We start from the raw sequence: 47,642 nt of genomic DNA, 5'->3' as shown, positions 1-47,642 counted from the left end.
GCTCCCACAGGTATCACATCAGCCTCAAGCCATGTGCAGTACCTGTGGGAGCTGGCTTGCCGGCGATGGGCTGCAAAGCAGCCCCAGATCGAAGGCTTACTTTTCTTCCTTGGCGACTGCCGGCGCCGGTGGCGGCCGCAGCCCCACCTCGGCGATCAGCTTAAGCTGCTGCCCATTGCGCATCACTTCGATGGTGATCTTCTCGTTGGGCTTGATCCGCGCCACCTGGTTCATCGACTTGCGCCCGTCGCCGGCCGGCTCGCCGTTGATGCTCAGGATCACGTCACCCAGCTGCAGCCCGGCCTTGGCCGCCGGCCCTTCGCGGAAGATACCCGCCACCACGATGCCCGGGCGGTCCTTCATGCCGAACGATTCAGCCAGTTCCTGGCTCAGCGGCTGCACTTCGATGCCCAGCCAGCCACGGATCACCTGGCCGTGCTCGATGATCGACTTCATCACCTCCAGTGCCAGTTTCACCGGGATGGCGAAGCCGATGCCCTGTGAACCGCCGGACTTGGAGAAGATCGCCGTGTTGATACCGATCAGGTTGCCGTTGGCATCCACCAGCGCACCACCAGAGTTGCCCGGGTTGATCGCGGCGTCGGTCTGAATGAAGTCTTCGTAGTTGTTCAGGCCCAGCTGGTTGCGGCCAGTGGCGCTGATGATGCCCATGGTCACGGTCTGGCCGACCCCGAACGGGTTGCCGATGGCCAACGACACGTCGCCGATGTGAATGTTGTCGGAGCGGCCGATGGTGATCGCCGGCAGGCTCTTCAGGTCGATCTTCAGCACCGCAAGGTCGGTCTCCGGGTCGCTGCCGATGACCCGGGCAAGGGTTTCGCGGCCATCCTTCAGGGCTACGACGATCTGGTCGGCGCCGCTGGTGACGTGGTTGTTGGTCAGCAGGTAGCCCTCGGGGCTCATGATCACCGCCGAGCCCAGGCTTGATTCCCAGCGGCGCTGCTTGGGCAGGTTGTCACCGAAGAAACGGCGGAACTGCGGGTCTTCGAACAGCGGGTGGGCGCTCTTGTTCACCACCTTTGTGGTGTACAGGTTGACCACCGCCGGGGCGGCCAGGGTCACGGCGTCGGCGTAGGATACCGGGCCCTGCATGATCCGCGAGGTCTGCGGCGCCTGCTGGAGGTTGACGTCCTGGCTGGGGAGGCCGACCCACTCCGGGAAGCGCTGGATGATCAGCATGGCGATCAGTACGCCGGTAAGCAGGGGCCAGCCAAAATAACGCAAAGCCTTGAACATGAATGAATCCTGGAAAGAGCCGGGGACGGTGACCGTGCGGTGGGGCATGAGCGCGCGCGATCATACACCGGTTCCCCCAGTGCCGGCGACGGCCCATAATGGCCGGCATTATACGGGCGTTGCATGGGCGTTGTGCCCGAGAAAAACGCAGATTTCGAGGAGATTTTCATGGCCGTCGCTCTGAACACCCTGGTCGAGGAAGCCGAGCGTTACCTGGGCAGCGCGAAGATCCAGGATTATTGCCCCAATGGCCTGCAGGTCGAAGGCCGGCCGCAGGTCAGCCGAATCGTCAGCGGCGTTACCGCCAGCCAGGCGCTGCTGGATGCGGCGGTCGAGGCCGAGGCCGACCTGGTGCTGGTGCACCATGGCTACTTCTGGAAGGGTGAGAACCCTTGTATCACCGGCATCCGGCAGCGCCGGCTGAAGACCCTGTTGAACAACGACATCAGCCTGCTGGCGTTCCACCTGCCGCTGGATGTGCACCCGGACGTGGGCAACAACGTGCAACTGGCGCGGCAGCTGGACATCACCGTCGAAGGGCCGCTGGACCCGGAGAACCCCAAGGTGGTCGGCCTGGTCGGCTCGCTGGCCGAGCCGATGACCGCGCTCGACTTTGCCCGACGGGTGCGTGAGGTGCTGGGGCGTGAGCCTCTGCTGGTCGAAGGTGAGCAGATGATTCGCCGGGTCGGCTGGTGCACGGGGGGCGGGCAGGGCTACATCGACACCGCGATCGCGGCCGGGGTAGACCTTTACCTGACCGGCGAGGCGTCGGAGCAGACCTACCATAGTGCTCGCGAGAATGGTGTCAGCTTCATTGCCGCCGGGCACCACGCCACCGAGCGGTATGGGGTGCAGGCGCTGGGGGATTACCTGGCGCGGCGCTTTGCCGTGGAGCACCTGTTCATCGATTGCCCGAACCCGATCTGACATCGGCGTCGCCTTCTTCGCGGGCGCGCCCTCTCCCACAAGGGCTCCGCTGTACCTGTGGGAGCGGGCGTGCCCGCGAAGGGCCGCAGAGCGGCCCCAAATTCCAGCCCAAACCCCCAGTCATATCGTTAGACTTTTTCGATCTAGCCAGCCTCCTAAATAGAAGCAGCCGCTGTGATAAAGTGGCTCGCTCGAACACGGCCCGCAGGCCGTCCATAAGATCGTTTTTCGTGAGTAGCCATGGTCGACAAACTGACGCACTTGAAACAGCTGGAGGCGGAGAGCATCCACATCATCCGCGAGGTGGCCGCCGAGTTCGACAACCCGGTGATGCTGTACTCGATCGGCAAGGATTCCGCCGTGATGCTGCACCTGGCGCGCAAGGCCTTCTTCCCGGGCAAGCTGCCGTTCCCGGTGATGCACGTCGACACTCAGTGGAAATTCCAGGAGATGTACAGCTTCCGCGACAAGATGGTCGAGGAAATGGGCCTGGAGCTGATCACCCACGTCAACCCCGAGGGTGTGGCGCAGGGCATCAACCCGTTCACCCATGGCAGCTCCAAGCACACCGACATCATGAAGACCCAGGGCCTGAAGCAGGCGCTGGACAAGCATGGTTTCGATGCCGCCTTCGGTGGTGCGCGCCGCGACGAAGAGAAATCGCGGGCCAAGGAGCGCGTGTACTCGTTCCGTGACAGCAAGCACCGCTGGGACCCGAAGAACCAGCGCCCGGAACTGTGGAACGTTTACAACGGCAAGGTCAACAAGGGCGAGTCGATCCGCGTCTTCCCGCTGTCGAACTGGACCGAACTGGACATCTGGCAGTACATCTACCTCGAAGGCATCCCGATCGTGCCGCTGTACTTTGCCGCCGAGCGTGAAGTGATCGAGAAGAACGGCACCCTGATCATGATCGACGACGAGCGCATCCTCGAACATCTCACCGACGAAGAGAAAGCGCGCATCGTCAAGAAGAAGGTGCGTTTCCGTACCCTCGGCTGCTACCCATTGACGGGTGCTGTCGAGTCGGAAGCCGAGACCCTGACGGACATCATCCAGGAAATGCTCCTGACCCGTACGTCCGAACGCCAGGGCCGTGTCATCGACCACGATGGCGCCGGTTCCATGGAAGACAAGAAACGCCAAGGCTACTTCTAATTTCAGGGTTACTCCATGTCGCACCAATCTGATCTGATCAGCGAGGACATCCTCGCCTACCTGGCCCAGCACGAGCGCAAGGAACTGCTGCGCTTCCTGACCTGCGGCAACGTCGACGATGGCAAGAGCACCCTGATCGGGCGCCTGCTGCACGACTCGAAGATGATCTACGAGGACCACCTCGAGGCCATCACCCGTGATTCGAAGAAAGTCGGCACCACCGGGGAGGAAGTCGACCTGGCACTGCTGGTCGACGGTCTGCAGGCCGAGCGCGAGCAGGGCATCACCATCGATGTCGCCTACCGCTACTTCTCCACCGCCAAGCGCAAGTTCATCATTGCCGACACCCCAGGCCATGAGCAGTACACCCGCAACATGGCTACCGGTGCGTCCACCTGCGACCTGGCGATCATCCTGGTCGACGCCCGCTACGGCGTGCAGACCCAGACTCGCCGCCACAGCTACATTGCCTCGTTGCTGGGCATCAAGCATATCGTGGTCGCGGTCAACAAGATGGACCTCAAGGGCTTCGATCAGGATGTCTTCGAGTCGATCAAGGCCGACTATCTGAAGTTCGCCGAAGCCATCAAGCTGACCCCGAGCAGCCTGCATTTCGTGCCGATGTCGGCGCTCAAGGGCGACAACGTGGTCAACCATAGCGAGCGTTCGCCGTGGTACGCCGGCCCTACGCTGATGGAAATCCTCGAAACCGTCGAAGTGTCGGCCGACCGCAACTTCACCGACCTGCGCTTCCCGGTGCAGTACGTCAACCGTCCGAACCTGAACTTCCGTGGCTTCGCCGGCACCATCGCCAGCGGTGTGGTGCACAAGGGCGACGAAATCGTCGTGCTGCCGTCGGGCAAGAGCAGCCGCGTCAAGTCCATCGTCACCTACGAAGGCGAGCTGGAAAACGCAGGCCCTGGCCAGGCCGTGACCCTGACCATGGAAGACGAGATCGACATCTCCCGTGGCGACCTGCTGGTGCATGCCGACAACGTCCCGCCGGTCACCGACCAGTTCGACGCCATGCTGGTGTGGATGGCCGAGGAGCCGATGCTCCCGGGCAAGAAATACGACATCAAGCGCGCCACCAGCTACGTACCGGGCTCGATTGCCAGCATCACCCACAAGGTTGATGTGAACACTCTGGAGCAGGGCGCTGCCAGCGCGCTACAGCTGAATGAAATCGGCCGCGTCAAGGTGTCCCTGGACGCCTCGATCGCTCTGGACGGTTACGACAGCAACCGCACTACTGGTGCGTTCATCGTCATCGACCGCCTGACCAATGGCACCGTTGGCGCTGGCATGATCATCGCCCCGCCAGTCCTGCCGCACGGCAGCACCGGCCATCATGGCAAGCTGTGCCATGTGGCCACAGAAGAGCGTGCCCTGCGCTTCGGCCAGCAGCCTGCCACCGTGTTGTTCAGCGGCCTGTCCGGCGCTGGCAAGAGCACGCTGGCCTACGCCGTGGAGCGCAAGCTGTTCGACATGGGCCGTGCGGTGTACGTGCTCGACGGCCAGAACCTGCGCCACGACCTGAACAAGGGCTTGCCACAGGACCGCGCCGGCCGCACCGAGAACTGGCGCCGCGCCGCCCATGTGGCGCGCCAGTTCAACGAAGCCGGTCTGCTGACCCTGGCAGCGTTCGTGGCCCCGGATGCCGAAGGCCGCGAACAGGCCAAGGCGTTGATCGGCAAGGAGCGCCTGGTGACCGTTTACGTCCAGGCCTCGCCGCTGGCCTGCCGTGAGCGTGACCCGCAAGGCTTGTACGCTGCTGGTGGCGACAACATCCCGGGCGAAAGCTTCCCGTACGATGTGCCGCTGGACGCAGACCTTGTGATCGACACCCAGGCCACCAGCGTGGACGAGGGCGTGAAACAGGTGCTGGACGTGCTGCGTCAGCGTGGCGCGATCTAAGCGCCAGACTGCAAGAGAAAACCCGCTTCGGCGGGTTTTTTTATGGGGTAACTAGAGGCGCATTGCCTTTTCCTGCGCTAACAAGCAAGAAGTCCGACTATTGCGTAGAAGACCATTCACTCACCCTGTGTGCTCCTACAATCAAGGAGACGCAACGGTGAAAATCACCAACCATTTTGCAGCATTGACACTGATATTGGCTGTTGGGTTATCGGGCTCGGCAAGTGCCGACTTGGGTTCCAAATGCTGCCCGTTCAGTGATGCACGCCTGAAGACGGATGTAAAGGAACTGCTGAATTCCACCGACACCCTGTTGAAGATTCACGGCGTGCGGATGAAGTGGAAAGAGTCCGGTCGAGATGATATCGGTGTGATCGCCCAGGATGTGCAGAAGATCTATCCGGAGCTGGTACATGAAAAGGACGGCCTGCTGACAGTGGATTACGAAAAGCTGGTTGCGCCGTTGATCGAATCTGCTCGCGAACTGGATCGTCGAATAACGGCTCTGGAAAAATCCAGCACCTCGCACTAGTCGCTGGACAGAGCAAGCCAGGCGCTGATCTGCGAGGAGTGCCTGGTGTTCGCTGTAACATTTCAAGCGTCTATCAGGTCGAGCACCATAAAAAACTGAAAAGTTGCCCTATAAAAAATGTCGAGTCGAATCGGGCAACGAAGTGCCATTTCCGTGACGATAGTCAGTTCAAATATGTTTTTCCGATACCGGAATTACCCGCCGTTCCTTCACCGCCTTATAGGAAAAGCTCGAATAGATCTCCTTCACCCCCGGCAACCGCTGCAGCACTTCCCGGGTGAACTCCCCAAACGACTCCAGATCCCGCGCCAGAATCTCCAGCAAGAAGTCGTAGCGCCCGGAGATGTTGTGGCAGGCGACAATCTCGGGAATTTCCATCAGCCGCTGCTCGAACGCCAGCGCCATGTCCTTGGTGTGCGAGTCCATCATGATGCTGACGAACGCGGTCACGCCAAACCCCAGCGACTTGGGCGACAGGATGGCCTGGTAGCCGGTGATGTAGCCGTTGTCCTCCAGCAACTTGACCCGCCGCCAGCACGGCGAGGTGGTCAGCGCTACCTGGTCGGCAAGTTCGGCAACGGTGAGGCGGGCGTTGTCCTGCAGGGCAGCGAGCAGGGCGCGGTCGGTGCGGTCGAGGCTTGAAGGCATGTTTTGCCCTCCTGGTCCGGTAATTGTTATTTTTGTTCCAGAAAGCACGCGTATGCGTGGGTCATTTTGGAAAAAATCGGGCAGCTCGGTGGCATAAGCTTATAGCAAACCACAAGAGGCTGTTGCCATGCGCGACTCCCAAAACAACACCGGTTTTTCCACACGGGCCATTCACCATGGCTACGACCCGCTTTCCCACGGTGGCGCCCTGGTGCCGCCGGTGTACCAGACCGCTACTTATGCCTTCCCCACCGTGGAATACGGCGCTGCGTGCTTTGCCGGGGAGGAGCCTGGGCATTTCTACAGTCGCATCTCCAACCCTACCCTGGCCCTGCTGGAACAGCGCATGGCCTCGCTGGAGGGCGGTGAGGCGGGGTTGGCATTGGCGTCGGGCATGGGGGCCATCACCTCGACGATCTGGACCCTGCTGCGCCCCGGTGATGAGCTGATCGTCGGGCGTACTTTGTACGGCTGCACCTTTGCCTTCCTTCACCATGGCATTGGCGAATTCGGGGTAAAGATCCGCCATGTAGACCTGAACGATGCCAAAGCCCTGAAAGCGGCGATCAACAGCAAAACGCGGATGATCTATTTCGAAACGCCGGCCAACCCCAACATGCAGCTGGTGGATATCGCTGCGGTGGCCGAGGCGGTGCGCGGGCATGATGTGCATGTGGTGGTCGACAACACCTACTGCACACCCTACCTGCAGCGGCCGCTGGAGCTGGGGGCGGACCTGGTGGTGCATTCGGCGACCAAGTACCTCAGTGGCCACGGTGATATCACTGCCGGGCTGGTGGTGGGGCGCAAGGCGTTGGTCGACCGCATTCGCCTGGAAGGGCTGAAGGACATGACCGGGGCGGTGCTGTCGCCCCACGATGCAGCGCTGCTGATGCGCGGGATCAAGACCCTGGCCCTGCGCATGGACCGCCATAGCGCCAATGCCCAGCAGGTGGCGGAGTTTCTGGCTCGGCAGCCGCAGGTGGAGCTGATTCACTACCCGGGGTTGCCGTCGTTTGCCCAGTACGAGCTGGCGCAGCGGCAGATGCGTTTGCCGGGCGGGATGATCGCATTCGAGCTCAAAGGGGGTATCGAGGCCGGGCGCAGGTTCATGAATGCCCTGCAACTGTTTGCCCGGGCGGTGAGCTTGGGCGATGCCGAGTCACTGGCGCAGCACCCGGCGAGCATGACCCATTCCAGCTATACGCCGCAGGAGCGGGCGCATCACGGGATATCGGAGGGGCTGGTGCGCTTGTCGGTGGGGTTGGAAGATGTGGAGGACCTGCTGGCGGATGTCGAGCAGGCGCTGGAGGCTTGCAGCTAGGTTGCCTGGGCCGGTCTCTTCGCGGGTCAGGCGTAGTATTTGAAACCTGCGCCGACCCTGTAGGAGCGGGTTCACCTCGAAGAGGCCAGTGAATCCAGCCCACAAAAAAGGCCTCTTGCGAGGCCTTGTTCATGTTCGGCAGATCAGCGCTTGAGCCCGTAGCTCTCGTCGAGCATGCCCGGCGAGTTCGGCGCTTTCGGCGCGTAGTCGCGCGGCACTTCGGCGGTGTCTTTCGGAGGGGTCAGGCGGTCACGTGGGCCCTGGCTGCCTTCGGAATGCAGGGCGGCCAGCAGGCGCTGACGGGTCACGTCGTCGAGGGCCAAGGTATTGGCGCCGTCGGCCAGGTGATCCTGGACGTCCTGGTAGCTCTGGGTCAGTTTCTTGACCAGCACGGCAGTGCTGTTGAAGTGGGTGACCACTTCGTTCTGGTAGCTGTCGAAACGCTTCTGGATATCATCCAGCTGACGCTGGGTGCTGCTCGGCGCGGCATTGGGCAGCAGGCGAGCGACGACGAAACCGACCACCACGCCGATGACCAGGGCCAGGGTCGGCAACAACCAAACAAGGAGCGAGAGTTCCACGAGTCCTTCCTCTATAAACGGCTTTGCTTTACGTTAACGGCTCAGACCTGCGCTGTATACCGCGAGCGATCGCAAATCAGAACAGAATTCCTCACCTAGACGAATCGACCCCTCCCGAGGTCACGGAGTAGTGCCTTGCTTGTCCGCGAAACCCCCTTGTTCATCGATGGCCCCAGCGGCCAGCTGGAAGCCTTGTATCTGGATGTGGCCAACGCACGTGGTGCGGTGCTGATCTGCCACCCCAACCCTGTCCAGGGCGGCACCATGCTCAACAAGGTGGTCTCGACCCTGCAACGCACTGCCCGTGATGCCGGTTACGTGACATTGCGGTTCAACTATCGTGGCGTCGGGCAGAGCGCCGGCACCCATGACATGGGCGCTGGCGAGGTGGACGATGCCGAGGCCGCTGCGGCCTGGCTGCGCGAAAAGCATCTGGGCCTGCCGCTGGTGCTGATGGGCTTCTCGTTCGGTGGCTTCGTCGCCACCAGCCTGGCCGGCCGCCTGGAGGCCGCCGGGGTAGAGCTGCAGCAGCTGTTCATGATCGCCCCGGCGGTCATGCGCCTGACGGCGGAATTCCCCTTGCCGCAGCGCTGCCCGATTACCGTGGTGCAGCCGGACGCCGACGAAGTCGTCGCGCCGCAGCTGGTTTACGATTGGTCCGACAGCCTGTCGCGCCCCCATGAGCTGCTGAAAGTGGCAGAATGCGGACACTTCTTCCATGGCAAGCTGACCGATCTGAAGGATCTGCTGCTGCCGCGCCTTTCGAACTGAGCCAAGCCTGAATAAGCGAACACCCATGACCACGCGCATTCTTACCGGTATCACCACCACCGGCACTCCGCACCTGGGCAACTACGCCGGCGCCATCCGCCCGGCGATCCGTGCCAGCCAGCAGCCCGGTGTCGACTCGTTCTACTTCCTGGCCGACTACCACGCCCTGATCAAGTGCGACGACCCGCTGCGCATCCAGCGTTCGCGCCTGGAAATCGCCGCCACTTGGCTGGCCGGTGGTCTCGATCCGGACAAGGTCACCTTCTACCGCCAGTCCGATATCCCGGAAATCCCCGAGCTGACCTGGCTGCTGACCTGCGTCAGCGCCAAGGGCCTGCTCAACCGCGCGCACGCCTACAAGGCCTCGGTGGACAAGAACCTGGAAAACGGCGAAGACCCGGATGCCGGCGTGACCATGGGCCTGTACAGCTACCCGGTGCTCATGGCCGCGGACATCCTGATGTTCAACGCCAACAAGGTGCCGGTCGGCCGTGACCAGATCCAGCACGTGGAAATGGCCCGCGACATTGGCCAGCGTTTCAACCACCTGTTCGGCCAGGGCAAGGACTTCTTCGCCCTGCCGGAAGCGGTGATCGAGGAGAGCGTGGCGACCCTGCCGGGCCTGGACGGGCGCAAGATGTCCAAGAGCTACGACAACACCATCCCGCTGTTCACCAGCGCCAAGGAAATGAAAGACGCCATCTCGCGCATCGTCACCGACTCGCGTGCGCCTGGCGAAGCGAAAGACCCGGACAACGCGCATCTGTTCACCCTGTACCAGGCCTTCTCGACGCCGGCGCAGTGCGCCGAGTTCCGTGAAGAGCTGCTACAGGGCCTGGGTTGGGGGGAGGCCAAGCAGCGCCTGTTCCAGCTGCTGGACGGCCAGTTGGCCGAGAATCGCGAGTACTACCATCAGCTGATCGCCCGCCCGGCGGACCTGGAAGATATCCTGCTGGCCGGTGCCGCCAAAGCCCGCAAGATCGCCACGCCGTTCCTCGAGCAGCTGCGCGAGGCCGTTGGCCTGCGTTCGTTCCGCAGCAGCGTGCAGGCCAGCACCGAAGTGAAGAAAAAGGCCGCCAAGAGCGCGCGTTTCGTCAGCTTCCGCGATGAAGACGGCAGCTTCCGCTTCCGCCTGCTGGCCGCTGACGGTGAACAACTGCTGCTTTCGCGCAGTTTCGCCGACGGCAAGAGCGCCGGCGCCGTTAGCAAGCAGTTGCAGCAAGGTGGCGAGGCGGATGTGCGCGTCGAAGGCCTGGGCTTCGGCCTGTGGCTGAACGGCGAACAAGTTGCCGACGGGCCGCAGTTCGACAGCGCCGAAGCCCGTGATTCAGCCATCGAAAGCCTGCGTGCAGCGCTTGCGCCTCAACCGGACTGAGGCATTTCGCCTGTAGGAGCGGGTTTACCCGCGAACACCGGCAAAGCTGGTGCCATCCAGCACTTAGTTGGTCTGGATGAGGCATATTGACGCAAGTCTGATTGCCATTAAGCGGGCCTGTCGCTACAGTGACGGCCCGTTTTTTGTTGCCTCGCTAACGAATCATGACGCCCCTAGAACGATATCAAGCAGATCTGAAACGTCCCGACTTCTTCCATGACGCGGCGCAGGAAACTGCGGTGCGTCACCTGCAGCGCCTGTACGACGACCTGGTGCACGCGCAGAACAACAAGCCGGGCGTGTTCGGCAAGCTGTTCGGCAAGAAGGAGCAGACCCCGGTCAAGGGCCTGTACTTCTGGGGTGGGGTAGGGCGCGGCAAGACTTACCTGGTCGATACCTTCTTCGAGGCGCTGCCGTTCAAGCAGAAGATGCGTACGCACTTCCACCGCTTCATGAAGCGCGTGCACGAGGAAATGAAAACCCTCAAGGGCGAGAAGAACCCGCTGACCATCATTGCCAAGCGCTTCAGTGAAGAAGCCAAGGTGATCTGCTTCGATGAATTTTTCGTGTCGGACATTACCGACGCGATGATCCTCGGCACCCTGATGGAAGAGTTGTTCAAGAACGGCGTATCGCTGGTGGCTACTTCCAACATCGTGCCGGACGGCCTGTACAAGGACGGCCTGCAGCGCGCGCGCTTCCTGCCGGCCATTGCCATGATCAAGCAGTACACCGATGTGGTGAACGTCGACAGCGGGGTCGACTACCGCCTGCGTCACCTGGAGCAGGCCGAGTTGTACCATTACCCGCTCGATGAGGCTGCGCACCAGAGCCTGCGCGCAAGCTTCAAGGCGCTGACCCCTGAATGCACCCAGGCGGTCGAGAACGACGTGCTGATGATCGAGAATCGCCCGATCAATGCCCTGCTTACCTGTGACGACGTGGCCTGGTTCGACTTCCGCGCCCTGTGCGACGGCCCCCGCAGCCAGAACGACTACATCGAACTGGGCAAGATTTTCCATGCCGTGCTGTTGAGCAACGTGGAGCAGATGGGCGTCACTACCGACGACATCGCCCGCCGCTTCATCAACATGGTGGACGAGTTCTACGACCGCAACGTCAAGCTGATCATCTCGGCCGAAGTGGAGCTGAAGGACCTGTATACCGGTGGGCGCCTGGCGTTCGAGTTCCAGCGTACCCTGAGCCGCTTGCTGGAAATGCAGTCTCACGAGTTCCTGGCGCGGGCGCACAAGCCTTGACATTCCCGGGGCCGCAAAGCGGCCCCATTCGCCTCAAGCCTCTTGCATGAACTGTTGCCGATACTGGTTCGGCGACAGCTCGGTATGCTGGCGGAACAGCCGCGCAAAGAAACTGGCATCGTCATATCCGACCTCATAGCTGATGGTCTTGATGCTCTTGCGCGTACTCGACAACAAGCCCTTGGCCGTCTCGATCCGTAGCCGTTGCAGGTAGTGCAGCGGCTTGTCACCCGTCGCGCCCTGGAAGCGGCGCATGAAATTACGAATGCTCATGCCGTGGTTGCGGGCCACGTCCTCGAAGCGGAACTTGTCTGCGAAGTGTTCTTCCAGCCAGTGCTGGATCTGCAGGATGATCAGGTCCTGGTGCAGCTTCTGCCCGCCAAAGCCCATGCGCCCGGGGGTGTAGTTGCGCTGCACTTCGTAGAGGATGTCGCGGGATACGGCGCGGGCCACGTTGGCCCCACAGAAGCGTTCGATCAGGTAGATGTACAGGTCGCAGGCCGAGGTGGTGCCGCCGGCGCAGTACAGGTTGTCCGCGTCGGTCAGGTGCTTGTCCTGGTTCAGCCGGATCTTCGGAAAGCGTTCGGCAAAGCTGTTGAAGAAGCGCCAGTAGGTGGTTGCTTCCTTGCCGTCGAGCAGGCCGGACTCTGCCAACCAGAACACGCCACTGGCCTCGGCGCACAGCACAGCGCCACGGGCATGCTGTTCACGCAGCCACGGCAGCACCTGTGGATAACGTTGCAGCAGGTTGTCGAAGTCGTCCCAGAAGGCCGGGAGGATGATCACATCGGCGTCGTCCAGGCCGCCTTCGACTGGCAGCTGCACATTGCTGAAGCTGTCCACGGGCTGGCCGTCCGGGCTTACCAGGCGGATCTCGAACATGGGCTGAAGGCCCAGGCCCAGCTGCTTGCTGTAGCGCAAGCTGGCGAGGTGGAAGAAATCCTTGGCCTGCATCAAGGTCGAAGCGAACACCTTGTCAATGGCCAGGATGCTGACGCGCCGCAGCGACGCGGAGGGTTGGGTAAACATCATTGTCATTGTTCTTATAGGGTAGAGTGGTCAATCACCGGCTGGATCGTCTTATTTTTTGGCGATTGTGTCTAGCCTGTGCAAGAGAGGGTGAGTGCCAACCTGTAGGAGCAGCCTTGCTGCGAAGAGGCCGGGCTGAAGATTGCCTGCGCAAGCAATGGCCTCTTCGCAGCACAAGGCTGCTCCTGCAGGTGCCCCACAGGCCTTGAAGTGGGCACAGGGTCCGGCTCAAGGCGCTGGGTTCGGTTGCTCCTGGTGAATTGCCTCGATCGCCGCCAGTAGTTCATCACTGAGGTTCAGCTCGAGGCTGGCAAGGTTGCTGTCCAGTTGCTCGAGGCTGGTCGCACCAATGATGTTGCTGGTCACGAACGGCTGCCGGGTGACGAATGCCAGAGCCATCTGCGCCGGATCCAGGCCGTGCTCGCGGGCTAGTCGCACATAGCGGCTGCAGGCAGCCACGGTCTGTGGGTTGGAGTAGCGGGCAAAGCGGCTGAACAAGGTCAGGCGCGCGTTTTCCGGGCGTGCGCCGTTCTCGTATTTGCCGGAAAGCATGCCGAACGCCAGCGGCGAATAGGCCAGCAGGCCGCACTGTTCGCGGATGGCCACTTCTGCAAGGCCTACCTCGAAGCTGCGGTTGAGCAGGTTGTACGGGTTCTGGATCGACACCGCTCGCGGCCAGCCGCGGCTTTCGGCCAGTTGCAGGAACTTCATGGTGCCCCATGGCGTTTCGTTGGACAGGCCGATGTGGCGGATCTTGCCCGCGCGCACCTGCTCGTCGAGCACTTCGAGGGTTTCTTCCAGCGGGGTGAAGTGGTCCTGTGGCAGGTGCTGGTAGCCCAGCTTGCCGAAGAAGTTGGTGCTGCGCTCGGGCCAGTGCAGCTGGTACAGGTCGATGCGGTCGGTCTGCAGGCGCTTTAGGCTCTCGTCCAGCGCGGAGACGATGTGCTGGCGGTTGTGCTTGAGCTGGCCGTCGCGGATGTGGCTGATGCCATTGCCGGGACCGGCGACCTTGCTGGCCAGCACCCAGGCGTCGCGATCGCCATTGTCACGGAACCAGTTGCCGATGATGCGCTCGGTGGCGGCGTAGGTTTCGGGGCGGGGCGGCACCGGGTACATCTCGGCGGTGTCTATGAAGTTGACCCCGGCGGCCTTGGCTCGGGCAATCTGTTCGAAGGCCTCGGGCTGGACGTTCTGCTCGCCCCAGGTCATGGTGCCCAGGCACAGGGCGCTGACATTGAGGTCGGTACGGCCGAGCTGGCGGTATTCCATCGGATAGACACTCCTTGACAAAGAAGCCCATCAAAGCAGGTTGAAATTTTTCGCGCAATCTGGATAATTCGGCCCCTCTCCGTGTGGCGGAAGTGATGCACCACCACACAGGAAGAACCCCGTCGAACATTGGCGTGCCTGACCCGAGCCCCCAAAAGCGTCAGCGTTCGGCTGCGCGCTTGCCCTTGGCAAGCTGTGCACTATCCAGTAAGATTCGCCGTCTATTTTTCGCTGGGCGGCCTCTGAGGCTTTAGAGAATGAAAACTTTTACTGCTAAACCGGAAACAGTAAAGCGCGAGTGGTTCGTAGTCGACGCCGCTGGCCAGACCCTGGGTCGTCTGGCTACCGAAATCGCTAGCCGTCTGCGTGGCAAACACAAGCCAGAATACACCCCTCACGTTGACACCGGCGACTACATCGTCGTCATCAACGCCGAGCAGGTTCGTGTGACTGGTGCCAAGTCTTCCGACAAGATGTACTACTCCCACTCCGGTTTCCCGGGCGGTATCAAGGAAATCAACTTCGAGAAGTTGATCGCCAAGGCCCCTGAGCGTGTTATCGAAACTGCGGTCAAAGGCATGCTGCCGAAGAACCCGCTGGGTCGCGACATGTACCGCAAGCTGAAAGTGTACGCGGGTGCTGCTCACCCACACACTGCTCAGCAGCCTCAAGAACTGAAGATCTAACGGGATAGTTCATTATGTCGGCGACTCAAAACTACGGCACTGGCCGTCGCAAGACCGCAACCGCTCGCGTATTCCTGCGTCCGGGTACTGGTAACATTTCCATCAACAACCGTTCTCTGGACGTGTTCTTCGGTCGCGAAACCGCTCGCATGGTTGTTCGTCAGCCACTCGAGCTGACCGAAACCGTCGAGAAGTTCGACATCTACGTCACCGTTTCCGGTGGTGGTGTCAGCGGTCAGGCCGGTGCGATCCGTCACGGTATCACCCGCGCTCTGATGGAATACGACGAAACCCTGCGTGGCGCTCTGCGTCGTGCTGGCTACGTCACCCGCGACGCTCGTGAAGTCGAGCGTAAGAAAGTGGGTCTGCGTAAAGCGCGTAAGCGTCCTCAGTACTCCAAGCGTTAATACCGCTTCGGCAGTCGAAAAAAGCCCGGTTCCTTGGAACCGGGCTTTTTTTATGTCTTGGACTAACCTGTCAGCATGTCAGTGACCACTTGTCGCATAGACGCAGATCAAGCAAAGCGCGGGTAGTGCCCCATGGCTGGGGTATTCACCTTGTCAGTGTGTGGATTTGTTTCTTACCATGGCGACCAATTTTTAGCGCCACTGACACAACCTAAGTACAGGGTCTGGTTCAACAGGCCAAGCAAGCTGATGGGAGAGGACTGAATGAGCAATGACGGCGTCAACGCAGGCCGGCGCCGCTTCCTCGTAGCCGCGACATCTGTAGTCGGGGCAGCGGGGGCAGTGGGGGCTGCGGTACCGTTCGTGGGGTCATGGTTTCCCAGTGCCAAGGCGAAAGCCGCGGGTGCACCGGTGAAGGTCAATATCGCCAAGGTCGAGGCCGGGCAGCAGATGGTGGCCGAGTGGCGTGGCCAGCCGGTGTTCATCGTGCGGCGAACGGACGAGATCCTCGGTAACCTGAAAAAGGTCGTTGGCGACCTGGCTGACCCCGAGTCCAAGGCCTCGGTACAGCCCACCTACGTCGATCCGCAGGTTCGTTCGATCAAGCCGGAAATCCTCATTCTCGTCGGCCTGTGCACACACCTGGGTTGCTCGCCCACCTTCCGCCCGGAAGTCGCACCTGCCGATCTTGGCCCGAAATGGGTCGGTGGCTATTTCTGCCCGTGTCACGGCTCCCACTATGATCTGGCCGGCCGTGTCTACAAGTCGCAGCCGGCGCCTCTCAACCTGCCCGTGCCACCGCACTCTTACGAGTCGGACGAGATCGTCGTCATCGGCGTTGACCAGGAGAACGCATGATGAGCAAGTTCATGGACTGGATTGATGCTCGCTTCCCCGCCACCAAGATGTGGGAAGACCACCTGAGCAAGTATTACGCGCCCAAGAACTTCAACTTCCTCTACTTCTTCGGCTCCCTGGCGCTGCTGGTGCTGGTCAATCAGATCGTCACTGGTGTTTGGCTGACCATGAGCTTCACGCCCTCGGCGGAAGAGGCGTTCGCCTCGGTCGAGTACATCATGCGTGACGTGGAATACGGCTGGATCCTGCGCTACCTGCACTCCACCGGTGCATCTGCGTTCTTCATCGTGGTCTACCTGCACATGTTCCGCGGCCTGCTCTACGGCTCCTACCAGAAGCCGCGTGAACTGGTGTGGCTGTTCGGCATGCTGATCTACCTGGCGCTGATGGCCGAAGCCTTCATGGGCTACCTGCTGCCGTGGGGCCAGATGTCGTACTGGGGAGCCCAGGTGATCATCTCGCTGTTCGGCGCCATTCCGGTGATCGGTGGCGACCTCACCCAGTGGATTCGCGGTGACTACCTGATCTCGGGCATCACCCTGAACCGCTTCTTCGCCCTGCACGTGGTCGCCCTGCCGATCGTGATTCTCGGCCTGGTGGTGCTGCACATCCTCGCCCTGCACGAAGTGGGTTCGAACAACCCCGATGGCGTCGACATCAAGAAGAAAAAGGACGAAAACGGTATCCCGCTGGATGGCATCCCGTTCCACCCGTACTACACCGTCAAGGACATTGTCGGCGTGGTGGTATTCCTGTTCGTGTTCTGCGCCGTGGTGTTCTTCTTCCCGGAAATGGGCGGCTACTTCCTGGAGAAGCCTAACTTCGAGCAGGCCAACGCCTTCAAGACCCCGGAGCACATTGCGCCTGTGTGGTACTTCACACCGTTTTACGCGATCCTGCGTGCGGTGCCTGACAAGCTGATGGGCGTCATCGCCATGGGTGCGGCCATTGCCGTGCTGTTCGTACTGCCCTGGCTCGACCGCAGCCCGGTGCGTTCCATGCGCTACAAGGGCTGGATCAGCAAGCTCTTCCTGCTGGTGTTCTGCGTGGCCTTCGTCATCCTCGGCGTGCTGGGCGTACTGGCACCGACACCTGGGCGTACCTTGCTTTCGCAGGTGTGCACGGTGTTGTACTTCGCCTACTTCCTGCTTATGCCGTTCTACACAAGGCTCGAGAAGACCAAACCGGTTCCGGAAAGGGTGACTGGCTGATGAAAAAGTTGATTGCAGTATTTTTGCTGGCAGTGATGCCTGCCTTTTCCTTTGCGGCCGAAACGGGCCTGGAGCTGGACAAGGTCGACATCGACCTGACCGACAAGGCCGCCATGCAGGACGGTGCGCGTACTTTTGCCAACTATTGCATGGGCTGCCACAGTGCCAAGTTCCAGCGTTACGAGCGGGTGGCTGATGACTTGGGCATCCCCCACGAGCTGATGCTCGAGAAGCTGGTGTTCACCGGTGCCAAGATCGGTGACCACATGCAAATCGGCATGAAACCCAGTGACGCCAAGACCTGGTTCGGCGCTGCACCACCCGACCTGACCCTGGTAGCCCGGGTGCGTGGCACCGACTGGCTGTACACATACCTGCGCAGTTTCTATGAGGACCCGTCGCGGCCTTATGGGGTAAACAACAAGGTGTTCCCGAACGTCGGCATGCCCAACGTACTGGTTGGCCTGCAGGGCAACCAGCACATCGGCTGCAAACAGGTGCAGACCGTGGCCGATGGCAAGAAGCAATTCGACCCATTGACCGGCACCCCGATCACCCATGAAGCGTGCGACCAGCTGACCATTACACCGAATTCCGGTACCCTGACGACCGAGCAGTTCGACGAGAAGGTCAAGAACCTGGTGACCTTCCTGGCCTATTCGGCCAACCCGGTCAAACTGGAAAGCCAGCGCATCGGTACCTACGTGTTGCTGTATCTGGCTTTCTTCTTCGTATTCGCCTACTTGCTCAAGCGTGAATACTGGAAGGACGTGCACTGATCACGCAGTAGTTTCTGGTTGTTGAACGCGCCCGTGGTGGCCTGGCAGATCTGCCAGGTCACCACGGGCGCGTTTTCATTTACAGTTTCACAAGCATCCCGTGCGAGGAGGCGCTACATGGGCGCAACCAACAGGTTAGCCTGCTATTCCGACCCCGCTGATCACTATTCTCATCGGGTACGCCTTGTGCTGGCCGAGAAGGGTATCAGCGTGCAGGTCATCGATGTCGACCCCAGCCGCCTGCCGCCCAAGCTGGCCGAGGTGAACCCTTACGGCAGCGTGCCGACCCTGGTCGACCGTGACCTGGCGCTGTATGAATCGACCGTGGTGATGGAATACCTCGAGGAGCGTTATCCGCATCCGCCGCTGATGCCGGTGTACCCGGTTGCGCGGGGCAACAGCCGCTTGCTGATGCATCGCATCCAGCGTGACTGGTGCTCCCTGGCCGATACCGTGCTCGACTCGCGCAGCAGCGAGGCTGCCCGAGCCGAAGCGCGCAAGGAATTGCGTGAGAGCCTGACCGGGGTTTCGCCGTTGTTCGGCGAATTCGCCTGCTTCATGAGTGAGGAGCAAAGCCTGGTCGATTGTTGTCTATTGCCCATACTCTGGCGGTTGCCAGTGTTGGGCATCGAGCTGCCGCGGCAAGCCAAGCCGCTGCTGGATTACATGGAGCGGCAGTTCGCCCGCGAGCCTTTCCAGGCGAGCCTGTCCTCCGTAGAACGTGAAATGCGCAAGCTTTAAGGAGCCGTTGATGAACTCCAGTCGCCCCTATCTGGTTCGAGCACTGTACGAGTGGATCGTCGACAACGATTGCACGCCCCATATGCTGGTCAATGCCGAATTCCCAAAGGTACAGGTGCCGGACGGTTTCGCCAGTGATGGCCAGATCGTGTTGAACATCTCGCCAAGCGCCGTGCGCAGCCTGCACATGGACAACGACGCGGTCAGCTTCGAGGGCCGCTTCGGTGGCGTGGCTCACTCGCTGTTCGTGCCGGTTGGCGCCATTCTGGGTATCTACGCCCGCGAAAATGGCCAAGGTATGGTCTTCGAACTGGAGCCGCCCGTGATGGATGACGATGAGCCGGAAGATGATGATGTGCAGCCGGACGACAATGGCCCGCCAGAAGGTGGTGGCCAGCCGCCACGCCCGACTGGTCGACCAAGCCTGAAAGTGGTCAAGTAACAAAAAAGGCGATCCAACCGGATCGCCTTTTTTGTTGCTGCCAACCCTGGCTTACAGGTCGCTGATGGTGCGTACCTGATCCTTGTTGATGCGGGTACGCTTGCCGTCGAGTTGCTGGAACTCGTAGAAGCCGGCGTCGCGGTCGAACTTCGGTGCGTCGACGGCCTGGATTTCACGGCCATCGTTGAGGGTGATCAGGCTTGGGGTGGAGCAGCCGGCCAAGGTGGCGAAAGTGCCGAACAGCAGGGCGGGCAGCAGAAGCTTTTTCATGCGGTGTTTCCTGGATTTCTGAAAGGTGGGGCAGTGTTGTCGCCTGTGCTGGCCTTTTCGCGGGTAAAGCCGCTCCCACACAGGAATACAACAAGCCTTGAAAGCTGTGAGATCCCTGTGGGGGCGGGTTTACCCGCGAAGAGGCCGACGCAGGCAATCAGTGAATCAGTCGATGTACTCGAACAGCTTGACGATCTTCTGCACACCCGACACGCCCTGTACCACGGCCGTGGCCGAGTTGGCCTCCTGCTGGGTCACCAGGCCGAGCAGGTAGACGATGCCGTTCTCGGTAATCACCTTGATACGCGAGCTTGGCACGGCATTGTCGGTCAGCATCTGGGCTTTGATCTTGGTAGTCAGCCAGGCGTCGTTGTTGCGGGCCAGGATGGAGGAGGGCTGCATTACCTGCAGCTCGTTGTGCACTTTCTTGACCCGCTGTACCTGGCTGGCAGTCTGCTCGGCAAGGCTCTTGAGGTCGGCGCGCGGGGTCTGGCCGGCCAGCAGAACGATGCCGTTGTAGCTGCTGACAACGATGTGCGAACCTTTGTCCAGGTCAGGGCTGGCTTTGGCGATGTTGACCGAGGCCTTGGTTTCGATCAGCGAGTCGTCGATCTTGCTGCCGATGGTGCGAGTGCCGCGATCGTCCTCGATCGGCGAATTGCGGGTAGAGGTCAGTACCGAGCTGCAACCAGTGACGCTCAGGCACAGGGTCAGGGCCATAAGGCCGAGGCGCATAGGGGTCATTCTTCACTCCCGAACAGTTGGCTGTCGATCAGATCACACAGGCAGTGGATCGCCAGCAGGTGGACTTCCTGGATACGCGCGGTAACCGTCGAAGGCACGCGGATTTCCACGTCTTCGGGCAGCAGCAACGAAGCCATGCCGCCGCCGTCGCGACCAGTCAATGCTACGACAATCATTTCACGGTCATGTGCGGCCTGGATCGCCTGGATCACGTTGGCCGAGTTGCCGCTGGTAGAGATCGCCAGCAGAACGTCACCGGGCTGGCCCAGCGCGCGGATCTGCTTGGAAAAGACTTCGTTGTAGCTGTAGTCATTGGCGATCGAGGTCAGGGTGGAGCTGTCGGTGGTCAGCGCAATGGCCGGCAGGCTCGGGCGTTCGCGCTCGAAGCGGTTGAGCAGCTCCGAGGAAAAGTGCTGGGCATCGCCAGCCGAGCCGCCGTTGCCGCAGGCGAGCATCTTGCCCTCGTTGAGCAGTGCATTGACCATGACCAGGCTGGCCTGCTCGATGTGCGGTGCCAGGATGTCCATTGCCTGTTGCTTGGTATCGATGCTGGCCTGGAACAGCCGGCGAATTCGGGATTGCATGTCCATCTGGTGACCTTAAGTGGGGCGGTGGCCTTTGCTACGCGCAACAACGACCAGCCCGCGAAACATAGAGCAAAAAAACGGAGTGGGTTCAGCATTCGAAGGCGTTTTTCAGCCATTGAAGCGGTCTGCCTGCATGGTGGCTGCCCTGCAGGGCGACTACGTCGAAGCGGCAAGGGTGGTTGCCCCAGTGGGGCTCCTTCTGCAAGAACAGGCTGGCGGCAAGCACCAACCGTTTCTGCTTGCGCCCGTCGATACTGCCGAGGGCGCCACCGAAGCCGGCGTGCAACCGGTAGCGGACTTCGACGAATACTACTGTATCGGCGTCGAGCATGACCAGATCAAGCTCACCGCCTTTGCATCGCCAGTTGCGCGCCAGCAGTTGCAGGCCCTGCCCTTGAAGGTACTCAAGGGCCTGGGTTTCCGCTGCCTGGCCGGCGCTGGTAGGCGACGCTGCTGCCATCAGCGAGCGGTATCAGGCAGGCGCTGGACCTGGCCGCCGACGAACTCGGCCCAAGGCAGCTGGCGCTCGACACGCTGGTTGGCGTTCATGCTCAGGCTGCCCGAAAGGCCCAGTACGCGATTGTCCGGCAGCGCTTTCAGCTGGCCCAGGCGCGGCGCCAGGCTGTAAGCGTCGACGCCCATGGCATACAAGCGGCCCAGGCTGCCGGCGGCTTGCGGCCACTGCTGCACGACCTGCTGGCGCAGGCTGTTGCTGGTATCGAGCAGCCACGGGGTTTCGCAGAAGCGGATACCGTTCATGTCTTTGTACTGGTTGACGTCACCACTGGCACTGTACAGGTTGGAGGTGGCGTAGACCGGTACGTCACCGGCGTATTGGAAGTTCAGGGTCGGCTTGATCTGCTGCGCCTGTTGCGGGGTCGAGGCGAGGAAGATGAAGTCGATGTCCTGGCGGCGCGACGGCTGTGCGGCGATGCTGCCGCCTACCGTGCTCTGCAAGCTCTTGGCGCGGCCTTCGCTCTGGCGCAGCTGGAACAGGTCGGCAATCTGCTGTGCCAGTGCAACCGGCTGGGCGATGCGCTCGGCGGCGAGCAGGGTGCCACCGTTGCCTTCCCAGTCCTGGCGGAAGGCGGCAAGCACGCGGTCGCCCCATTCGCCGCTCGGCACCAGGGCCACGGCGCGGACCATGCCATCGGCGCGGGCGCGGCGGGCCACTTCACGGGCTTCGTCTTCGGCAGCCAGGCCGAACTGGAACAGTTGCGGCGGCGCCTTCTGGCCGGCGTCGGCGTAATTCAGGGCCAGGGTGGTGATCGGTAGTTGTGGCTTGGCAGCCAGTTGCTTGACCAGCGGTTTCTCCAGCGGGCCGATGACCAGCTGTACGCCTGCGGCCTGTGCCTGGCGATAGAAGTCGTCGAGCGAGCCGATGCGCGAACTGTCGAATACCTGCACGGCTGGCGCCTGCTGGCCGGCTTGCTGAGCCTGGAAGTGCGCAGCCATGAAGCCGTCACGCAGGGCGCGGGCAACACCAGCCAGTGGGCCTTCCTGGGGCAGCAGCAGGGCAATCTTGGTCAGCGGCTGGCTGGCCAGTTCCTTGAGCTTGGTCAGTGCCAGCGGCAGTTGCTGGGCGGCCGGGTGGTCAGGGTGCTGTTTGACCCAGGCGTCGATAGCCGCTTGCTGCTGCTCCAGGGTGCCGGCACTTTTTACCGCGAAGGCCAGGCTGGTCCAGCCTGCAAGGGTCTGGTCGTTGCCAGGCTGCTGCAATTGCTCTGCCGGCAGCGAGGCGACCAAGGCCCAGATGGCGTCATTGTTGGCGCTGGCGGCCTGGCCGCTGAGCAGCGGAGCCAGCAGCACGCGCTGTTGCGCGGCGGCCAGGGTCTGGCCATCGGCTTCGAGGGCGGCCGCGTGCACGCTGTAGGTGCGTGCTTGTTGGTCTTCCGGCAGTTCGGCGACGCGCTGCAGGCTGGGGTGGGCCAGGGCGGTCAGGGCAGCCTTGGGCTGGTTGCGGCTCATGGCCAGCTCGGCACCGAGGGTGCTGGCGAACACTTGCTGGGCCGGCTTGAGCGTTTCCAGCGGCACCAGCTCGAGAATGCGTGCGGCGCGTGGGAAGTCCTTCTGCTTGTAGGCCAGGTCGGCTGCGCTCAGGCGCAGCAGCGCGGCGTCTTCCGCGGACTTGCTGGACGCCGCCTTTTCGAGCAGTTGCTCGATGCTGGCGTCCGGGGTGCGCGGCAGCTCGCCCAGGCTGGATGAGGGCGAGCTGGCGCAGGCTGCCAGCAGGGCGGCAAGGCAGAGGGCTGTGAACAGCCGCAGGCAAGCGATCATGTAAAGGTCCTGTTACTCGATCAAGTTGGCCGGCAATTGTACCCAAGCGCTGGCCGGGGCGCGATGTTGCCGTGTCGATCCTTCACTATAGGTGGCCTGCCATCGGTCGTCGGCGAAGTTCTTTGCGCCCTGTTGCAGGCGCTCGGGCTACAATGGCGCCTTTGATCCGAACGACAGGTGTGCGCAGTGACTGATGTGGCAGGGGCTTCGAAATCCACCGTGGGGACGCTGTATGTGGTCGCAACCCCCATCGGCAACCTCGACGACATGAGTGCCCGGGCGCTGAAGGTGCTGGCGGACGTGGCCCTGATCGCGGCGGAAGATACTCGTCACTCGATCCGCCTGTTGCAGCACTTCGGCATCGACACGCCGCTGGCAGCCTGCCATGAGCACAACGAGCGTGATGAGGGCGGTCGTTTTCTCACCAAGTTGCTGGCGGGCGAAAATGTGGCGTTGGTCTCCGATGCCGGCACGCCGCTGATTTCCGACCCGGGGTACCACCTGGTTCGCCAGGCGCGGGCTGCGGGTGTGAACGTGGTGCCGGTGCCGGGCGCCTGCGCTCTGATCGCCGCGCTGTCGGCGGCCGGCCTGCCTTCGGACCGCTTCATCTTCGAAGGCTTCCTGCCGGCCAAGGCAGCGGGGCGCCGGGCGCGCCTGGAGCAAGTAAAGGAAGAGCCGCGCACGCTGATCTTCTATGAGGCCCCGCACCGTATTCTGGAATGCCTCGAGGACATGGAGGCGGTGTTCGGTGGAGAGCGCCCGGCGCTTTTGGCGCGCGAGCTGACCAAGACCTTCGAGACCCTCAAGGGCCTGCCCCTGGCCGAGCTGCGCGCGTTCGTTGCCGGTGACAGCAATCAGCAGCGTGGTGAGTGCGTGGTGCTGGTCGGTGGCTGGAGTGCGCCGGAGGGCGAGCAGGCAATCAGTGCCGAAGCGCAGCGGGTACTCGACCTGCTGCTGGCCGAGTTGCCGCTCAAGCGGGCAGCGGCGCTGGCTGCGGAAATTACCGGGGTGCGCAAGAACCTGCTCTATCAACTTGCTCTGGAAAAGCAGAAAGCCGAGTAGTGGCAAATTGATATAGATGTCGGTATTGCTTGTTCTCGGGCGCGCGTGCCGTTAATCTTGGCGGCGGAGAGTCGATCGGACAGTCGCTGCCTGCTTTTGTTCCGCAACAGCAGGGGGAGGAAAGTCCGGGCTCCATAGGGCAGAGTGCCAGGTAACGCCTGGGAGGCGCGAGCCTACGGAAAGTGCCACAGAAAATAACCGCCTAAGCACTTCGGTGCCGGTAAGGGTGAAAAGGTGCGGTAAGAGCGCACCGCACGGCTGGCAACAGTTCGTGGCTAGGTAAACCCCACTCGGAGCAAGACCAAATAGGGTTCCATCAGGCGTGGCCCGCGTCGGAACCGGGTAGGTTGCTAGAGGCGTCCAGCGATGGCCGTCGTAGAGGAATGACTGTCCTCGACAAAACCCGGCTTACAGATCGACTCTCCACCTTTCCCTCCCTGCTTTATTCGATAGCAGATGCCCTCTGGTAATACCGAAAAAATCTTACTCTTAATAAATCACTTTAACTTTGAACTCCATCCGCTTGCGTGGGTTTGATTTTTCTCGTGTTTTTTTCCCCTCGGTAGTCCTTCCGCATTCCTTTATTGCGCTAAATCTCGGTCCTGTAAGGCTTTTCCTTCCGAACGTGCCTTGACGGTGCTGCGGGCGGATTCCTATAGTGTGCGCAAGTGGCAGAAAGTGGGATGAAGTGGGTTTTCTGGCACAAAAAAGCTAACATTGTGGGGAATCGCAGCCGTGTTCCGCGGAGCCAACGCCGTCAGCCTCGATGCCAAGGGCCGTCTCGCCATGCCGAGCCGGTACCGTGACGAGCTCGATTCGCGTTGCAATGGTCAGCTGATCGTGACCATCGACGCCGTTGACCCCTGCTTGTGTGTTTATCCCCTCGATGAGTGGGAACAGATAGAAGCCAAGTTGCGTGCCTTGCCATCGTTGCGTGAGGAAAACCGCCGCCTGCAGCGTTTGCTGATCGGTAATGCGGTTGACCTGGAGCTCGATGGCAGCGGGCGTTTCCTGGTGCCGCCCCGTCTGCGTGAGTACGCCAAGCTCGACAAGAAGGCGATGCTGGTGGGGCAACTGAACAAATTCCAGCTGTGGGATGAAGATGCCTGGAACGCGGTTTCGGCAGCCGACCTTGCAGCTATTCAACAACCGGGCGCCATGCCCGACGAATTGCGTGACCTGATCCTGTGACCATAGATAGCGGCTTCAACCACATTACCGTCCTGCTCGACGAAGCTGTCGAGGCATTGGCCCTGCGCGCCGACGGTTGCTATCTGGACGGCACTTTCGGCCGTGGCGGGCACAGCCGGCTGATTCTCAGCAAACTCGGGCCGCAAGGGCGGCTGCTGGGTTTCGACAAAGATCCACAGGCGATTGCCACGGGGCAAGCGCTGGCGGCCGAAGACGGCCGCTTTGTCATTGTGCAGCGCAGCTTTGCCGAGCTGGGCTCGGAAGTGGCTGAGCGCGGCCTGGATGGCAAGGTCAGCGGCGTATTGCTGGACCTGGGCGTTTCCTCGCCGCAGCTGGATGACCCCGAGCGTGGCTTCAGCTTCCTCAATGATGGCCCGCTGGACATGCGCATGAACCCGGATCAGGGCATCAGCGCCGCCGAGTTCATCGCCACTGCACCTGAAGAAGAAATCGCCCGCGTGTTCAAGGAATACGGCGAAGAGCGTTTCGCCAAGCGCATGGCCCGCGCCGTGGTGCAGCGCCGTGAACAGCAACCGTTCACCCGCACCAGCGACCTCGCCGAGGTGCTGAAGGTGGCCAACCCGGCATGGGAGAAGGGCAAGAACCCAGCGACCCGCGCCTTCCAGGGGCTGCGCATCCACGTCAACAACGAACTCGGTGATCTGGAGGCAGGCCTCGAGGCCGCGATCAATGCGCTGGAAGTGGGTGGCCGCCTGGCAGTCATCAGTTTCCACTCGCTGGAAGACCGTATCGTCAAGCTGTTCATGCGCAAGCTGGTCAAGGGCGAGGCCGACAACCTGCCACGCAACCTGCCGGTTCAGCACAAGGCCTTCGAGCCGAAAATCAAGCTCATCGGCAAGGCCCAGTTCGCCTCCGAAGCTGAGCTCAAAGCCAATCCGCGGGCGCGCAGCGCCGTGATGCGGGTGGCGGAGAAGCTGCGGTGAGCAGGCTGTTTGCCAAACCCTTGCCAGGCGGAAGCTTCCTGATGCTTCTGCTGTTCGTTGCCGTGCTGATTTCGGCCATCGCCGTATCCTACAGCGCGCACTGGAACCGTCAGTTGCTCAACACCCTTTACGGCGAGTTGAACGAGCGCGACAAGGCCCAGGCCGAGTGGGGCCGGCTGATCCTCGAGCAAAGCACCTGGACCGCCGCCAGCCGCATCGAAAACCTGGCCTCCGAGCAACTGAAGATGCGCGTACCTTCGGCTGACGAAGTACGGATGGTGGCGCCATGATGAAGCTCGAAGGCGCACTCTACCCATGGCGCTTCCGCGTGGTGATCGGCTTGCTGGCGCTGATGGTCGGTGCCATCTGCTGGCGCATCATCGACCTGCAGGTGGTCGACCGTGACTTCCTCAAGGGCCAGGGCGATGCGCGCAGTCTGCGTCACATCCCTATTCCGGCTCACCGCGGGCTGATCACCGACCGTAATGGTGAACCGCTGGCAGTCAGTACCCCGGTCACCACCTTGTGGGCCAACCCAAAGGAAATGCAGGCCTCCAAAGACCGCTGGCCACAGCTGGCCGCAGCACTGGGGCAGAACCCGCAGCAGTTGGCCGAGCGCCTGACCCAGCAGGCCAACAAGGAGTTCATCTACCTGGTTCGCGGCCTGACCCCGGAGCAGGGCCAGCATGTACTCGACCTGAAGGTGCCGGGCGTTTACGGCCTGGAAGAGTTCCGTCGCTTCTACCCGGCCGGTGATGTCACCGCGCACATGGTCGGCTTCACCGACCTCGACGATCACGGTCGCGAAGGAGTGGAGCTGGCCTATGACGAGTGGCTGGCCGGCGTACCCGGCAAGCGGCAGGTGATCAAGGACCGGCGCGGTCGGCTGATCAAGGACATCCAGGTAACCAAGAACGCCAAGGCCGGGAAGACCTTGGCGTTGTCGATAGACCTGCGCCTGCAGTACCTGGCCACCCGCGAGCTGCGCAACGCCATTGCCGAACAGGACGCCAAGGCCGGTAGCCTGGTGATCATGGACGTCAAGACCGGTGAGGTCCTGGCCATGGTCAACCAGCCGACCTACAACCCCAACAACCGCCGCAGCATGTTCCCGGCCGCCATGCGTAACCGCGCGATCATCGACGTGTTCGAGCCGGGCTCCACGGTCAAGCCGATCTCCATGAGCGCGGCGCTGGAAAGTGGCCGCTGGAAGCCGACCGACAAGGTCGAGGTGTATCCGGGCAGCCTGCAGATCGGACGCTACACCATCAAGGACGTGTCCCGGAGCGAGGGGCCGATCCTCGACCTGACCGGTATCCTGATCAACTCCAGTAACGTGGGCATGAGCAAGATCGCCTTCGACATCGGCGGCGAGGCCATCTACCGGGTCATGTCCCAGGTCGGCCTGGGCCAGTACACCGGCCTTGGCTTCCCCGGCGAGCGCGTCGGCAACCTGCCCAACCACCGCGAGTGGCGCAAGGCCGAGACCGCGACCCTGTCCTATGGCTATGGCGTGTCGGTGACCGCCCTGCAGCTGGTGCATGCCTACGCGGCGCTGGCCAACGACGGCAAGATGGTGCCGTTGTCGATCCTCAAGGTCGACAAGGCCCCGGAAGCCGTGCAGGCCATTCCGAAGGAAACCGCCGAAACCGTCCAGGGCATGCTGCAACAGGTGATTGAAGCGCCACGTGGCGTGTTCCGCGCCCAGGTGCCGTTCTACCACGTGGCCGGCAAGTCCGGTACCGCGCGTAAAGCCACCGTGGGCTCCAAGGGCTACACCGAAAACGCCTACCGCTCGCTGTTCGCCGGCTTCGGGCCGATGAGCGACCCGCGCTACGCCATCGTCGTGGTCATCGACGAACCAGGCAAGGGCGGCTACTTCGGTGGCCTGGTTTCGGCGCCGGTGTTCAGCAAGGTCATGTCCGGCACCCTGCGCCTGATGAACGTGCCGCCAGACAACCTGCCGCCACCAGCACCCGTCGAACAATCGCAAGTCAATGCAGCAGCAACAGCCAAGGGAGGGCGTGGATGATGACAATGCCATTGAGCAAGCTTTTCGCTCACGCCAGCCGTGACCCGCTGATCCGTGAACTGACCCTGGACAGCCGCAATGTGCGCCCGGGTGATCTGTTCCTGGCCGTGCCGGGCACCAAGGTCGATGGCCGCGAGCATATCGCCGATGCCCTGGCCCGTGGTGCCGCCGCCGTGGCCTACGAAGAGCAGGGCGCCAGGGTCCTGCCGATCACCGATGTGCCGCTCATCCCGGTCAAGGGCCTGATCGCCCAGCTTTCGGATATCGCAGGTCGCTTCTATGGCGAACCGAGCCGCCAGCTGAATCTGGTGGGTGTGACCGGTACCAACGGCAAGACCAGCGTTACCCAGCTGGTGGCCCAGGCGCTGGACTTGCTTGGCCAGCGTTGCGGCCTGATCGGCACCCTGGGTACCGGCTTCTATGGTGAGCTGCAGAGTGGCCGCCTGACCACGCCCGACCCGATCGCCGTGCAGTCGACCCTCAACGACCTCAAGAAAGGTGGCGCCAAGGCCGTGGCCATGGAGGTTTCCTCCCATGCCCTGGAGCAGGGCCGGGTCGCCGCGCTGGAATTCGACATCGCGGTCATGACCAACCTGTCCCGCGACCACCTGGACTACCACGGCAGCATGGAGGCCTACGAGGCCGCCAAGGCCAAGCTGTTCGCCTGGCCGAGCCTGCGCTGCCAGGTGGTCAACCTGGATGACGATTTCGGCCGCCGCCTGGCCGCCGATTTTGCCCGCCGCCCGAGTGTCGACCATATCGAGACCCGGTTGCTCAGCTACAGCCTGGAGAACTCGGAGGCCTCGCTGTACTGTCGTGAAGCCGTGTTCAATGACGATGGCGTGCGGGCCACCCTGGTCACCGCCCAGGGCGAACGTACCCTGCGCAGCCAGTTGTTGGGCCGCTTCAACCTGAGCAACATGCTCGCCGCCGTGGCGACCCTGTTGGCGCTGGACTATGCGCTGGACGAAATCCTGAAGGTCACCCCGCAGCTGCAGGGGCCGATCGGCCGCATGCAGCGCCTGGGTGGGGGCGACAAGCCGCTGGTGGTGGTCGACTACGCGCATACTCCGGACGCCCTGGAGAAAGTGCTCGAAGCCCTGCGCCCGCACGCGCACGGCAAGCTGCTTTGCCTGTTCGGCTGCGGCGGCGACCGAGATCGCGGCAAGCGCCCGCTGATGGCCGAAGTGGCCGAGCGCCTGGCCGATCGCGTGCTGGTCACCGACGACAACCCTCGTACCGAAGACCCGCTGCGCATTTTCGATGACATCCGTCCCGGTTTCGCCAGGCCTGCCGAGGTCGAGTTCGTTGCCGGTCGTGGCGAAGCCATCGCACACCTGATCGCCACTGCCGCTGCCAATGATGTGATCGTGCTGGCCGGCAAGGGGCACGAGGATTACCAGGAGATCAATGGCGAGCGCCATGACTTCTCCGATTTGACCGAGGCCGAAAAGGCACTTGCAGCCTGGGAGGCTCCACATGCTTAAGCCGATGTCACTCAGCCAGCTGACCAGAACGCTGGGTGGTCAACAAGTCGGTGCCGATGCCACCTTCACTGGCGTCAGTATCGACAGCCGCAGCGTTGGCGCCGGGCAACTGTTCGTCGCCCTGGCCGGCCCGCGCTTCGATGGCCACGACTACCTTGCCGACGTTAAGACCAAGGGCGCTGTCGCGGCCCTGGTCGAGCGTGAAGTGGCCGATGTCGACCTGCCGCAGTTGCTGGTCGCCGATTGCCGCCTGGCCCTCGGCCAGCTTGGCGCGCTGAACCGTGCTGCCTTCGACAAGCCGGTGGTGGCCATCACCGGTTCCAGCGGCAAGACCACGGTCAAGGAAATGCTCGCCAGCATTCTGCGCACCCGTGGCCTTGTGCACGCCACCCGCGGCAACCTGAACAACGACCTCGGTGCGCCGCTGACCCTGCTGGAGATCGCCCCCGAGCACAGCGCCGCGGTGATCGAGCTGGGTGCCTCGCGCATTGGCGAGATCCGCTACACCGTCGGCCTGACCCAGCCCCAGGTGGTCATCATCAACAACGCCGGTACCGCCCATGTTGGCGAGTTCGGCGGCCCGGAAAAGATCGTCGAAGCCAAGGGCGAGATCCTCGAAGGCCTGGGCGAGGGTGGTATCGCCATCCTCAACCTGGACGACAAGGCCTTTGATATCTGGAAGGCACGCGCCGGCACGCACAAGGTCTTCAGCTTCGCCCGCAGCAATGCAAAGGCCGATTTCCATGCCAGCGACATCGGTCGCGATGCGCGTGGTTGCCCGTCGTTCAAGCTGCATGGCGCTGGTGGAGTGGTAGACGTGCAGCTCAATGTGCTTGGTGAGCACAACGTCAGCAACGCCCTTGCTGCCGCCGCTGCTGCCCATGCCGTTGGTCTGACCCTGAGCGGCATCGCTGCCGGCCTGGCTGCCGTGCAGCCGGTCAAGGGCCGTACCGTGGCGCAGATCGCGCCGAACGGCGTGCGTGTGATCGACGACAGTTACAACGCAAATCCCACCTCCATGTGCGCGGCCATTGATATACTCGCCGGCTTTTCCGGACGCACCGTCCTGGTGCTTGGAGATATCGGCGAACTGGGGCAATGGGCGGAAGAAGGCCACCGTCAGGTGGGTGACTACGCGCGTGGCAAGGTCGACGCCCTGTATGCAGTGGGTTCCAACATGACATACGCGGTCAAGGCGTTCGGCGCCAATGGTCGCCATTTCGCTACTCAAGCTGAGCTTATCGACGCGGTTGGCGCCGAGAATGCCAGCGACACCACTATCTTGATCAAGGGCTCGCGCAGCGCTGCGATGGAAAACGTCGTGGCGGCATTGTGCGGTGCCAGCGGGGAGAAACATTAATGCTGCTGCTGTTGGCCGAGTATCTGCAACAGTTCCACAAAGGCTTCGCGGTCTTCCAGTACCTGTCCCTGCGCGGGATTCTGGGTGTGCTGACCGCGTTGTCCCTGGCGCTGTGGCTGGGGCCGTGGATGATCCGTACCCTGCAAATCCGCCAGATCGGCCAGGCCGTACGTAACGATGGCCCGCAATCGCACCTGTCCAAGTCCGGCACCCCGACCATGGGTGGGGCGCTGATCCTGTCCGCCATTGCCGTCAGCACCCTGCTGTGGGCCGACCTGACCAACCGCTACGTGTGGGTGGTGCTGATCGTTACCCTGGCATTCGGTGCCATCGGCTGGGTCGATGACTACCGCAAGGTGATCGAAAAGAATTCGCGCGGCCTTCCAAGCCGCTGGAAGTACTTCTGGCAGTCGGTGTTCGGCCTGGCTGCAGCCATCTTCCTGTACAAGACCGCGCCGACCAGCGTCGAAACCACGCTGATCCTGCCGTTCATCAAGGATGTCACCATTCCGCTGGGCATCGGCTTCGTCGTGCTGACCTACTTCGTCATTGTCGGTTCGAGCAACGCGGTCAACCTCACCGACGGCCTCGACGGCCTGGCGATCATGCCGACGGTGATGGTCGGCGGCGCCCTGGGCATCTTCTGCTACCTGTCGGGCAACGTGAAGTTCGCCGAATACCTGCTGATCCCTTATGTGCCAGGTTCGGGCGAGCTGATCGTGTTCTGCGGCGCGCTGATCGGTGCCGGGCTGGGCTTCCTGTGGTTCAACACCTACCCGGCGCAGGTATTCATGGGTGACGTCGGCGCGCTGGCCCTGGGCGCCGCGCTGGGCACCATCGCCGTGATCGTCCGCCAGGAAATCGTGCTGTTCATCATGGGTGGCGTGTTCGTCATGGAAACCCTGTCGGTGGTGATCCAGGTTGCCTCCTTCAAGCTGACCGGCAAGCGCGTGTTCCGCATGGCGCCTATCCACCACCACTTTGAACTCAAGGGCTGGCCAGAGCCACGGGTGATCGTCCGCTTCTGGATCATCACCGTGATCCTGGTGCTGGTCGGCCTTGCCACCCTGAAACTGAGGTAGATGAGCGTGTCCCTGATCGCTTCCGACCAATTCCGCATCGTTGTCGGCCTCGGCAAGAGCGGCATGTCCCTGGTTCGCTTCCTGGCGAGCCGGGGCATTGCCTTTGCGGTCGCCGACACCCGCGAGCAACCGCCGGAACTGGACACCCTGCGCCGTGATTACCCGCAGGTGGAAGTGCGCTGTGGTGAACTGGACGTGGACTTCCTGTGCCGCGCCAACGAGCTGTACGTCAGCCCTGGCCTGGCCCTGGCCACCCCGGCCTTGCAGCAGGCGGCCGCACGTGGCGTGAAGCTGTCCGGTGACATCGAACTGTTCGCCCGCAACGCCAAGGCCCCGATCATCGCCATCAGCGGCTCCAACGCCAAGAGCACGGTAACCACCCTGGTCGGCGAAATGGCCGCCAAGGCTGGCAAGCGCGTGGCGGTGGGCGGCAACCTCGGTACCCCGGCGCTGGACCTGCTGGCCGATGACGTCGAGCTGTACGTGCTGGAACTGTCCAGCTTCCAGCTGGAAACCACCGACCAGCTCAACGCCGAAGTGGCTACCGTGCTGAACATCAGCGAAGACCACATGGACCGCTACAGCGGCCTGCCGGCCTACCACCTGGCCAAGCACCGGATCTTCCGTGGTGCCCGCCAGGTCGTGGTCAACCGCCAGGACGCCCTGAGCCGACCGCTGCCGGTGGAAGGCCGCCCATGCTGGACCTTCGGCCTGAATCAGCCGGACTTCAAGGCCTTCGGCCTGCGCGAAGTGGACGGCGAGAAATACCTGGCGTTCGAGTTCGAGACGCTGATGCCTGCACGTGAGCTGAAGATTCGCGGTGCCCACAACCAGAGCAACGCCTTGGCGGCGCTGGCCCTGGGGCATGCTGCCGGCCTGGCGTTCGAGCCGATGCTCGAGGCGCTGCGCGAGTTCGGCGGCCTGGCCCACCGTTGCCAGTGGGTGCGCGAGCGCAATGGTGTGAACTGGTACGACGATTCCAAGGCCACCAACGTCGGTGCTGCCCTGGCCGCCATCGAAGGCCTGGGTGCCGACATCGAAGGCAAGCTGGTGCTGATCGCCGGTGGCGATGGCAAGGGCGCCGACTTCGCCGCGCTGCGCGAACCGGTCAAGCGCTTCTGTCGCGCCGTGGTGCTGCTCGGCCGTGATGCCGAGCGCCTGGCCGAAGCCCTGGGCGATGGCGTGCAACTGGTCCGCGTCAAGACCCTCGACGACGCCGTGCAGCAATGCGCCGAACTGGCCCAGGCGGGTGATGCAGTACTGCTGTCGCCGGCGTGCGCCAGCCTCGACATGTTCAAGAACTTCGAAGAACGCGGGCGCCTGTTCGCCCAGGCAGCGGGAGGCCTTGCATGATCTTTGGCATCCTCAAGCCCTATCCGTCGCCGCTGATCAGCGGCCGTGGCATCGATCTGGACTTCGCGATGCTCGCTGGCTGCCTGGCATTGCTGGGCCTGGGCCTGGTGATGATCACCTCGGCGTCTTCGGAGGTGGCTGCGGTGCAGTCGGGCAACCCTCTTTACCACATGTTCCGTCACCTGGTGTACGTGTTCCTCGGCCTGGTCGCCTGTGGCGCCACCATGCTGGTGCCGATCGCCACCTGGCAGCGCATGGGCTTCCTGATGTTGCTGGGTGCCTTCGGCCTGTTGGTACTGGTGCTGGTACCGGGTATCGGCCGCGAAGTGAACGGGTCCATGCGCTGGATCGGCTTCAGCTTCTTCAACGTGCAGCCTTCGGAAATCGCCAAGGTGTTCGTGGTCATCTACCTGGCCGGCTACCTGGTGCGCCGGCAGACCGAGGTACGCGAAACCTGGATGGGCTTCTTCAAGCCGTTCATCGTGCTGCTGCCCATGGCCGCCCTGCTGCTGATGGAGCCGGACTTCGGTGCCACCGTGGTAATGATGGGCGCGGCGGCGGCCATGCTGTTCCTCGGCGGCGTGGGGCTGTTCCGCTTCAGCCTGATGGTGGTGCTGGCGGTGGTCGCGGTGTTCGTCCTGGTACAGGCGCAGCCTTACCGGATGGCGCGCCTGATTACCTTTACCGACCCGTGGTCCGACCAGTTCGGCTCGGGCTACCAGCTGACCCAGGCGCTGATTGCCTTCGGCCGTGGCGAGTGGCTGGGCGTTGGCCTTGGCAACAGCGTGCAGAAGCAGTTCTACCTGCCTGAAGCGCACACCGACTTCGTGTTTTCGGTACTGGCCGAAGAACTCGGCGTGGTCGGCTCGCTGCTGACTATCGCGCTGTTCGTATTCGTGACTGTGCGTGCCCTGTACATCGGCCTGTGGGCCGAAAAAGCCAAGCAGTTCTTTGCCGCTTATGTTGCCTTCGGCCTGGCTTTCCTCTGGATCGGCCAGTTCCTGATCAACATCGGTGTGAACGTCGGCCTGCTGCCGACCAAGGGCCTGACCCTGCCGTTCCTCAGCTACGGGGGCAGCTCGCTGGTGATCTGCTGTGCCTGCGTGGGCCTGTTGCTGCGAATCGAGTGGGAAAGCCGCACGCACCTGGGCAGTGAGGAACACGAATTCAGCGAAAGCGATTTTGCCGAGGAGACCAATCATGGCCGCTGACGGCAAGAACGTACTGATCATGGCGGGCGGTACCGGGGGCCACGTGTTCCCGGCCCTGGCCTGCGCCCGTGAATTCCAGGCGCGCGGTTACAGCGTGCACTGGCTGGGCACCCCGCGTGGTATCGAGAACGAACTGGTGCCCCAGGCCGGCCTGCCGCTGCACCTGATCCAGGTCAGCGGCCTGCGCGGCAAGAGCAAGCTGTCTTTGCTCAAGGCGCCGTTCACCCTGGTCAAGGCCGTACTGCAGGCGCGGCGTATCGTGCGTGAGCTCAAGCCGGTATGCGTGGTCGGCTTCGGTGGCTATGTGACCGGCCCCGGCGGCGTGGCCGCACGCCTGTGCGGTGTACCGCTGGTGATCCACGAGCAGAACGCCCGCGCCGGTACCACCAACCGCCTGCTGCTGCCGCTGGCTGCGCGTGTGTGCGAAGCCTTCCCGGCCACCTTCGCCGCCAGCGACAAACTGCGCACCACCGGTAACCCGGTGCGCCCGGAATTGTTCATGGATACCCTGCGCGCGCCCCTGGCCGAGCGCCGTGCGCGACTGCTGGTGATGGGCGGCAGCCTGGGTTCGGAACCATTGAACAAATTGTTGCCTAAGGCCCTGTCCGAAGTGCCCGCTGCGCTGCGGCCAGAGGTATTCCACCAAGCCGGCAAGCAACATGCGCCGGTCACCGCCGAGCGTTATCGCGAGGCGGGCGTCGAAGCTCAGGTAGAGCCCTTCATCAAGGACATGGCCCAGGCCTATGGCTGGGCCGACATTGTCGTGTGCCGGGCCGGCGCCTTGACCGTCAGCGAGCTGGCGGCAGCGGGCCTGCCTTCGATGCTGGTGCCGTTGCCCCATGCGATCGACGACCACCAGACCCACAATGCCCAATATCTGGCCCGGGAAGGCGCAGCCTTCCTGATGCCACAAGCGACAACTGGCGCAGCGCAGCTCGCTGAACGCCTGAACGAGGTGCTGATGCAACCCGAGAAACTCAACGTCATGGCAGGCACCGCACGGCGCCTGGCCAAACCTGCCGCAACCAGCACCGTGGTCGATATCTGCCTGGAGGTGGCCCATGGTTGAGAGCCAGAAAGCCATGCCCCAGCCGAAGATGGGCCGTATCCGCCGTATCCACTTCGTCGGTATCGGCGGCGTGGGCATGTGCGGCATTGCCGAAGTGTTGCTGAACCTGGGCTATGAAGTGTCCGGTTCCGACCTGAAGGCCTCGCCGGTCACCGAGCGCCTGGAATCGTTCGGCGCCGAGATATTCGTCGGCCACCGCGCCGAGAACGCCGCCACCGCCGATGTGCTGGTGGTGTCCAGCGCCATCAACCCGGCCAACCCGGAAGTCGCCACCGCCCTCGAGCGGCGCATTCCGGTGGTGCCGCGTGCCGAGATGCTCGCCGAGCTGATGCGCTACCGCCATGGCGTGGCCGTTGCCGGCACCCACGGCAAGACCACCACCACCAGCCTGCTGGCCTCGGTGTTCGCCGCAGGCGGCCTGGACCCGACCTTCGTCATCGGTGGGCGCCTGACCGCTGCCGGCACCAATGCCCAGCTGGGTACCAGCCGCTACCTGATTGCCGAAGCGGACGAGAGCGATGCCAGCTTCCTGCACTTGCAGCCAATGGTTGCCGTGGTCACCAACATCGACGCCGACCACATGGCGACCTACGAAGGTGACTTCAACAAGCTGAAGAAGACCTTCGTCGAGTTCCTGCACAACCTGCCGTTCTACGGCCTGGCCGTGATGTGCCTGGATGACCCGGTAGTGCGCGAGATCCTGCCACAGGTCAAGCGCCCGACCGTGACCTATGGCTTCAGCGACGAGGCCGACATCCGCGCCATCAACGTGCGCCAGATGGGCATGCAGACCCACTTCACCGTGCTGCGCCGCGACCGCGAGCCGCTGGAGGTGTCGGTGAACATGCCCGGCAACCACAACGTGCTCAACGCCTTGGCCACCATTGCCATCGCCACCGACGAAGGCATCACTGACGAAGCCATCGTTCAGGGCCTGTCCGGCTTCCAGGGCGTTGGCCGCCGCTTCCAGGTGTACGGCGAACTGCCGGTCGAAGGCGGCAGCGTGATGCTGGTCGACGACTACGGCCACCACCCGACCGAAGTGGCTGCGGTGATCCAGGCCGTGCGCGGCGGTTGGCCAAGCCGTCGCCTGGTGATCGTCTACCAGCCGCACCGCTACAGCCGTACCCGCGACCTGTACGACGATTTCGTCCAGGTGCTGGGCGATGCCAACGTGCTGCTGCTGATGGAAGTCTACCCGGCCGGAGAAGAGCCGATCCCCGGTGCCGACAGCCGCCAGCTGTGCCATAGCATCCGCCAGCGCGGCAAGCTGGACCCGATCTACATCGAGCGTGGCGTCGACCTGGCGCCAGTGGTCAAGCCACTGCTGCGCGCTGGCGACATCCTGATCTGCCAGGGTGCCGGTGATGTCGGCGGCCTGGCCCCTCAATTGATGAAAAGCCCGCTGTTCGCTGGCGCCAAGCAGGAGAAGTCGAAATGACCAGCGCCTACGACAAGCTGCACTCGACCCTGGATGTCAAGGCGTTCGGCCGCGTCGCAGTGCTGTACGGCGGCAAGAGCGCCGAGCGCGAAGTGTCGCTCAAGTCCGGTGCCGCAGTGATCGACGCGCTGACCACCGCCGGTGTCGACGTGGTCGCCATCGACGTGGGTGACGACCTGCTCGATCGCCTGCAAAGCGAGAAGATCGACCGCGCCTTCATCATCCTCCACGGCCGTGGCGGCGAGGACGGCAGCATGCAGGGCCTGTTGGAGTGCCTGGGTATCCCCTACACCGGCAGTGGCATCCTTGCCTCGGCACTGGCCATGGACAAGCTGCGCACCAAGCAGGTGTGGCAGAGCCTGGGCATTCCGACCCCGCGCCACGCGGTGCTGGCCAGCGAAAGCGATTGTTTGCAGGCCAGTACGGAACTGGGCTTCCCGCTTATCGTCAAACCCGCCCATGAAGGTTCCAGCATCGGCATGGCCAAGGTGAACAGCGCCCAGGAACTGGTCGCCGCCTGGCAGGACGCAGCTAAATACGATTCCCAGGTACTGGTGGAGCAGTGGATCCACGGGCCGGAGTTCACCGTCGCGGTATTGCGCGGCCAGGTGCTGCCGCCGATCGCCCTGGGTACGCCACACGTGTTCTACGACTACGACGCCAAGTACATCGCCAACGATACCCAGTATCGCATTCCGTGCGGCCTGGACAGCGTCAAGGAACAGGAACTGATCGACCTGACCGCGCGTGCCTGCGATGCCATCGGTATCGAAGGTTGGGGGCGGCTGGACGTGATGCAGGACGAGCAGGGCCGGTTCTGGCTGCTCGAAGTCAACACCGCACCCGGCATGACCGACCATAGCCTGGTGCCCATGGCGGCCCGCGCGGCCGGCCTGGACTTCCAGCAACTGGTGCTGGCGATCCTGGCCGAGAGCGTGGCGACGCGAGGTTAACGACCATGCAAGGCGCGATGATACGTCAGCAGCAACCCGTTACCGGCCGAAGCAAGCCGGTACCGCGTGGTGCCAGCCGGCTGGTGGCCGACGAGCCCGTATCGGCGCGCCTGCCGCGGCCAAGCTTGGGTGGCCTGAAGCGTCTGCTGTGGCCGGTGGTCCTGGTGGCAGCCGGGTTCGGCGCCTACGAGGGCGCCATTCGCCTGATGCCGTACGCCGACCGGCCGATCACCAAGATCGATGTGCAGGGCGATCTCAGCTACATCAGCCAACAGTCGGTGCAGCAGCGTATCGCGCCCTACGTGGCAGCGAGCTTCTTCAGCGTCGACCTGCCGGCGATGCGCGCAGAGCTCGAGCAGATGCCGTGGATTGCCCATGCCGAAGTGCGCCGGGTGTGGCCCGATGAGGTGGTGATCCGCCTGGAAGAACAGTTGCCGGTGGCGCGCTGGGGTGACGAAGCCTTGCTCAACAACCAGGGTCAGGCTTTCACCCCGCGCGAACTGGCCAACTACGAGCACCTGCCGCAGCTGGCCGGGCCGCAGCGTGCTCAGCAACAAGTGATGCAGCAGTATCAGGTATTGAGCCAGATGCTGCGCCCCCTGGGCTTTTCCATCGCTCGCCTGGAGCTGCGCGAGCGAGGCAGCTGGTTCCTGACCACGGGCGCGAGCAGCGCCGGGCCGGGCATCGAGCTGCTGCTGGGGCGCGACCATCTGGTGGAGAAGATGCGCCGTTTCATTGCCATTTACGACAAGACACTCAAAGACCAGATCAGCACTATCGCCCGCATTGATCTGCGTTACTCCAACGGACTTGCCGTTGGTTGGCGGGAACCGATTGCACCGACGACGGCCCAACCCGCCGTTGCGAAGAATTAGAGAGAGGCAGGACCATGGCAAACGCGCATAGCGGCAAAATGATCGTCGGGCTGGACATCGGCACCTCCAAGGTGGTGGCGCTGGTGGGTGAAGTGGGCGAGGACGGCACCCTGGAAATCGTCGGGATCGGTACCCATCCGTCCCGCGGCCTGAAAAAAGGCGTGGTGGTGAACATCGAGTCCACCGTGCAGTCGATCCAGCGCGCCGTGGAAGAAGCGCAGCTGATGGCCGGCTGCCGCATCCACTCGGCCTTCGTCGGCGTGGCCGGCAATCACATTCGCAGCCTGAACTCCCACGGCATCGTCGCCATCCGCGACCGCGAGGTCAGCCTGGCCGACCTGGAGCGCGTACTCGACGCCGCCCAGGCCGTGGCCATCCCGGCCGACCAGCGCGTGCTGCACACCCTGCCGCAGGATTACGTGATCGACAACCAGGAAGGCGTGCGCGAGCCGCTGGGCATGTCTGGCGTGCGTCTGGAAGCCAAGGTCCACGTGGTCACTTGCGCGGTCAACGCGGCGCAGAACATCGAGAAATGCGTACGCCGCTGCGGCCTGGAAATCGACGACATCATCCTCGAGCAGCTGGCCTCGGCCTACTCGGTACTGACCGACGATGAAAAAGAGCTGGGCGTGTGCCTGGTGGACATCGGTGGTGGCACTACCGACATCGCCATCTTCACCGAGGGCGCGATTCGTCACACCGCGGTGATCCCGATTGCCGGCGACCAGGTGACCAACGACATCGCCATGGCCCTGCGTACCCCGACCCAGTACGCCGAAGAAATCAAGATCCGCTACGCCTGCGCCCTGGCCAAACTGGCTGGCGCCGGCGAGACCATCAAGGTGCCGAGCGTGGGTGATCGCCCACCGCGCGAGCTGTCGCGCCAGGCCCTGGCCGAGGTGGTGGAGCCACGTTACGACGAGCTCTTTACCCTGATCCAGGCCGAACTGCGCCGCAGCGGCTACGAGGACCTGGTGCCGGCCGGCATCGTCCTTACCGGCGGCACCGCCAAGATGGAAGGCGCCGTGGAACTGGCCGAGGAAATCTTCCACATGCCGGTACGCCTGGGCGTGCCGCACAGCGTTCGGGGGCTCAGCGACGTGGTTCGCAACCCGATCTATTCCACCGGTGTGGGCTTGCTCACCTACGGCCTGCAGAAGCAGACCGAAGACCTGCCCCTGACCGGCAACAGCAGCAACAACAGCTATGGCGATGAACCGAAGGCTCCAGTGCTTGAACGCTTCAAGCGCTGGGTCCAGGGCAATTTCTAAGTTTCAAAGCAGTAGTGGTAGGCGCGACAACTAGAGAACTGTAAGGAGAGGGAAAATGTTCGAGCTCGTAGACAACGTCCCGCAAAGCCCGGTCATCAAAGTGATCGGTGTTGGCGGTGGTGGCGGCAACGCCGTGAACCACATGGTCAAGAGCAGCATCGAGGGCGTGGAGTTCATCTGCGCCAACACCGATGCCCAGGCGCTGAAAAACATTGGCGCGCGCACCATCCTGCAATTGGGCACTGGCGTGACCAAGGGCCTGGGTGCTGGTGCCAATCCGGAAGTCGGCCGCCAGGCCGCGCTGGAAGACCGTGAGCGCATCGCTGAAGTGCTGCAGGGCACCAACATGGTGTTCATCACCACTGGCATGGGTGGTGGTACCGGTACCGGTGCAGCGCCGATCATCGCCGAAGTGGCCAAGGAAATGGGCATTCTCACTGTTGCCGTGGTGACCCGTCCGTTCCCGTTCGAAGGCCGCAAGCGCATGCAGATCGCCGATGAAGGCATCCGCATGCTGGCCGAAAGCGTCGACTCGTTGATCACCATTCCCAACGAGAAGCTGCTGACCATCCTGGGCAAGGATGCCAGCCTGCTGTCCGCCTTCGCCAAGGCTGACGACGTACTGGCCGGTGCCGTGCGCGGTATCTCCGATATCATCAAGCGTCCGGGCATGATCAACGTCGACTTCGCCGACGTGCGTACCGTGATGGGTGAAATGGGCATGGCCATGATGGGTACTGGTTGCGCCAGCGGCCCGAACCGTGCGCGTGAAGCCACCGAAGCAGCGATCCGCAACCCACTGCTGGAAGACGTCAACCTGCAGGGCGCCCGCGGCATTCTGGTGAACATCACCGCAGGCCCTGACCTGTCGCTGGGCGAGTACTCCGACGTGGGTAGCATCATCGAAGCCTTCGCCTCCGACCACGCCATGGTCAAGGTCGGCACCGTGATCGACCCGGACATGCGTGACGAGTTGCACGTGACCGTAGTGGCCACCGGCCTGGGCGCGCGCATCGAGAAGCCTGTGAAGGTGGTCGACAACACCCTGCAGACTGCGCAGCAGGCATACGAGGCTTCCAACCCGGCGCCGGTACGCCAGGAGCAGCCTGCGGTCAACTACCGTGACCTGGAGCGCCCGACCGTAATGCGCAACCAGGCCCATGCAGGTGCTGCTGCGGCCGCTAAACTGAACCCTCAGGATGACCTGGACTACCTCGATATCCCGGCATTCCTGCGTCGTCAGGCTGATTAATGGAATTTATCAGGGGTATAAAGGTGATTGGTATTCATCAAAGGTTGGGTCTGTTATCATCCCCAGCCTTTGTTGATACCTGTTCGCAATTTGCGCTGAAGCGGCCAATGCCATGATTAAACAACGCACCCTGAAGAATACCATCCGTGCCACAGGTGTCGGTCTGCACTCCGGGGAGAAGGTTTACCTGACCCTCAAGCCTGCACCTGTTGACACCGGCATCGTCTTCCGCCGCGCCGACCTCGACCCTGTGGTCGAAATCCCGGCGCGTGCGGCCAACGTCGGCGAGACAACCATGTCGACGACGCTGGTCAACGGTGACGTCAAGGTCGATACGGTCGAGCACCTGCTCTCCGCCATGGCGGGCCTGGGCATCGATAACGCCTACGTCGAGCTCTCCGCCTCGGAAGTGCCGATCATGGATGGCAGCGCCGGACCCTTTGTATTCCTGATTCAGTCTGCCGGCCTGGAAGAACAGGACGCAGCCAAGAAGTTCATCCGCATCCTGCGTGAGGTAACCGTGGAAGAGGGCGACAAGCGCGCCACTTTCCTGCCTTTCGACGGTTTCAAGGTGAGCTTCGAGATCGACTTCGATCATCCGGTCCTCAAGGGCCAGACCCAGAGTGCGGTCGTCGATTTTTCCAGCACCTCGTTCGTGAAGGAAGTCAGCCGCGCCCGTACTTTCGGCTTCATGCGTGACATCGAGTACCTGCGCAAGCACAACCTTGCGCTGGGTGGCAGTGTCGAGAACGCCATCGTGGTCGACGAGACCGGTGTGCTCAACGAAGACGGCCTTCGTTCCGATGACGAATTCGTCAAGCACAAGATCCTCGACGCCATTGGCGACCTTTATCTGCTGGGCAACAGCCTGATCGGCGAGTTCAAGGGCTACAAGTCCGGCCACGCGCTGAACAACCAGCTGCTGCGCAAGCTGATTGCCGAAACCGATGCCTGGGAAGTGGTCACCTTCGAAGATGCCAGTACGGCACCGATCTCGTACATGCGCCCTGTTGCGGCCGTGTAAGTTCGAACACTCTCTAGTTCATTGAGGCCACCTTCGGGTGGCCTTTTTTATGGTTTGTCCCGGGCGTGGGCTGCCAATCGTTCCAGTGCTGCGCGCAGCCTTGGGTCAGTGATGCCCTCGGCCGTATCGAGCAGGCTTTCGGCTGCGTTATTGGACAGTTCCGCAGCATGGCCACCACGCTTGGCTGGCACCAGCGGGGGCTGGACCTTGTACAGGATGCGTCTGAGGTTGGCGAACGCTTCCATGGCCTGTAATGCCGACATCAGGCGTTTCTGCTGATAGCGCAGGCGGGTTGCCCAGTGGCCGTCGGTTACCACCAGCAACAATGTGCCATCGCGCCACGACGCCACATGGCAGTGCTCGCGGGCAGCCGGTTGCAACTGGCTTTCCAGCAGACGCTGCAGGTGTTCCAGGCGTTCGGCCTGGTTCAGCAGCAGGCGCAGTGGGCGTACCTGGCGAAGCAGGGCCGAGGGCGGCTGGGCGGGGGAGGGTTTGTAGGCCATGGGGGTACGCATGAGGTTACATGGTCCGCAGTCTAACATCTCCACAGCCTGCACTGGCCTCTTCGCGGGTGAACCCGCTCCCACAGGTACGGCACTGCCTTAGTGTGCAGATGATCCTGTGGAAGCGGGTTTACCCGCGAAGAGGTCGGCACAGATAACAAAAGACAAGACTCATTCTCGATACGTTTCATCTTCCCGAACCTTGAACTCAAGGAAAATGCCCCTATCTAAAACAAGCCCCCGCCAAAACGCTGTACAAGCATCGTGGAAATCCACCACTTTCCTCACCATCGTTTCCGGGTAGAATGCTCGTTCGCATGCGGCCTCAGGGCTGCACGGGCGACTCATGGGGCCGCCCTCCATCCCTACGTGTGGAAGATCCTGCCGATATGTTTGCGCCTTTGTTAAAGAAACTTTTTGGAAGCAAGAACGAGCGTGAAGTCAAACGCATGCTCAAGACGGTGAACATCGTCAATGCTCTCGAAGAGAAGATGGTGGCCCTCTCCGACGAGCAACTGCGGGGCAAGACCGCAGAGTTCAAGGAGCGCCTGGCCAAAGGCGAGACACTGGACCAGTTGCTGCCTGAAGCCTTCGCCGTGGCTCGTGAGGCCGGCAAGCGCGTGATGGGCATGCGCCACTTCGACGTGCAGCTGATCGGTGGCATGACCCTGCACGAGGGCATGATCGCAGAAATGCGTACCGGTGAAGGCAAGACCTTGGTCGGTACCCTGGCCGTGTACCTCAATGCATTGTCCGGCAAGGGCGTGCACGTGGTCACCGTCAACGACTACCTGGCCCGCCGCGACGCCAACTGGATGCGCCCGCTTTACGAGTTCCTCGGCCTGTCGGTCGGCATCGTCTCGGCCTTCCAGCCGCCGGAAGAAAAGCGCGCCGCCTACGCGGCCGACATCACCTACGGCACCAACAACGAATTCGGTTTCGACTACCTGCGCGACAACATGGCGTTCAGCCAGGACGAGAAGTTCCAGCGTGAACTGAACTTCGCCGTGATCGACGAAGTTGACTCCATCCTCATCGACGAAGCGCGTACCCCGCTGATCATCTCCGGTCAGGCCGAGGACAGCTCCAAGCTGTACATCGAGATCAACCGTCTGATCCCGCGCCTTACCCAGCACATAGAAGAGGTCGAAGGCCAGGTTACCCAGGAAGGCCACTTCACCATCGACGAGAAGAGCCGTCAGGTCGAGCTGAACGAAGCCGGTCACCAGTTCATCGAAGAGATGCTCACCCAGTCCGGCCTGCTGGCCGAGGGCGAGAGCCTGTACTCGGCGCATAACCTGAGCCTGCTGACCCACGTCTACGCCGGCCTGCGCGCGCACAAGCTGTTCCACCGCAACATCGAATACATTGTCCAGGACGGCCAGGTGCTGCTGATCGACGAGCACACCGGCCGTACCATGCCGGGCCGTCGTCTGTCCGAAGGCCTGCACCAGGCCATCGAAGCCAAAGAGAACCTGAACATCCAGGCCGAGAGCCAGACCCTGGCTTCGACCACCTTCCAGAACTACTTCCGCCTGTATACCAAGCTGTCCGGCATGACCGGTACCGCCGACACCGAAGCGTTCGAGTTCCAGTCGATCTACGGGCTCAACGTGATGGTCATTCCGCCGAACAAGCCGTTGGCGCGTAAAGACTTCAACGACCTGGTGTACCTGACCGCCGACGAGAAATACGCCGCGATCATCGCCGACATCAAGGAAAGCATGAAGCAGGGCCGCCCGGTGCTGGTGGGTACTGCGACCATCGAAACCTCCGAGCACATGTCCAACCTCCTGAAGAAGGAAGGTATCGACCACAAGGTGCTCAACGCGAAGTATCACGAGAAGGAAGCCGAGATCATCGCGCAAGCCGGTGCGCCAGGTGCCCTGACCATCGCCACCAACATGGCCGGCCGTGGTACCGACATCCTGCTGGGCGGTAACTGGGAAGCCGAAGTGGCTGCCCTTGAAAACCCCACCGCCGAGCAGATTGCCCAGATCAAGGCCGACTGGCAGAAGCGTCACCAGCAGGTGATCGAGACGGGTGGCCTGCATGTGATCGCTTCCGAGCGCCACGAGTCGCGTCGTATCGACAACCAGCTGCGTGGCCGTTCCGGCCGCCAGGGCGACCCGGGCTCCAGCCGCTTCTACCTGTCGCTGGAAGACAGCCTGATGCGTATCTTCGCCTCTGACCGGGTGAAGAACTTCATGAAGGCGCTGGGCATGCAGTCCGGCGAGGCCATCGAGCACCGCATGGTCACCAACGCCATCGAGAAGGCCCAGCGCAAGGTCGAAGGCCGCAACTTCGACATCCGCAAGCAGTTGCTGGAATACGACGACGTGGCCAACGAGCAGCGCAAGGTGATCTACCACATGCGCAACAGCCTGCTGGCCGCCGAGAACATTGGCGACACCATTGTCGAATTCCGCAAGGAAGTACTGGACGCTACCATCAGCCAGCACATTCCGCCGCAGTCGCTGCCAGAGCAGTGGGACGTGGCCGGTCTGGAAGCTTCGCTTGCCAGCGATTTTGCCATGAAGCTGCCGATCCAGCAGTGGCTCGACGAGGACGATCACCTCTACGAAGAGACCCTGCGCGAGAAGCTGCTGAACGAAATCACCACCGCGTACACCGAGAAGGAAGACCAGGCCGGTATCGAAGCCCTGCGTACCTTCGAGAAGCAGATCCTGCTGCGCGTGCTGGATGACCTGTGGAAAGACCACCTGTCGACCATGGACCACCTGCGTCACGGTATCCACCTGCGTGGTTATGCGCAGAAGAACCCGAAGCAGGAGTACAAGCGCGAATCCTTCAGCCTGTTCCAGGAGTTGCTCGAGTCGATCAAGCGCGACACCATCCGTGTGCTGTCGCACGTTCAGGTACGCCGCGAAGACCCGGTCGAAGAGGAAGCCCGCCTGCGCCGCGAGGCCGAGGAACTGGCCAGCCGCATGCAGTTCCAGCACGCCGCTGCTCCGGGCCTGGAAAGCGAGCAGCTGAACGAGGAGGGCGCCGAAGTGGCCGTTGCCTCGGCACCGGTGCGCAACGAGCAGAAGCTGGGCCGCAACGAGCCGTGCTGGTGTGGTTCGGGCAAGAAGTTCAAGCATTGCCACGGCCAGATCGAGTGATCTGACCTGAATTGGGGCCGCGGTGCGGCCCTATCGCGACACAAGGCCGCTCCCACAGGGATAGCGCACAGCCGCAACGCTGCGCCGTCCTATGTGGGAGCGGCCTTGTGTCGCGATGGGGCGCGAAGCGGCCCCGTTTTTCGATATCAACCGTATTTTCTAGGAGCGCTCTAATGGCTGTTGGTCTTGGTCCTTTGCCCACCCTGCACCCGGTTCCGGGTTTTGAACTCGGCATCGCTTCCGCCGGCATCAAGCGCCCGGGGCGCAAGGATGTGGTGGTCATGCGCTGCGCCGAAGGCTCCAGCGTGGCTGGCGTGTTCACCCTCAACGCCTTCTGCGCAGCGCCGGTGATCCTGTCCAAGCAGCGTGTGCAGGGCACCGTGCGCTATCTGCTGACCAACACCGGTAACGCCAACGCCGGCACCGGCGCGCCAGGCCTGGCCGCCGCCGAGCGCACCTGCGCCAAGCTGGCCGAACTGGCCGGCGTACCGGCCGAATCGGTACTGCCGTTCTCCACCGGCGTAATCGGTGAGCCGCTGCCGGTCGAGAAGATCGAAGGCGCGCTGCAGGCCGCCCTCGACAACCTGTCGGAAAACCACTGGGCCGAAGCCGCCACCGGCATCATGACCACCGACACCCTTCCCAAGGGTGCCAGCCGCCAGTTCCAGCACGATGGCGTGACCATTACCGTCACCGGCATCAGCAAGGGTGCAGGCATGATCCGCCCGAACATGGCTACCATGCTCGGCTACATCGCCACCGACGCCAAGGTTGCCCCAGCGGTACTCAAGGACCTGATGCTGGACGGCGCCAACAAGTCGTTCAACCGCATCACCATCGATGGCGACACCTCGACCAACGACTGCTGCATGCTGATCGCCACCGGCAAGGCCAACCTGCCGGAAGTTACCGAAGCCAGCGGCGCATTGTTCGAAGCGCTGAAGAAGGCGGTGTTCGAGGTGTGCATGGAAGTAGCCCAGGCCATCGTCCGTGATGGCGAAGGCGCCACCAAGTTCGTTACCGTGCAGGTCAACGGCGGTGGTAACCACCAGGAGTGCCTGGACGTCGGCTACGCCGTGGCCCACTCGCCGCTGATCAAGACCGCGCTGTTCGCTTCAGACCCCAACTGGGGCCGTATCCTCGCTGCCGTCGGCCGTGCCGGCGTACCGGAGCTGGATGTGAGCCTGATTGATGTGTACCTGGACAACGTGTGCATTGCCAGCAAAGGCGGCCGCAGCCCGAGCTACACCGAAGACCAGGGCGCCAAGGTAATGGCCCAGGAAGAGATCACCATCCGCATCGAGCTGGGCCGTGGCCAGTGCAGCGAAACCATCTGGACCACCGACCTGTCCCACGAG

The 47,642-nt window shown here is 62.5% G+C and carries 45 protein-coding genes and 1 other RNA gene; 35 read left to right on the top strand and 11 right to left on the bottom strand.

The window, feature by feature from the left end; genetic code table 11:
• Window positions 1-96: 96 nt before the first annotated feature.
• Complete coding sequence (algW, locus tag ACK1U9_RS17550) at window positions 97-1,257, bottom strand: Do family serine endopeptidase AlgW (RefSeq protein WP_046616502.1); 1,161 nt, start codon at window positions 1,255-1,257, stop codon at window positions 97-99.
• Window positions 1,258-1,425: 168 nt separating this feature from the next.
• On the opposite strand from algW, the gene ACK1U9_RS17545 reads away from it, so the two are divergent.
• The 4 genes from ACK1U9_RS17545 (at window position 1,426) to ACK1U9_RS17530 (ending at window position 5,791) form a co-directional block, all read left to right on the top strand.
• Window positions 1,426-2,184 (top strand): Nif3-like dinuclear metal center hexameric protein, encoded by a 759-nt coding sequence (locus ACK1U9_RS17545; RefSeq protein ID WP_108480653.1) that lies wholly within the window; start codon window positions 1,426-1,428, stop codon window positions 2,182-2,184.
• Window positions 2,185-2,424: 240 nt separating this feature from the next.
• Window positions 2,425-3,342, top strand: a complete 918-nt coding sequence (gene cysD, locus ACK1U9_RS17540; RefSeq protein WP_013974136.1) for a sulfate adenylyltransferase subunit CysD — start codon at window positions 2,425-2,427, stop codon at window positions 3,340-3,342.
• 15 nt (window positions 3,343-3,357) lie between these two features.
• The gene (gene cysN / locus ACK1U9_RS17535; RefSeq protein WP_046616504.1) at window positions 3,358-5,259 is read left to right on the top strand and encodes a sulfate adenylyltransferase subunit CysN; all 1,902 of its coding nucleotides are present in this window, start codon (window positions 3,358-3,360) and stop codon (window positions 5,257-5,259) included.
• A gap of 157 nt (window positions 5,260-5,416) precedes the next feature.
• Entirely contained in the window at window positions 5,417-5,791 is a 375-nt protein-coding gene (locus ACK1U9_RS17530) for a tail fiber domain-containing protein (protein WP_449110063.1), read from the top strand.
• Window positions 5,792-5,959: 168 nt separating this feature from the next.
• On the opposite strand, the gene ACK1U9_RS17525 is transcribed toward ACK1U9_RS17530, so the two are convergent.
• Window positions 5,960-6,439 (bottom strand): Lrp/AsnC family transcriptional regulator, encoded by a 480-nt coding sequence (locus ACK1U9_RS17525; RefSeq protein WP_016498026.1) that lies wholly within the window; start codon window positions 6,437-6,439, stop codon window positions 5,960-5,962.
• 127 nt (window positions 6,440-6,566) lie between these two features.
• On the opposite strand from ACK1U9_RS17525, the gene ACK1U9_RS17520 reads away from it, so the two are divergent.
• Window positions 6,567-7,763, top strand: a complete 1,197-nt coding sequence (locus ACK1U9_RS17520; RefSeq protein WP_108480655.1) for a methionine gamma-lyase — start codon at window positions 6,567-6,569, stop codon at window positions 7,761-7,763.
• 143 nt (window positions 7,764-7,906) lie between these two features.
• Here ACK1U9_RS17520 and ACK1U9_RS17515 read toward each other — a convergent pair whose 3' ends face one another.
• A complete protein-coding gene (locus tag ACK1U9_RS17515; protein ID WP_025340565.1) occupies window positions 7,907-8,344 on the bottom strand; it encodes a YhcB family protein in 438 nt (145 codons plus the stop codon).
• A gap of 135 nt (window positions 8,345-8,479) precedes the next feature.
• On the opposite strand from ACK1U9_RS17515, the gene ACK1U9_RS17510 reads away from it, so the two are divergent.
• From ACK1U9_RS17510 to zapE, 3 genes are all read left to right on the top strand, one after another.
• Window positions 8,480-9,115: an alpha/beta hydrolase gene (locus tag ACK1U9_RS17510; RefSeq protein ID WP_108480656.1), complete on the top strand. Its 636-nt coding sequence runs from the start codon at window positions 8,480-8,482 to the stop codon at window positions 9,113-9,115.
• Window positions 9,116-9,140: 25 nt separating this feature from the next.
• Window positions 9,141-10,490 carry a tryptophan--tRNA ligase gene (locus ACK1U9_RS17505; protein WP_108480657.1) on the top strand — a complete coding sequence of 450 codons (1,350 nt, stop codon included), beginning with the start codon at window positions 9,141-9,143 and terminating at the stop codon, window positions 10,488-10,490.
• A 164-nt stretch (window positions 10,491-10,654) separates the two neighbouring features.
• Entirely contained in the window at window positions 10,655-11,749 is a 1,095-nt protein-coding gene (gene zapE, locus ACK1U9_RS17500) for a cell division protein ZapE (RefSeq protein WP_046616509.1), read from the top strand.
• Between the two features lie 33 nt (window positions 11,750-11,782).
• On the opposite strand, the gene ACK1U9_RS17495 is transcribed toward zapE, so the two are convergent.
• Window positions 11,783-12,703 carry a GlxA family transcriptional regulator gene (locus tag ACK1U9_RS17495; RefSeq protein ID WP_075047039.1) on the bottom strand — a complete coding sequence of 307 codons (921 nt, stop codon included), beginning with the start codon at window positions 12,701-12,703 and terminating at the stop codon, window positions 11,783-11,785.
• A 303-nt stretch (window positions 12,704-13,006) separates the two neighbouring features.
• Window positions 13,007-14,047, bottom strand: a complete 1,041-nt coding sequence (locus ACK1U9_RS17490; protein WP_046616510.1) for an NADP(H)-dependent aldo-keto reductase — start codon at window positions 14,045-14,047, stop codon at window positions 13,007-13,009.
• 257 nt (window positions 14,048-14,304) lie between these two features.
• On the opposite strand from ACK1U9_RS17490, the gene rplM reads away from it, so the two are divergent.
• From rplM to ACK1U9_RS17455, 7 genes are all read left to right on the top strand, one after another.
• The gene (gene rplM / locus ACK1U9_RS17485) at window positions 14,305-14,733 is read left to right on the top strand and encodes a 50S ribosomal protein L13 (RefSeq protein WP_003260798.1); all 429 of its coding nucleotides are present in this window, start codon (window positions 14,305-14,307) and stop codon (window positions 14,731-14,733) included.
• A gap of 14 nt (window positions 14,734-14,747) precedes the next feature.
• Complete coding sequence (gene rpsI / locus ACK1U9_RS17480) at window positions 14,748-15,140, top strand: 30S ribosomal protein S9 (protein ID WP_003260797.1); 393 nt, start codon at window positions 14,748-14,750, stop codon at window positions 15,138-15,140.
• A gap of 264 nt (window positions 15,141-15,404) precedes the next feature.
• Window positions 15,405-15,998 carry a ubiquinol-cytochrome c reductase iron-sulfur subunit gene (gene petA, locus ACK1U9_RS17475; RefSeq protein WP_015271723.1) on the top strand — a complete coding sequence of 198 codons (594 nt, stop codon included), beginning with the start codon at window positions 15,405-15,407 and terminating at the stop codon, window positions 15,996-15,998.
• Entirely contained in the window at window positions 15,998-17,209 is a 1,212-nt protein-coding gene (locus ACK1U9_RS17470) for a cytochrome b (RefSeq protein WP_025340560.1), read from the top strand. The genes petA and ACK1U9_RS17470 overlap by 1 nt, the downstream gene beginning before the upstream one ends.
• A complete protein-coding gene (locus ACK1U9_RS17465; protein ID WP_046616512.1) occupies window positions 17,209-17,988 on the top strand; it encodes a cytochrome c1 in 780 nt (259 codons plus the stop codon). The genes ACK1U9_RS17470 and ACK1U9_RS17465 overlap by 1 nt, the downstream gene beginning before the upstream one ends.
• 117 nt (window positions 17,989-18,105) lie before the next feature.
• Entirely contained in the window at window positions 18,106-18,729 is a 624-nt protein-coding gene (locus ACK1U9_RS17460) for a glutathione S-transferase N-terminal domain-containing protein (RefSeq protein WP_085601202.1), read from the top strand.
• 10 nt (window positions 18,730-18,739) lie between these two features.
• Window positions 18,740-19,171: a ClpXP protease specificity-enhancing factor gene (locus ACK1U9_RS17455; protein WP_046616515.1), complete on the top strand. Its 432-nt coding sequence runs from the start codon at window positions 18,740-18,742 to the stop codon at window positions 19,169-19,171.
• A 51-nt stretch (window positions 19,172-19,222) separates the two neighbouring features.
• Here ACK1U9_RS17455 and ACK1U9_RS17450 read toward each other — a convergent pair whose 3' ends face one another.
• The 5 genes from ACK1U9_RS17450 to ACK1U9_RS17430 form a co-directional block, all read right to left on the bottom strand.
• Window positions 19,223-19,441 (bottom strand): YgdI/YgdR family lipoprotein, encoded by a 219-nt coding sequence (locus ACK1U9_RS17450; protein WP_046616516.1) that lies wholly within the window; start codon window positions 19,439-19,441, stop codon window positions 19,223-19,225.
• Between the two features lie 165 nt (window positions 19,442-19,606).
• Window positions 19,607-20,185 (bottom strand): BON domain-containing protein, encoded by a 579-nt coding sequence (locus ACK1U9_RS17445; RefSeq protein WP_063913315.1) that lies wholly within the window; start codon window positions 20,183-20,185, stop codon window positions 19,607-19,609.
• Window positions 20,182-20,775, bottom strand: coding sequence for a phosphoheptose isomerase (locus ACK1U9_RS17440; RefSeq protein ID WP_012274070.1), 594 nt, complete (start codon window positions 20,773-20,775; stop codon window positions 20,182-20,184). The genes ACK1U9_RS17445 and ACK1U9_RS17440 overlap by 4 nt, the downstream gene beginning before the upstream one ends.
• A gap of 85 nt (window positions 20,776-20,860) precedes the next feature.
• On the bottom strand, window positions 20,861-21,232 hold the full coding sequence (locus ACK1U9_RS17435) for a YraN family protein (RefSeq protein ID WP_013974121.1): 372 nt from the start codon (window positions 21,230-21,232) through the stop codon (window positions 20,861-20,863).
• Complete coding sequence (locus ACK1U9_RS17430) at window positions 21,232-23,049, bottom strand: penicillin-binding protein activator (protein ID WP_046616518.1); 1,818 nt, start codon at window positions 23,047-23,049, stop codon at window positions 21,232-21,234. Before ACK1U9_RS17430 ends, ACK1U9_RS17435 begins: the two co-directional genes overlap by 1 nt.
• Before the next feature lie 186 nt (window positions 23,050-23,235).
• Here ACK1U9_RS17430 and rsmI point away from each other — a divergent pair, with 186 nt between their 5' ends.
• From rsmI to lpxC, 18 genes are all read left to right on the top strand, one after another.
• Complete coding sequence (gene rsmI / locus ACK1U9_RS17425) at window positions 23,236-24,111, top strand: 16S rRNA (cytidine(1402)-2'-O)-methyltransferase (protein ID WP_043935900.1); 876 nt, start codon at window positions 23,236-23,238, stop codon at window positions 24,109-24,111.
• Between the two features lie 67 nt (window positions 24,112-24,178).
• An RNA gene (rnpB, locus tag ACK1U9_RS17420) (RNase P RNA component class A) lies at window positions 24,179-24,538 on the top strand.
• A gap of 308 nt (window positions 24,539-24,846) precedes the next feature.
• Window positions 24,847-25,302 (top strand): division/cell wall cluster transcriptional repressor MraZ, encoded by a 456-nt coding sequence (gene mraZ / locus ACK1U9_RS17415; protein WP_004575120.1) that lies wholly within the window; start codon window positions 24,847-24,849, stop codon window positions 25,300-25,302.
• The gene (rsmH, locus tag ACK1U9_RS17410; protein ID WP_046616520.1) at window positions 25,299-26,246 is read left to right on the top strand and encodes a 16S rRNA (cytosine(1402)-N(4))-methyltransferase RsmH; all 948 of its coding nucleotides are present in this window, start codon (window positions 25,299-25,301) and stop codon (window positions 26,244-26,246) included. The genes mraZ and rsmH overlap by 4 nt, the downstream gene beginning before the upstream one ends.
• The gene (ftsL, locus tag ACK1U9_RS17405) at window positions 26,243-26,536 is read left to right on the top strand and encodes a cell division protein FtsL (protein ID WP_025340552.1); all 294 of its coding nucleotides are present in this window, start codon (window positions 26,243-26,245) and stop codon (window positions 26,534-26,536) included. Before rsmH ends, ftsL begins: the two co-directional genes overlap by 4 nt.
• Window positions 26,536-28,278 (top strand): peptidoglycan D,D-transpeptidase FtsI family protein, encoded by a 1,743-nt coding sequence (locus ACK1U9_RS17400; RefSeq protein ID WP_161797638.1) that lies wholly within the window; start codon window positions 26,536-26,538, stop codon window positions 28,276-28,278. The genes ftsL and ACK1U9_RS17400 overlap by 1 nt, the downstream gene beginning before the upstream one ends.
• Window positions 28,278-29,765 carry a UDP-N-acetylmuramoyl-L-alanyl-D-glutamate--2,6-diaminopimelate ligase gene (gene murE, locus ACK1U9_RS17395; protein ID WP_108480668.1) on the top strand — a complete coding sequence of 496 codons (1,488 nt, stop codon included), beginning with the start codon at window positions 28,278-28,280 and terminating at the stop codon, window positions 29,763-29,765. Before ACK1U9_RS17400 ends, murE begins: the two co-directional genes overlap by 1 nt.
• Window positions 29,758-31,125, top strand: coding sequence for a UDP-N-acetylmuramoyl-tripeptide--D-alanyl-D-alanine ligase (locus tag ACK1U9_RS17390; RefSeq protein WP_449110062.1), 1,368 nt, complete (start codon window positions 29,758-29,760; stop codon window positions 31,123-31,125). Before murE ends, ACK1U9_RS17390 begins: the two co-directional genes overlap by 8 nt.
• Complete coding sequence (gene mraY, locus ACK1U9_RS17385) at window positions 31,125-32,207, top strand: phospho-N-acetylmuramoyl-pentapeptide-transferase (RefSeq protein WP_025340548.1); 1,083 nt, start codon at window positions 31,125-31,127, stop codon at window positions 32,205-32,207. Before ACK1U9_RS17390 ends, mraY begins: the two co-directional genes overlap by 1 nt.
• Before the next feature lie 6 nt (window positions 32,208-32,213).
• Window positions 32,214-33,560 carry a UDP-N-acetylmuramoyl-L-alanine--D-glutamate ligase gene (murD, locus tag ACK1U9_RS17380; protein WP_046616555.1) on the top strand — a complete coding sequence of 449 codons (1,347 nt, stop codon included), beginning with the start codon at window positions 32,214-32,216 and terminating at the stop codon, window positions 33,558-33,560.
• Window positions 33,557-34,771 carry a putative lipid II flippase FtsW gene (gene ftsW, locus ACK1U9_RS17375; RefSeq protein ID WP_046616524.1) on the top strand — a complete coding sequence of 405 codons (1,215 nt, stop codon included), beginning with the start codon at window positions 33,557-33,559 and terminating at the stop codon, window positions 34,769-34,771. Before murD ends, ftsW begins: the two co-directional genes overlap by 4 nt.
• Window positions 34,761-35,840 (top strand): undecaprenyldiphospho-muramoylpentapeptide beta-N-acetylglucosaminyltransferase, encoded by a 1,080-nt coding sequence (gene murG / locus ACK1U9_RS17370; RefSeq protein WP_046616525.1) that lies wholly within the window; start codon window positions 34,761-34,763, stop codon window positions 35,838-35,840. The genes ftsW and murG overlap by 11 nt, the downstream gene beginning before the upstream one ends.
• The gene (murC, locus tag ACK1U9_RS17365; protein WP_046616527.1) at window positions 35,833-37,281 is read left to right on the top strand and encodes a UDP-N-acetylmuramate--L-alanine ligase; all 1,449 of its coding nucleotides are present in this window, start codon (window positions 35,833-35,835) and stop codon (window positions 37,279-37,281) included. The genes murG and murC overlap by 8 nt, the downstream gene beginning before the upstream one ends.
• Window positions 37,278-38,234, top strand: coding sequence for a D-alanine--D-alanine ligase (locus ACK1U9_RS17360; RefSeq protein WP_023661967.1), 957 nt, complete (start codon window positions 37,278-37,280; stop codon window positions 38,232-38,234). Before murC ends, ACK1U9_RS17360 begins: the two co-directional genes overlap by 4 nt.
• A gap of 5 nt (window positions 38,235-38,239) precedes the next feature.
• Complete coding sequence (locus ACK1U9_RS17355; RefSeq protein ID WP_046616529.1) at window positions 38,240-39,109, top strand: cell division protein FtsQ/DivIB; 870 nt, start codon at window positions 38,240-38,242, stop codon at window positions 39,107-39,109.
• Window positions 39,110-39,123: 14 nt separating this feature from the next.
• On the top strand, window positions 39,124-40,380 hold the full coding sequence (ftsA, locus tag ACK1U9_RS17350; protein WP_015271706.1) for a cell division protein FtsA: 1,257 nt from the start codon (window positions 39,124-39,126) through the stop codon (window positions 40,378-40,380).
• Between the two features lie 55 nt (window positions 40,381-40,435).
• Entirely contained in the window at window positions 40,436-41,632 is a 1,197-nt protein-coding gene (gene ftsZ / locus ACK1U9_RS17345) for a cell division protein FtsZ (RefSeq protein WP_003251871.1), read from the top strand.
• Between the two features lie 112 nt (window positions 41,633-41,744).
• The gene (lpxC, locus tag ACK1U9_RS17340) at window positions 41,745-42,656 is read left to right on the top strand and encodes a UDP-3-O-acyl-N-acetylglucosamine deacetylase (RefSeq protein ID WP_003260771.1); all 912 of its coding nucleotides are present in this window, start codon (window positions 41,745-41,747) and stop codon (window positions 42,654-42,656) included.
• A 47-nt stretch (window positions 42,657-42,703) separates the two neighbouring features.
• On the opposite strand, the gene ACK1U9_RS17335 is transcribed toward lpxC, so the two are convergent.
• Window positions 42,704-43,159 carry a DUF721 domain-containing protein gene (locus ACK1U9_RS17335; RefSeq protein WP_085601205.1) on the bottom strand — a complete coding sequence of 152 codons (456 nt, stop codon included), beginning with the start codon at window positions 43,157-43,159 and terminating at the stop codon, window positions 42,704-42,706.
• Window positions 43,160-43,548: 389 nt separating this feature from the next.
• Between ACK1U9_RS17335 and secA the strand changes: the two genes are divergently transcribed.
• Together secA and argJ are read left to right on the top strand one after the other, a co-directional pair.
• On the top strand, window positions 43,549-46,284 hold the full coding sequence (gene secA / locus ACK1U9_RS17330; protein WP_046616531.1) for a preprotein translocase subunit SecA: 2,736 nt from the start codon (window positions 43,549-43,551) through the stop codon (window positions 46,282-46,284).
• 173 nt (window positions 46,285-46,457) lie between these two features.
• Window positions 46,458-47,642: bifunctional glutamate N-acetyltransferase/amino-acid acetyltransferase ArgJ (gene argJ / locus ACK1U9_RS17325; RefSeq protein WP_449110061.1), on the top strand; the 1,185-nt coding region annotated here is incomplete at its 3' end.

This window comes from Pseudomonas sp. XP1, from assembly GCF_053557675.1.
Note: the sequence above shows the minus strand (reverse complement) of the source record. Positions and strands in the feature narration are given on the sequence as shown.

Coding starts and splice junctions, on each gene's coding strand:
- algW (WP_046616502.1), bottom strand. CDS start 1,257: ATGTTCAAGGCTTTGCGTTATTTTGGCTGGCCCCTGCTTACCGGCGTA.
- ACK1U9_RS17545 (WP_108480653.1), top strand. CDS start 1,426: ATGGCCGTCGCTCTGAACACCCTGGTCGAGGAAGCCGAGCGTTACCTG.
- cysD (WP_013974136.1), top strand. CDS start 2,425: ATGGTCGACAAACTGACGCACTTGAAACAGCTGGAGGCGGAGAGCATC.
- cysN (WP_046616504.1), top strand. CDS start 3,358: ATGTCGCACCAATCTGATCTGATCAGCGAGGACATCCTCGCCTACCTG.
- ACK1U9_RS17525 (WP_016498026.1), bottom strand. CDS start 6,439: ATGCCTTCAAGCCTCGACCGCACCGACCGCGCCCTGCTCGCTGCCCTG.
- ACK1U9_RS17520 (WP_108480655.1), top strand. CDS start 6,567: ATGCGCGACTCCCAAAACAACACCGGTTTTTCCACACGGGCCATTCAC.
- ACK1U9_RS17505 (WP_108480657.1), top strand. CDS start 9,141: ATGACCACGCGCATTCTTACCGGTATCACCACCACCGGCACTCCGCAC.
- zapE (WP_046616509.1), top strand. CDS start 10,655: ATGACGCCCCTAGAACGATATCAAGCAGATCTGAAACGTCCCGACTTC.
- ACK1U9_RS17495 (WP_075047039.1), bottom strand. CDS start 12,703: ATGCAGGCCAAGGATTTCTTCCACCTCGCCAGCTTGCGCTACAGCAAG.
- ACK1U9_RS17490 (WP_046616510.1), bottom strand. CDS start 14,047: ATGGAATACCGCCAGCTCGGCCGTACCGACCTCAATGTCAGCGCCCTG.
- rplM (WP_003260798.1), top strand. CDS start 14,305: ATGAAAACTTTTACTGCTAAACCGGAAACAGTAAAGCGCGAGTGGTTC.
- rpsI (WP_003260797.1), top strand. CDS start 14,748: ATGTCGGCGACTCAAAACTACGGCACTGGCCGTCGCAAGACCGCAACC.
- petA (WP_015271723.1), top strand. CDS start 15,405: ATGAGCAATGACGGCGTCAACGCAGGCCGGCGCCGCTTCCTCGTAGCC.
- ACK1U9_RS17470 (WP_025340560.1), top strand. CDS start 15,998: ATGAGCAAGTTCATGGACTGGATTGATGCTCGCTTCCCCGCCACCAAG.
- ACK1U9_RS17465 (WP_046616512.1), top strand. CDS start 17,209: ATGAAAAAGTTGATTGCAGTATTTTTGCTGGCAGTGATGCCTGCCTTT.
- ACK1U9_RS17460 (WP_085601202.1), top strand. CDS start 18,106: ATGGGCGCAACCAACAGGTTAGCCTGCTATTCCGACCCCGCTGATCAC.
- ACK1U9_RS17455 (WP_046616515.1), top strand. CDS start 18,740: ATGAACTCCAGTCGCCCCTATCTGGTTCGAGCACTGTACGAGTGGATC.
- ACK1U9_RS17450 (WP_046616516.1), bottom strand. CDS start 19,441: ATGAAAAAGCTTCTGCTGCCCGCCCTGCTGTTCGGCACTTTCGCCACC.
- ACK1U9_RS17445 (WP_063913315.1), bottom strand. CDS start 20,185: ATGACCCCTATGCGCCTCGGCCTTATGGCCCTGACCCTGTGCCTGAGC.
- ACK1U9_RS17440 (WP_012274070.1), bottom strand. CDS start 20,775: ATGGACATGCAATCCCGAATTCGCCGGCTGTTCCAGGCCAGCATCGAT.
- ACK1U9_RS17435 (WP_013974121.1), bottom strand. CDS start 21,232: ATGGCAGCAGCGTCGCCTACCAGCGCCGGCCAGGCAGCGGAAACCCAG.
- ACK1U9_RS17430 (WP_046616518.1), bottom strand. CDS start 23,049: ATGATCGCTTGCCTGCGGCTGTTCACAGCCCTCTGCCTTGCCGCCCTG.
- ACK1U9_RS17400 (WP_161797638.1), top strand. CDS start 26,536: ATGAAGCTCGAAGGCGCACTCTACCCATGGCGCTTCCGCGTGGTGATC.
- murE (WP_108480668.1), top strand. CDS start 28,278: ATGACAATGCCATTGAGCAAGCTTTTCGCTCACGCCAGCCGTGACCCG.
- ACK1U9_RS17390 (WP_449110062.1), top strand. CDS start 29,758: ATGCTTAAGCCGATGTCACTCAGCCAGCTGACCAGAACGCTGGGTGGT.
- mraY (WP_025340548.1), top strand. CDS start 31,125: ATGCTGCTGCTGTTGGCCGAGTATCTGCAACAGTTCCACAAAGGCTTC.
- ftsW (WP_046616524.1), top strand. CDS start 33,557: ATGATCTTTGGCATCCTCAAGCCCTATCCGTCGCCGCTGATCAGCGGC.
- murG (WP_046616525.1), top strand. CDS start 34,761: ATGGCCGCTGACGGCAAGAACGTACTGATCATGGCGGGCGGTACCGGG.
- murC (WP_046616527.1), top strand. CDS start 35,833: ATGGTTGAGAGCCAGAAAGCCATGCCCCAGCCGAAGATGGGCCGTATC.
- ACK1U9_RS17360 (WP_023661967.1), top strand. CDS start 37,278: ATGACCAGCGCCTACGACAAGCTGCACTCGACCCTGGATGTCAAGGCG.
- ACK1U9_RS17355 (WP_046616529.1), top strand. CDS start 38,240: ATGCAAGGCGCGATGATACGTCAGCAGCAACCCGTTACCGGCCGAAGC.
- ftsA (WP_015271706.1), top strand. CDS start 39,124: ATGGCAAACGCGCATAGCGGCAAAATGATCGTCGGGCTGGACATCGGC.
- ftsZ (WP_003251871.1), top strand. CDS start 40,436: ATGTTCGAGCTCGTAGACAACGTCCCGCAAAGCCCGGTCATCAAAGTG.
- lpxC (WP_003260771.1), top strand. CDS start 41,745: ATGATTAAACAACGCACCCTGAAGAATACCATCCGTGCCACAGGTGTC.
- ACK1U9_RS17335 (WP_085601205.1), bottom strand. CDS start 43,159: ATGGCCTACAAACCCTCCCCCGCCCAGCCGCCCTCGGCCCTGCTTCGC.
- secA (WP_046616531.1), top strand. CDS start 43,549: ATGTTTGCGCCTTTGTTAAAGAAACTTTTTGGAAGCAAGAACGAGCGT.